Raw genomic sequence first — 49,613 nt, forward strand, 5'->3', positions numbered from 1 at the left:
ATATGACCACCTGTAACCATTTCAGAAATATACCAGAAGAGGGATGAGATCTTACCCAGCCGGAAATCCTGTTTGCGGCAAAAGCCACCAGACAGAAAATGACCAGTGCCTGTAACATGAAAACAAAACCAAGAACATAAAATTGCCAAACGGTATCGCCATCAGGTTCCCACAGAAATCCAGGAAAGAATGCGAGGAAAAAAATTCCAACTTTTGGATTCAGGACGTTCATGATGAATCCCTGTCGAAATAATGACCACAGACTTTTATTTTTAATTCTTTCTGAAGATAAGGCAATTTCAGGATTAGATCTGTATACCTGGTATGCGAGGTATAGCAAATACAAAGCTCCAAGTATTTTTATGATGAGAAAAGTAATTTCAGATTGCCGAATGATCGCGGAAACTCCAAATGCAACAAGGCTGGTATGAATAATTATTCCAGAGACCAGTCCAAGTGCCGTAGCTATTCCCTGTTTTGCTCCATATGCGATCGATCTTACCAGCACATAGATGATATCTGGTCCCGGTGAAAATGTAAGTAGTATGGACGCTGTAAGAAATGGAATTAGTTGTTCGAGCATCTTAGCTATAATCCTTTCTCCAGAATCTTCTTGTTAATATCTTTTATTAGCTGAGGGCCTTCATAAATAAAGCCTGTGTATAGCTGAACCAAACTTGCTCCGGCTTCCAGTTTTTCCACAGCATCTTCAGCCGAATGTATTCCACCAACCCCAATAATAGGACAGGAACGACCGCTTTTTTCAGAAAGAAAACGTATCACTTCTGTAGCCCTTTTAGTGAGAGGTTTTCCGCTAAGTCCGCCCATTTCGCTTTTGTTCTCAGACTGCAGTCCTTCACGTGAAATTGTGGTATTAGTAGCGATCACCCCGGCGATTCCGGTTTCCTGAACGATCTCAATAATATCCAAAAGTTGTTCGTCTGTAAGATCTGGTGCGATCTTTAATAAGATAGGCTTCGAAGTATTCTTAAGTTCATTTTTCTTCTGAAGAGTGTTCAGCAGGGCTTTTAATGGTTCTTTATCCTGAAGTTCCCTTAGGTTCGGAGTATTTGGCGAGCTTACATTCACCACAAAATAATCTACGTAATTAAAGAGTGCTTCAAAGGAATAAACATAATCATCTACCGCTTTATCATTTGGAGTAAGCTTGTTCTTCCCAATATTACCACCAATAAGCACGTTTGTATTTTTCTTTAATCTGGCCACCATCTGCTCCACCCCTTCATTATTGAAACCCATACGGTTTATAATGGCTGAATCTTCGGGCAACCTGAATAATCTGGTTTTCTCATTTCCTGGCTGAGGCTTTGGCGTTACAGTTCCTACTTCCACAAAACCAAAACCTAAAGCTGAAAGTTCTTTGTAAAGTTTTGCATCTTTATCAAAACCTGCGGCCAGACCTACAGGATTCTTAAACTTCAGTCCGAAGACTTCCCGTTCCAAACGCTTGTCAGAAATATTGAATCTTGATCTAAGAAAGGCTAATGCTCCGGGGACCTTACAGAATTTCCGAAGAATATTAAAAGTGAAATAATGAATCTGCTCTGGATCGTACTTGAAAAGCGCTGGTCTTATGAGTGACTTATACATCTAGGTAGGTTTATGCAAAAGTAATTGAAATTCTATAAAAGCAAACCTCAATCGGGTTTACTTCTATGCTATCGAAAATAAAAAAGGCAGCCATCTGGCTGCCTTTTATACCTTTAATTGAACTATTTAATCAAGAGTTATACTCATTCTTGCAAACATAAATCGTCCTCCAATCCCAAATTGCTGAGCTCTACGAGACCAGTCAAATCTTCCTGAACTACGGTTGTTGAATGCCTCTTCTGCTCTATCTGGATAAATATCGAACAGGTTGTTAGCTCCAATTGTAAAGGTAAGAGCATCTGTGGCCTTATATCCAACAGAAAGGTCTGTCACCACTTTTGAACTAAAAACCTGCTGATTTGCCAATGTTGTTGAAGCTTCTGTCACTTCACCGAAATAAACATTTCTTAGAAATACATTAAAGTCCCCGGCTGTCAAACTGTTAGTTAGATTCACTTTAGTTCTTGGCACTGCTTCTTCAAGGTACACACGGCTATCTTCCGGAAAATAAGTATCTACTAAACCAGCTCTTTCGAGAACATCAGAAGCATTTATATCTCCAACTTGTTTGGTCTTGGACAAAGTTGCTGCAAGATCAGATTTAAGACTTACATCATCATTGAAGATCGCACTGTGCGTTAATACAATATCCAAACCTTTAGATTCTGTATCGATTGCATTTGCAAAGAAAGAAGCTGCAGTAGCATTAGCCTGAGCCAAAAGGTTGTCAAGTTCAGTTCCTGTACCAGGTCCCTGAAATTGCCCGGTATAAACAATACGATCGTCTATCGCCACCAAATAGCCATCTACAGTAAGTGAAAGGTTCGCATCAGGAATTTTAGCTGTGAAACCTAAACTTATACTTCTGGAAGTTTCTTCTTTTAGCTGAGGAATCCCCAGTAATTGTGCTGGACGGCTATCGTTTGAAAAAGTACCAACTTCCTGTGGATTCCCGGCATTATCAAAGATCGTTGATGTAGAATTAAAATAAAGCTGGTGCAAAGATGGAGCTCTGAAACCTGTATTTGCAGCACCTCTTATATTGATATTATCGGTGAGCTTATATCGGGATGATAATTTGAAGTTGAGAGTTGAACCAAAGTCGGAGTAATTCTCAAATCTCGATGCGAAGGTAACCAGCATTTTTTCACTGAAATCCATCTCAACATCGAAATATCCTGCGATACTGCTTCGCTCTCTGGAAAGCTCATTCTTTGGACTAAATCCAGGGAACACCTGCGAACCACCTGGTCTTGCACTGCCAAAAAAGTCGGTAGCCGGGTCCTGATCTGATCTCACTACTACATCACCATTAGCGGTGTACTGTTCATACGAACCTTTTTCACCTGCCATGATCTCATAGTTTTCAAAACGATGTTCTGCTCCAAATGCAACGTTCATTCCCATAAAAACATCTTCAAATAATCTGCTTACATCTAAATTAGTAGTGTTTTGCATAAATGAAAATCCACCGGCATCGAATGCTGTTGGACTTGCTCTCTGTAAAGATGCATTGGCAGTATTTGAAATAAAATACTGGAATTCATTCTGTCCCCATGTATTACTAAAGTCAACTCCCCAATCACTAATTTCTCCTTTAACTCCTACTGCAAAAGACTGATCTTTAATTTTGGAATTGATTTCCGGAAGGAAACCATTGATATAAATTGGAGTGTATGTACGACTTTGGTTTGGCAGCCTATAGAAACCAGCAGAATTTCCTCTTCGGGAACTTATACCTGCAAACGAATATAGTTCAGTTCCCTCTTCATCTAGTGGCAAAGACATATTTGCGAAAAATCTACCTCCTCTTAGACCAGATTGACCAACTCTCATATTAAAGTCTGTTCTCTCCAAACCACGTGCATCCAGTTCATTTTCTGTGACATCAAGGCTAAGAAGTGACTGTAGTGTAGCTCTATCTGGAGCATTACTAATATCATCCTGAAAATCGTTGGTAAAGTAAGAAACCTGCTGAGCAAAATCCTTTATTTGATCATCAGAAAGATTGGCAATATTGGCTCCTGCGTTAGCGGCACGGTTTTCAATTGCATTATATGCATTAAAAATAGACCCTTCCCATTCTTTCATCCGGTTATAATCTTCCCGGTAATCGAAATCACCAGAGAATGTGACATAACCACCTTTATCTCCTAAACCTATTCCATAACTTGCTGCTACGTTTACGGTCTCACCATCTACCCCACCAGTTTGCTCATTGGCATTCTTAGAAAAATTGGCACCGGTGGTAACGTTCAAACTTAGTTGATCTGTTTGATCTTCAAGAACTATATTAATCACACCTGCAATTGCATCAGACCCATACTGAGCTGCTGCCCCGTCACGTAGAACTTCAATTCGTTTAATAGCTGAAGCCGGAATCGCGTTAAGATCGGTTCCCACACTACCTCTACCAAAAGTACCATTTACGTTTACCAGGGAAGAGTTATGTCTACGCTTTCCATTAATTAATACAAGCACCTGATCTGGACCAAGACCTCGAAGAGAAGCCGGATCTATATGATCTGTTCCATCAGAAATAGTTTGAGTATTAGAAGTAAAGGATGGCGCTACATAATTAAGCATTTGATTAAGATTAACCTGTGGTACTGCGGTAGCCATTTCTTTTACATCGAGTACATCAATAGGAACTGTACTTTCAACAACAGTACGGCTTCGGTTTCTCGAACCTACAAGAACTACCTCTCCTAGCGCCATACCGGACACCATGGTGACATTAATTTGCTCCTGATCAATTAATACTTCGCGAGCATCATACCCTACGAAGGTGAAAACTAAGGTTTGACCAAATTCAGCCTCCAACATGAATTTTCCATCAAAATCTGTAATGGTTCCCTTATTAGTATCTTTAATAGCAACAGAAACTCCACCAAGCGGCTGAGAGTTTTCGTCCATTACTAATCCTTCAATAGTTCGATCCTGTGCCTGCAAGACCGAACATATAAAAAACGATAAAATTAAAAAGTAATAGTTCTTCATAATAATGGTTTTTTGGTTTCATTAAATATAACTCATTTATAATTAGCATTTTAAGCTCAAGACATATAGCCTGAATTTTAAAATTAAACTATACATAGGCTACAATTAAACTGAAGACGAACCAGCAAGATTTTCCATATTATTTTAAAAAGATTAAGAAAAAAGAGATATTCGAAAATTATATTTGCAACATTCTATAAATTATAGATTTACCTAATCATTAAGTTAAGATGACCAACAAACAACATATCATAGACAGATTTTTAAGCTACGTAAGGATAGACACACAAAGTGATCCTGAAAGTACTTCGACACCCAGCACCATGAAGCAATGGGACCTGGCGAATAAGCTAGTAGATGAATTGAAAGCTATTGGGATGCAGGATGTAACCATAGATGAGCATGCCTATGTTATGGCAAGTCTGCCTGCAAATGTTCCACACAAAGTTCCTGTGATCGGTTTTGTCTCACACTTTGATACAACTCCAGATTTCTCCGGTACAAATGTGAAGCCACAGATCATCGAAAATTATAATGGTAAGGACATTGTTCTTAATAAAGAGAAAAACATTATTCTTTCTCCGGAATACTTTGACGACTTATTACTATATAAAGGCAAGACGATTATCACTACAGATGGCACAACCCTACTGGGCGCAGATGATAAAGCAGGGATCACAGAGATCATGACAGCTATGGAATACCTTGTTAATAATCCTGAAATTCCGCATGGAAAAATAAGAGTCTGCTTTACACCAGATGAGGAAATTGGTCGTGGAGCACATAAATTTGATGTAGATAAGTTTGGCGCAGAATGGGCCTACACCATGGATGGTAGCCAGATTGGAGAACTCGAATACGAGAATTTCAATGCCGCTCGTGCAGTTGTAAAAGTGGAAGGGAAAAGTGTACATCCTGGTTATGCTAAAGATAAAATGGTAAACAGTATGTATATAGCCCAGGATTTCATCAATTCCTTACCAAGATTGGAAACTCCGGAGCATACTGAAGACAGGCAGGGATTTTTCCATTTAAGTAGCATCAAGGGTGATGTGGAAGAAACTATTCTGGAATATATTATAAGAGATCATGACCTCGGGCACTTCCAGGCTCGTAAGGAAATGATGCAGGATCTGGCCAGTGAGATCTGCTCACAATACGACCGGGATCTGATTACTATTGAAATTACTGACCAATACCGGAATATGCGTGAAAAAGTAGAACCGGTAATGCATATCGTAGACCTCGCTCGTGATGCGATGGAAGCAGTGGATATCGAACCTATTATCAAACCAATTCGTGGCGGGACAGATGGTGCTCAACTGAGCTTTATGGGACTTCCCTGCCCTAACATCTTTGCAGGTGGTCACAATTTCCACGGAAAATATGAATATGTACCGGTAGAGAGTATGCAGAAAGCCGCAGAAGTGATCGTAAAACTTGCGGAACTTACCGCTAAGAAATACGAATAGAAGAATTGAGTAAGATAAGTTCCATTAAAGAATATGTACTACTGCACGCCGAATGGGATGCACAACTCAGGCAACTTATAGGCGTAATGGAACAAACTGAATTATCAGCTTCCATCAAATGGGGAGCACCGGTCTATAGCCTGGATGGCAAAAATGTCATTGGTCTTGGAGCTTTTAAAAACCATATTGCCATCTGGTTTTTTCAGGGTGTATTTCTCAAGAAGAACACAGCACTACTGGTCAATGCTCAGGAAGGCAAAACAAAAGCCCTGAGGCAAATCAGGTTTGAGCGAAATGACAATATTAGCAATGCCTCGATTATTCCTTATATTGAAGAAGCGATAGCCAACCAAAAAGCAGGTTTGGAATTAAAAGCGAAACCAAAGTCTCTTGAAATCCCTGAAGAACTTGAAGCTATATTAAATGGCAATAAGTTGCTTAAAGATGCCTTTCACGATCTAAGCCCTGGAAAACAAAAGGAATACGCTCAATATATTGCTGAGGCTAAAAAACAAGCAACTCGAACAAATAGAATTAAAAAGATCGAACCTCTAATTTCACAGGGAAAAGGACTTAATGATCGCTATAGAAAATAAAAAAGCAGCTCTTTGAGCTGCTTTTTCGTTTAATAATATGTGTTCGAAAATTATTTCTTCTCTACAACCGGAGCATTCAGTTTCTGACTCATTTCCATAGAAATGGATGAACGATCAAAAGTGATCTTACCGGCGCCTGTTTCAATAATTACCGAATTATTCTTTTCGCTGAAATCAATAATCTTACCGTGCATTCCACTTTTGGTAATGATGCGATCTCCTTTTTTAAGTTCAGCGGCAAATGTTTTTTCCTGTTTCGCTTTTTTCATTTGTGGTCGTATCATAAAAAAATACACCACCACAAACATCAATATAATCGGTGCAAACTGGGTTAATTGATCCATATATGCTTTTAGCTAGCTGTTTCTGTTTCCGCAGCTTCTACAAAAGCTTTGATTTTTAATTGTTCTTTTCCAGCTTCAGTATTTGCAGATACTGTTACAGTCTTAGTTACCTGTCCATTACCAGAACCGTTGAACTTTACAAGCATCTCTCCAGATTCTCCCGGTTGGATAGTTTCATTCTTAGGATAGGTTGGTACCGTACATCCACAAGAACTTGAAGCATTGGTGATCACTAAAGGAGCTTTTCCTGTGTTCGTGAATTTAAATACGTGCTCAACGTTTGTTCCCTTAGCAATATTTCCGAAATCAAATTCAGTTTCTTCGAAAGAGATTTCAGGATAAACAGTCGCCTGCGCATCACGTTCAGCTGAAGCTTCTACGTTCTCTGCTTTTACTTTATCTGAGGCGTTGTCTTGACATCCGGTTAACAGCATAGCCCCTGCAGCTGCAAACATCAAAATTGTTCTTTTCATGACGAAGTTATTTTGTTTAATTTCTAATAGGTAAAAATACTAAAAAATCTTTACTACATCAGGCCCCTGCCCATTTTATTTAGCTTGCCTTCTGTCTGGTATTCCTTAGAAAGTTTATCCAGCACACCATTAATAAAAATGCTACTTTTTGGAGTACTATATTCCTTTGCGATCTCCAGGTATTCGTTGATAGTAACCTTTACAGGGATACTACTAAATTTTAAAAACTCACAGATCGCCATCTTTATAAGAACCATATCTACTTCGGCAATCCTGTCTTTATCCCAGTTCGGAGTTTTCCCCAGCATCTCTTCGGAAAGATCCTCATCATTAAGATAGGTCTTCTGAAATAATTTTAAGGCGAATTCTCTATCCTCATCGTTTTTGAACAAACGAGCGATCTGCTTTTCTCTACCGGTAGATTCTTTTAACTTCTGAAGAAATTTAAGAGCGGCGGTATTTACCAACGGAAGATCATCTACCCAGGTTAACTTTTTATCCTCAAGATAATCGTATAATTTCTCGTTAGGAGCTATAATCTCCTTGAAGATCTGGATAATAAGCTCTTTATCATCTTTAAAACTACCTTCACGAGTATTCATATATTCTGAATAAAGCTCGCTGTTTCTAATCTCATTCCAGATGATCGCCACATATTCATCATCCTGTTTCCAGTGATTAATTTTGTGGTCTTCTAATGCCTTCTGAATACTTTCGTTTTCATTCAGGATCTGGAAGATCTGGTTATCAATAAATTTTCTATTGGGATCTTTTTCCTCGTTTGTAGCAAGGTGTTTTTGCTGAGATTTCTCCAGGTACACTTCAGCATGTTCTCTTATCTCGGTGATCAAACTCAACTGAAGCAGAAAAAGGTCATACATTTCCTGCATACTTTTCAGCAGGAATTTCTCTTCTGTGGCAAGGTTGTCATTCTGGCTTTGGTTAAATGCATACAGTGACTGCATTACTTTAACCCTGATATGTCTTCTTGTCAACATAATTGTAAAAGAACTTTTTAGGAATTAGAAAGGGCGAAAGCTTTTCGCTTTCGCCCTGCAAAAATATTAATAAATTAGAACTGACTAATTTAAATTCTGTTTTTTTCTGTCGGCAATACGTTGCTTCGCTATTTGTAAAGCTGCGAAGTGCGTAGTAATATCGTCTTTAGAAGCTTTTTCAAGAATTCTCAAAGTTGTATTATAGATATTCTCCGTCTTGCGCATGATCTCCTGCTTGTCGTAATTCTCCAATTCAGCATACACATTAATAATTCCACCTGCGTTGATAAGGAAATCTGGTGCATAAACAATACCTCTGTTCTGAAGGATCTGCCCGTGAGCTACCTCGTCTGCTAGTTGATTGTTCGCAGCCCCTGCAATGATATCAACTTTCAGTCTGTCTATGGTATCATCGTTAATGGTCGCTCCAAGTGCACAAGGTGCATAAATATCTACATCAGCAGCATAAATATCTCTATCTGTAAATATATGTGCTCCGTATTTCTTACTTACTTCTGCAAGCCTGTCCTCGTTGATATCTGTGATATAAACTTCAGCTCCATCACCGGTTAGATATTCTACCAGAGTTTCTCCAACATGACCAATTCCCTGAACCAGTACTTTTTTACCTTCAAGATCATCTGTTCCATACTTGAACTTAGCTGAAGCTTTGATCCCCATAAATACACCATAGGCAGTAATTGGAGAAGGATTCCCTGCTCCACCCTGAGATTCTGAGATCCCTGTCACATAAGGGGTCACTTCACGTACAGTATCCATATCTGAAGTTTCCATACCTACATCTTCTGCAGTGATATACTTACCACCCAAAGAATGTACAAATTCTCCAAAACGCTTCATGAGCGCAGGAGTTTTATCTGTTTTAGCATCACCTATGATAACAGCTTTCCCACCACCAAGATTTAGACCGGTGATCGCACTCTTAAAGGTCATACCACGAGAAAGACGCAATACATCGTTAACAGCCTCCCATTCACTGGTGTAATTCCACATTCTGGTACCTCCCAGAGCTGGTCCTAAAACCGTATTATGGATACCAATTATTGCCTTTAAACCTGTATCTTTGTCGTTGCAAAAAACGATTTGTTCATGTTCGTCAAAAGACACCTGTCCAAAAACCGGAGCAGCTTTTTTTAGTTCATTTGCATTTAGAACGTCAACTTGCATAATTTGTTGATTTTTAAATTATTCAGATTTTGAATTTGGTCAAAAATCCGCCGCAAAAATAATAATTATTTAAAAAGCACGGATTCTAAACGTGTTAAATTACAGAATCCTCAACTTTATAGAATTTCACTGAATGAAGAACCTTCAGCATCTCAATAAATATTTCTACAAATACAAATGGAAACTACTTATTGGATTGGTTATTACGATTGCCGCCAGAATTTTTGGGATCTACTATATCCCTTTAATTGGTGAAAGTACGGTTATTATTGAAGAATATATCAATGGCGAAGTGACCGATGTCTCTGTGCTCAAAGATGAACTTCTTTACAATATCCTGCTTATAGTAGGAACCACACTTATATCTGCCTTCCTTACTTTCCTGATGAGGCAAACTTTTATCGTGGTTTCCAGGCATATGGAATATGATCTTAAGAACGAAGTGTATCGCCACTACCAGGATCTCTCTTTAAACTTCTACAAGAAGAACAGAACCGGAGATCTTATGAACAGGATTAGCGAAGATGTCTCTAAAGTGAGGTTATATTTAGGTCCTGCTATCATGTATAGTGTAACAACATTCACCTCTACGGTCGTGGTTTTGATCTTTATGATTCAGGCCGCCCCTTTACTTACTTTATACACGGTAATTCCACTACCGGTCCTGGCCTTCTCTATTTATAAGTTAAGCGTCGCGATCCATAAAAGAAGTACAGTTGTACAGCAATATCTTTCAAAACTTAATACGTTCACCCAGGAAAGTTTTAGCGGGATCGCCGTTATAAAATCTTATGGTCTGGAACCTCAAACCAACCATAACTTTACTGAGCTCTCTAACGGTAGTAGGGATAAGAATATTGACCTGGTAAAGGTACAGGCATTTTTCTTCCCGCTTATGATCCTTTTAATCGGGATTAGTAATATTATCGTGATCTATATTGGAGGTAGGCAGATCATTTCCGGAGAGATCGAGAATATCGACGTGCTCGTAGAATTCATACTTTATGTAAATATGCTAACCTGGCCGGTTGCAGCTATTGGATGGGTAACCTCCCTGGTTCAGCAGGCGGAAGCATCCCAGGAACGGATCAATGAATTTCTTAGTGAGAAACCTGAAATTACCAATCCCAAGGCCGAACAGGATACGATCAATGGTAGTATTGAATTTAAGAATGTTAGCTTTACTTACGATGATACGAATATCACCGCTCTTAAGAATGTAAGCTTTAAAGTTGAAAAAGGGGAAACACTGGCGGTGATTGGAAAGACAGGTTCTGGTAAATCGACCATTCTGGAATTGATTGGTCGCCTTTACGATATTGACCAGGGTGAGTTGTTGATCGATGGTCGTAGAATTGATACCGTGAACCTGGAAAGTCTTCGGGAAAATATTGGTTACGTCCCACAGGATGCTTTCCTATTTAGTGACAGTATTAGAAATAATATCAAATTCGGAAAAACAGACGCTTCCGAAGAAGAAATTATTACAGCGGCAAAAAATGCATCAGTACATAAAAATATTCAGGCTTTCAGCAAAGGTTACGACACTGTTCTAGGTGAACGAGGAATTACCCTTTCTGGCGGACAAAAGCAACGGGTGTCTATTGCGAGGGCAATTATACATGATCCCGAAATTCTCTTATTTGATGATTGTTTATCTGCAGTTGATACTGAAACCGAAGAAGAAATACTGAATAATCTCTTCGAAATAACGAAGGAGAAAACTACGATCATCGTGAGTCACAGAATTTCTTCAGCTAAAAATGCCGACAGGATCATTATCCTTGAAGACGGACTGGTAGTACAGGAAGGCAGTCATGAGCAACTGATTACTACTGAAGGATACTACAAGGAACTCTACGCTAAACAGCTAAATGAAAAAGAAATGTGAAAATTTTTTGCTAGATGTTAAAAATTTTTAGATTTTTGAGCTCGTTAATAACAACCATTAAAGAATCTATTTTATGAGCGACAAGGGAATGATGGAGAAAGAGGAAATATTCTCTAAAGTTTTAAGAGCAGGAAGAAGAACTTATTTTTTCGATGTAAGAAGTACCCGTGCAGATGATTATTATCTTACGATTACAGAGAGCAAGAAGTTCACGAACGACGATGGTTCTTTCTACTACAAAAAACACAAGATCTACCTATACAAAGAAGATTTTGATGGATTTAGAGAGATCCTTGAGGAAATGACGAACTTTATCGTTAATGAAAAAGGTGAGGAAGTGATCAGCGAACGTCACCAGAAAGATTTCAAAAAGGAATATGATGAGCAGCCAGTTGAGCAAACAGCATCTCCGACAGCAGAGAAATTTACAGATGTAAGTTTTGATGATATCTAGATAAAACGTCTATACACTATACAAACCGTCCCTATCAGGACGGTTTTTTTTATATTAGGGCTTTTCAAAAATAAACCAATGCGCAAACTATTACTTTTTTCTCTTTTTCTAGTATTCCAGATAAGCCTCGCTCAGGAGGATGATCTGTCTATGAGCTACTATTTACCTGCTGATATTTCATATAACCAATCTATTCCTACGCCTGAGGAGAATTTCGGTTTCATTCCCGGCGAATGGCATGTAAGCCACGACCGCCTGGTTTCATATATGCATACCCTTGCAGCGGCCTCTCCCCGAATGAAAATTGAAAACCGTGGAACTACTTATGAAGGTAGGCCTTTGATCCTGCTTACTGTTTCATCAGAAGAAAATATTGCTAATCTTGAAGAAATCAGAAAAAAACATATTGGTTTAGTCTCTGAAAATTCTTCGGAAGCTCTTTCGAACATGCCCGTTGTGATCAACCAGGGATTCTCCATCCACGGGAATGAAGCCAGTGGATCCAATGCTGCCCTCCTTTACGCTTATTATCTTGCCGCAGCTGAAGGTCCCGAAATTGAAGAAACTTTAAAAAACACAGTAATTCTGTTGGATCCCGCCTTCAACCCAGATGGGCTTCAACGATTTGCTTACTGGGCAAATACGAATAAGAGCAAAAACATCAATCCAGATCCACAGGACAGGGAATACAGCGAGATCTGGCCGGGCGGCAGAACCAATCATTACTGGTTCGATATGAATCGTGACTGGCTACCTGTGCAATTACCGGAGTCCCAGGCAAGGATCAAAACATTTCATGACTGGTATCCTAATGTTCTAACAGATCATCATGAGATGGGATCAAATTCATCCTTCTTCTTTCAGCCTGGAATTCCTTCACGTACACACCCGCTTACTCCGCAGCTAAACCAGGATCTGACTAAAGAAATTGGAACTTATCATGCTCAGGCATTCGATAAAATTGGATCTCTGTATTATACCGAAGAAAATTACGACGATTTCTACTACGGAAAAGGCTCTACCTTCCCAGATATTAATGGAAGTATAGGAATTCTTTTCGAACAGGGTAGTTCTCGGGGCCACGCGCAGGAAACTGATAATGGCATTCTAACATTTCCATTTACGATTCGCAATCAATTTACAGCGGCACTTTCAACTTTAAAAGCTGCTGAAAACATGCGTGAAAAATTGCTAAACTATCAACGTGATTTCTTCAAAGAGTCTCGAAATAGTGCTTCTAACGGTGCCTATGCTTTTGGTAGCGAACATGATCCAATTAAGGCTTATGAACTTGCAAAAATATTGAAACGCCACCAGATCGAAGTTCACAAAGTTGATGAGGATTTTACGGAAGCGGGCCTGACATTCAAAAAAGGTAATTCTTATGTAGTACCTAAGAATCAAAGGCAACACCGACTATTAAAAGCCATGTTCGAACGTAGAACGGATTTTCAGGATAGCCTGTTTTACGATATATCAGCATGGACATTCCCTTTAGCGTTCAATCTTGATTTTTCTGAAGATGTTGCCATGAAAAATGCCGGAGAGAAGATCCAGAAACTGGAAATACCTGCACCAGAGAAACCTAATAATAGTTCTTATGCCTACCTGCTGGACTGGCACAGTTACCTTGCTCCAAAAGCTCTGAATATGATCTTGGAGAAAGGTCTTCGCGCCAAAGTTTCCATGGAAGAGTTTACCTTTGAAGGCGATGAGTATGCTGCCGGAACGATCATGATCCCTGTTCAAAATCAAAAATTAGAACAGGATGAGCTTTATAGTTTTATCACTGAAGTTTCTGAAGAAAGCCATATAGCCATTAAGGGAATTCCAACTGGAATGACTGGTGGAATTAATCTTGGAAGCAACCAGTTTCGAGCAATTGAACCTCAACAGGTTGCCATTCTGGTGGGTGGATCCATATCTTCCTATGATGCCGGGGAGATCTGGCATTTATTCGACCAGCGTTACAACATGAAAATTACCAAACTTGATCTTAAAGACCTATCCGGAAGTGACTTGAGCAGATATACCGATATCATAGTACCAAGTACCTGGGGCGGTGGATTGAACGATGGAGTTGCGACTCAGCTGAAGGATTGGACTAAAAACGGAGGAACTATCATAGGGTTTAGAAGTGCTGTAAACTGGCTAAAAAGCAATGATTTTATAGACTTTGAGACTAAAAAAACCGAAAATACCGCAAAGGACGTCAGTTTTGGAGAACGTGGTGACTTTCGTGGTGCACAGGTAATTGGAGGGGCGATTTTTGAAGCAGATCTGGACAGAACTCATCCAATCGCTTTTGGATACAATAGAGATAAAATCGCGCTTTTCAGAAACACGACTATTTTTATGGAAGCAGATAAGCAGAGCTACAAAAATCCTATTCGCTATACAGAAAAACCTTTACTGAGTGGATATATAAGCAAACCAAACCTGGATTCTCTTGCCGGAACAGTTCCATTTAAACATAACAGACTGGGTCGCGGGGAAGTAATGCTATTTACAGACAATACAAACTTTAGAGCATTCTGGTATGGAACCAACAAATTACTGATGAATGCTATCTTCTTCGGAACAGAAATGTAACCGATAGTTTGGGTAAATTTTAGCAATCTTATATAGTCGGTTACATAACTTTGTACCGGTTTGTTAAGGAAAATAGGTCCGGTAGTTTCAAACTTACCGGACCTATTATTTTAATCCAGTATTCATGCTTCTAAATTCCAATTATTGAAATTCTCCGGATTTAAATCATGGTTAAGAAACGAGAGGTTTTTAAGTTACCTCAACCGGCTCTCCTTTTTTGCCAGTTGCATCGCATTGCTCGTAGCTCTTTACGATCTGGGATTCAAACAGGAAGATTCCCAGGAAGCACAATTAAACAGTTTTTATTATGTAGTCCTATTGATAGGGATCGCAGCGATCCTATGTCGGTATTTTGTTCTTAAGGTCAAGGTACCTGCCAGGATAAGGTTCCTCGACGCCATCCTTGGGACTCTTATTCTCCTGTTAAGTATCGTGAAAACCGATGTTCTTATGGGGAATTTTCCTGGTTTGCAATTCCTCAATAAGATGGCCTACATGTATTTTGCATCGCTGGTATACTTCATACGGGAACTTGCCACCATCAATTTCAGGTTCAATAAAGCATACTTAAATCCGGCTCAGCTATTTATAAGCAGTTTCCTGGGAATTATATTAGTAGGAACTGGTTTGCTGATGTTGCCTAAGGCGACACATGAAGGAATCGGACTTCTGGATGCACTTTTCACTTCTACCAGCGCAGTTTGCGTGACCGGTCTTATCGTAGTGGATACCGGTTCTTATTTCACCACTTTCGGGCAGTCCATCCTTCTACTTTTAATGCAGTTGGGCGGACTCGGGATCATGACCTTTGCCAGTTATTTTAGCTATTTTTTTCGGGGACAGACCAGTTTCGAGAATCAGCTTTTGCTGAAAGATACTACCAATTCAGAACGTATTGGTGAAGTTTTCGGCGTCCTAAAAAAAATTCTATCTATCACTTTTCTTACTGAACTGCTGGGAGCGATATTTATATATTTCAGCTTAAGCGAAAATGAATTAAGCCAGATTAGTGATCGTATATTCTTCTCAGTATTTCACGCGATAAGCGGCTTTTGCAATGCAGGATTCTCTACCCTTGAAAACAGTCTTTATGAACCAATTTTCAGATTTAATTATCCGCTACATCTGGTAATTGCAATATTATTCATTCTTGGAGGTATCGGTTTCCCTATAGTTCTGAATATTTATAAATATCTGAAATATATTTTTTCAAATCTAATGCTCAAGCTCAATAATAAAAGGCCTTTACCTTACTCGCCATGGGTGATCAATCTCAATACACGAATCGTCATTGTAACCACAATAATTCTATTAAGTCTAGGAACTTTAGGTTTCTATATTCTGGAATACAACAACACTTTGGCAGAGCATAACTGGTTTGGAAAGATCGTCACTGCATTCTTTGGAGCTGCTACGCCGCGTACAGCCGGTTTTAATACCGTAGACATGCAGGCATTAAATGTAAGTACGCTTATGCTTATTTTTATGCTCATGTGGATTGGAGCCTCTCCTGCATCTACTGGTGGTGGGATTAAGACGAGCACCATTGCCATTGCCGCATTAAATTTTGTAAGTCTTGGAAAAGGCAAGGATCGTATCGAGGTATATAAAAGAGAAGTATCAAGTAATTCCATTCGCCGGGCATTTGCCATTATATCGCTCTCCCTGATGGTGATTAGCATCGCTATCTTCCTGATGACGATCTTCGAAAAAGATATACCGATCATAGACATTGCTTTTGAAGCATTTTCGGCTTATAGTACCGTGGGACTTTCCACAGGAATTACTTCCAGCCTTTCATCATCGTCTAAAATCGTCCTTATCTTTACGATGTTTATTGGAAGAGTTAGCATGCTCACCCTTTTAATTGCTATGCTTCGGAAGGCTAAACATCTTAATTACAGAGTCCCTACAGATGAAATTTTAATAAACTAACACATGAAATATATCGTAATTGGTCTTGGAAACTTTGGATCGTCCATTGCAGAACAGCTTACAGAAATGGGCAACGAAGTTATTGGTGTGGATATTAGTATGAGTAAGGTTGAGAGCATGAAGGAGAAAATAACTCATGCTATTAGTCTGGATGCGACAGATATGGAAGCAGTAAAGAACTTACCGCTGAAGGATTGCGACGTGGTGATCGTTGGAATTGGAGAAGATAAAGGTGCAAATATCATGGCCGCGGCGCTTATGAAGCAAATGAAGGTGAGAAGAATCATTAGCCGTGCAATAGATCCACTACAGCGAACGGTGTTGCAAACGATGGGTATTACAGAAATTATTCACCCTGAAGAAGAAACTGCTCACCGCTGGGCACAAAGATTAAATCTTGAAGGCGTGGTGGATAGTTTTGAGCTGGACAGTAATTTTAGCATTGTTGAAACTAAAATACCTGAAGAGTATCATGACAAAACCGTAAAGGAACTGGACATCAAAGGAGAATTCAATATTCTTATACTTACGACCATGAATGTTTCTGAAGGTAAAAATGAACTTGGAGCTACAACTGAAAGAAATACCGTACAGGGAATTGTACATGCAGATACCAAATTATATAAAGACGATATCATGGTGCTGTATGGCCACAATAAAGACATCCGCAAGTTACTGGATCAGCATAAAAAGTTTAAAGAAGCCCAGAGTTAAGCGATCCTGAGTCCGTTTGGTACTTTTTGATCTGGTGAGAGCAATACAACATCAGTTTCATCACCTACCACTCCCATCACCAGGCATTCGCTTTTAAAACCAGCAATTCTTTTGACTGGGAAGTTTACTACGGCGATCACCTGTCGCCCTGGAAGTTCCTCCTTGGTATACCTTCTGGTGATCTGTGCAGATGTTCTCTTCTTACCAATTTCTTCTCCAAAATCTATCAGCATCTTATAGGCTGGCTTTTTAGCCTTCGGAAGTTCTTCGGCTTCTAGAATTGTACCTACTTTTATATCAACTTTCTCGAAATCCTCCCAGCTAATCTCACTCATCATATTCAGAATTTAAAGATGGAAAAATAGAGAATATTGAGCATTAATAATTAATTTTAAAGAAAAAGATGTCACTTACATCCTCAAAAATGCTTCCGCTTGGAAGCGATGCTCCAGACTTTAAGCTGATGGATACCAGAACCGGACATCTGCTGGATCTAAAGAATATCAAAGGTGAAAAAGGAACGCTTATCATGTTTCTTTCAAATCACTGTCCGTTTGTAAAGCATGTAAATGGAGAGATAGTAAGACTCGCTAATGAATACAGGCAACTAGGCTTTGGCTTCGCGGGTATAAGTAGTAATGATCCCGAAAGTTACCCAGAAGACCATCCAGACCTGATGACAGAAGTTGCATCGAAAAATCAATATTCATTTCCTTATTTATTCGATGGCACTCAGCAGATCGCCAGAAAATACCAGGCAGCCTGCACGCCAGATTTTTTCCTTTTTGATGCTGAACTTAAATTGATCTATCGTGGGCAGTTGGATGACAGCAGACCTAACAACGGCCTGCATTCTAATGGGAGAGACATCAGGGAAGCAATGGATGCGGTGCTGAATAATCGTAAGGTCAATAAAGATCAAAAGCCATCGATTGGTTGTAATATCAAATGGAAAACTTAATTTAACTTGATCTTGTCATCTGACTCCCTGCAATTTTTTAAATTTGAATAACCTACTATTTCAGTAGGATTTAACAATATAAAACAGACTGATTATGAGTGATTTAAAATTAGGCGATATAGCACCAGACTTTACTGCAGATACATCTGAAGGTAAAATTAGTTTTCATGAATTTCTAGGCGATAGCTGGGGAATCCTATTCTCTCACCCGGCAGATTATACTCCTGTTTGCACTACTGAATTAGGAGCTGCTGCGAATTACGCTGAAGAATTTAAGAAAAGAGATGTAAAGGTACTTGCACTTAGTGTTGACGGAGTAAAGTCTCACAAGGACTGGATCAAGGACATTAATGAAACTCAGAACACCACGGTGAACTTTCCGATCATAGCAGATGAGGACAAAAAGGTCTCAGATCTATACGGTATGATCCATCCCAAAGCTGATAGTACCCTTACCGTACGCTCTGTATTCGTGATCGCGCCAGATAAGTCGATTAAAATGACGCTTACATACCCCGCGAGTACAGGTAGAAATTTTGAAGAATTACTTAGGGTAATTGACTCTTTACAACTTACTGCTTACAATAAAGTGGCAACGCCAGCGAACTGGAAACATGGAGATGACGTAGTAATTAGTCCATCGGTAAGTAATGAGGAAGCTGATAAAATGTTCCCGAAAGGTTACACAACGGTGAAGCCTTACCTGAGAACAACTGCTCAACCGGAACTAAAAAAGTAATATTCCGATTTATAAAAAAGAAAAGGCTGGTTAATCCCAGCCTTTTCTTTTTTTAAGTTCTATGATATGCTCCAGGTGATGTTTCCCATGCCAGGCATAATTCGCCAGGCTTTGTTTTAAACTATAACGAAAGCCAGATTCCGGATGTATAAAAGTTCTCTCGAAATCCTCTGTGCTCATATTTTCCAGCAGGATGATCCATTTCGCATGCAAAGCCTTAAGGAACCCAAGGGATAGCGTTACCGGTGTGAATTTTGAATCTGCCAGTTCTGCAAAACCTTTCTCATTGAATGCCTTGATGGTTGGCTCATCTTCAGTAAGCGCCCATTTAAAGCGCATAAATGCACTCATATGGCTATCGGCAATGTGATGCACTAATTGCCGGATGTTCCAGCCTTCAGGACGATAGACCATTTGTAATTGATCCTGATCAAGATGTTCGACTTCCTCGATCAATGCTTGTGGTAATCTCGCCACTTCATCAATATAATTTCTTATGTTTTCTACGGAAACCTGTTCCGGAATTTGAAATTCCCCGATAGGAAATTTCAAATTTTCGATCTCTTCTTCTGTACTCATATCTAAAAATAGAAAACGCCCCGAAGAATCAGGGCGTTTTTAAGAAATATATAAGTCTATATTATTTTACATCCATCAATTCCACATCGAAAATAAGTACAGCATTTGGTGGTATTACACCACCTGCACCACGTTCTCCGTAAGCAAGGTCTGATGGTATTACCATTCTCGCTTTATCTCCAACCTTTAGCAATTGTATACCTTCATCCCATCCCGGGATCACATGGCCTACACCTACTGGAAATTCCAAAGGCTGATTTCTTTTATATGAAGAATCGAAAACAGTACCATCTGCTAACTGACCTTTATAATGTACCGATACGTTCTTACCTTTTTCAGCCTGCACACCATCACCCTTCTGAATGATCTGGTATCGCAAACCACTTTCTGTAGATTTAAAACCTGCAGCAAGCTTATCTAATTCAGCAGCAGCTTTTTTCTTTGCTTCAGCCTCTTTTTCCTGTTTTTGAGCATTGAAAGAATTAAATGCCTCAGCAGCGTCGAATCCTTCAGCTTCTGCACCAACTCTTACAATCTCCAACTTTTCGATCGTATCGTTCTGCTGAATCTTATTCACTACATCCTGTCCTTCAACCACACTTCCGAAGACTGTATGCTTACCGTCTAACCAAGGCGTTTCCACGTGGGTGATAAAAAACTGACTCCCATTAGTACCAGGTCCGGCATTTGCCATAGATAATTTCCCTGGCGCATCGTGTCTAAGATCTGCATGAATCTCATCATCAAAATTGTAACCAGGTCCACCAGCTCCGGTTCCCTGAGGATCTCCTCCCTGAATCATAAAATCTGGAATCACTCTGTGGAATTTAAGTCCGTCGTAATAAGGAACTCCCTTATCTTTGGGGTCATTTTCTATCTTCCCTTCTGCAAGACCTACAAAGTTCCCTACAGTTCCAGGTGTTTTTTGAAATTCCAGTTCAGCGAGGATCTCTCCTTTAGAAGTATGGAATTTTGCGTATAATCCGTCGTTCATTGTTTTAAATTTTAATAAGCTACAAAGATAATTGCTTTAGTTCTTATAGACCTGCTCCCCTGCTACAAAAGTTGAGATCACTTTCGTATCTGGAACTTTATCGATCTCTACTTTCATAAGATCACGATCAAGGATCACGAAATCTGCAAATTTACCTGCTTCTATACTTCCTTTCTCGTTTTCTTCAAAATTTGAATAAGCCGCCCAGATGGTCATACCGCGTAAGGTCTCTTCCCTACTTAGCGCTTCATCTCTCATAAATCCACCTTCCGGAAAGTTTTTGGTATCCTGCCTGTCTACTGCAGCGTAGAAAGTAAGAAATGGATTAACCTGTTCTACAGGAAAATCTGTTCCAAGAGCTACCATTCCCGCCTGGTTTAAAAGTTGTTTATATGCATAGGCACCTTTGATCCTTTCTTCCCCAAGTCTTTCTTCAGCCCAGTACATATCGCTGGTTGCATGAGTGGGTTGGATAGATGGAAGGATATTTTTACTGAAATATTTAAAATCATCTGCATCGATCACCTGCGAATGCTCCACTCTCCATCTTCTATCTTCAGAATCACTTAAAAGTGAATCATAGGTTTTGAGAACCATATAATTAGCAGAATCCCCAATGGCATGCGTATTCATCTGAAAACCAGTTTTCGCGATACGTTCGGCAGTAGCTTTAAATTCTGAAACCGGTGAAAGCAATGCACCGTAATGACCATCACGATCTGTATAAGGTTCTTTCAAAGCTGCTCCACGGGAACCAAGTGCTCCATCTCCGTAGAATTTTACTGAACGCACGTTGAGTAGATCAGTCTTATAAGGTCCCTTTTCCAGATAATAATCAAGATTCTTATCGCTGTTACTCAGCATCGCGTACAAACGAATTTTCAATTCCCCGGTTTTATTAAGACTATCAATAAGCTCAATTACCTGCTTGTCCAGTCCTGCATCATCCACTGTAGTTAATCCATAAGAAAATGAGATTTCCTGAGCAGCCAGTAATGCTTTCTTCTGGGTTTCAATATCTGCGCGTTCGGTGATCTCTTCAATAAGCATCATTGGATTATCGACAAGGATCCCAGTTAGTTTCCCGTTTTTCTGCTCGATATCGCCACCATCAAATTCGGTATTCGTAGTGATTCCAGCTTTATCAAGTGCCGCCTGATTTACCAGCATCGCATGACCATCTATCCTGGTGATTGCAATTGGCGTATCAGGAAATAACTGGTCAAGGGTGTCTTTTACAGGAAATTCCTTTACTTCCCAGTCATTTTGATCCCATCCACGACCTACGATAAATTCTGTTTTATTTTCTTTCTGAAATTCCTCAATTCTGGCAACAACCTCAGCAAAGCTTTTAGTCTCGGTAAGATCCACACGTTGCTGCTGCATCCCAAGACCGTAGAAATGTGCATGAGCATCGACAAGGCCTGGATATACTGCCTTTCCTTTAGCATCTAATTCTTCAGAAAAATCGAATTCTTCTCTTAATGCTGCTTCAGTTCCAACTTTAAGGAACTTACCATCTTTGACGGCAAAAGCTTCCGTAGTATTAAATTCAGAATCAACGGTATAAACTACGCCATTGAACACTAATAGATCTGCCTTATGTTTTTGTGCTACGCTCGAGAACGTAATAAAAATGGCAAAAACCAGTAATAATCTTCTCATATTTTAAATTTTCAACTAAAATAATCAAAGAAGCATAAGCTTGAAGTGTAATTCACGGAAAATTAAGGAAATGCAAGTAGCAGCACGCAACCAAATATATAAATCTGTATCTTCCTACTACTATGATAAAATTAAGCACATTTAGCTGGTCACTTGTTTTTCTTTGCGCAGGTTTCTGCTGTCCTGAAGAAGATGATTATATCGAACCCGCCACCTACACTATAGAAGCTCCGGGCCTTATTGAAATTAAAGATTCAAGGACGAGCTATGCATTGAACGATACGATATGGATCAAAACTAAAGTTCCCTTGAATCTGGAACATAATGGTGAGCTCCTTGATATTTCTGAAGTAGCTGGAAATTCAGACAGGCTATATGCATATCTGGATCTATACCAGCAAACAGGTTTTGAGAATCCTACGCTACTGAGTCATAGTCCAGATGAAGTAATTATTCGTAAAGGGGAAGTTTCTACCAGTAGTGCACTCATTGCTACCGCTTTTTTAAACGGACAGAAGTTTCAAAGTGAATTTGGTATCGTTCTTAAACAGCCTGGAGAGTTTTTTATTGGCACTTACTATCAGCAACCTCTCAACCTTTTTGTAGATAGCAATAACGGAGTAATAGTTTATCTACTCACTACTATCAAAAATTCAGATGAACCCGATTTGTTTAGATTTACTGTAGAATAAAAAAAGGAACCTTTTTAGGTTCCTTTTGCTTGTATTTAGATTGATTTCTAATTAAAATCGAACTTATAGGTCACTCCTCCCAGAACCTGAATACCCTGAACGTTGTAGTCCATCCATTTCTGGTAATTATTGTTCAGCAGGTTACTTCCTTTTACAAAAGCAGACAATTGATCATTGAATCTATAACCAACATGAGCGTTGGCATCAAAATAACTATCTAGAGTAACTATTGGATCTGCAAATGTTAGGCTTAAAGACCGGTTTTCATCTTTACGCTCCCCCACAAAAAACAGATTCGCTCCAGAATACCATTTTTCAGTTATCTGATAATCTGCATTCAGACTAGCCGTCATATTTGGCAAATTCCATGCTTCTGCCTGATCATCTGTACTATAGTTTAAAAATTCAGTATTAATTCCTAGCCTGAAGTTTCTGTTCACATCTACATTTAGTTCCGCAGCAAAAGCGAGAGTTTTTACATCGTCATAAACCACATCGAAACTGTTTCCATTCGTATATGGTTCCCCATCGAGTACCATTGCATCGTAATTTCTTCGGAACAATGGTTTGTCAAACTGAGATTGATAACTAGCTTTTAGATTATAAGAGATCGTGTTAGTTAGCTTTCCTTTTCCACCAACATAACCTTTATATTTACTATCGGTTGGCCTGATCGTAAGCGTTGGTGAAATATACGGATTCGTCTGGTAGAAATTATAATATGTATTCTGTTCAAGATCACCATCAAGACCAGCATAGGCCGTAAAGTAATCTCCAGCAAGTTTATAGCTAGCATTCACGGTAGGATAGATATAAATGTCGCCATCACTGTTCTCCACATCTGCGCCATACACGAAATTCACACCAAGATTAATACTAAGATCATCTCTCAGTATCAATAAACTTGGGTTTGCATTGAAGATCATATAAGTATAATCATACCCTTCATTAGAGTCATAACGTTGCTCGAACTTCCCGTTTAGAATATCTGCTCCAACATTAGTTGTAATCAACTCTTCGGCGATCTCCACTTCAAAAAGACCATCTACATTAAAGTGATTTTCGGCAGTGGAAAATGCATCTCCGGAATGTCTGAATTTGGCCTTCGCCTTTTCGAAGAAGCTATCATATAGTTCGATCTCACTTCCAACATATACCGAATAGTAGTTTTGCTGAGGATCCAGATTAGCCAGAAATTGAGAAGTATCAGGATTTGCCGGTACATTGTATTCCGGAAGTCCGTACCAGTTGAACAATTGATGCTCAGCTCCAAACTCTGCGATCCAGGAAAGATCACGATTCCTGGTATTGTAATTTAAGTTTAACTCGGTATCGTAGAATTTATCATCCAGGTAAACATCATCGATACCACCCTGAGATGAATTATGAGTTAGGAAAACACCAAAGTTCTTACTACGATCAATTTCAATATTGGAGTAGAACTCCGCCAGAACATTGGAGTAGTTTCCGAATCCAAGGGTTGCGTAATTATCGTAGACCTTTGGTGGTCTTACTCGCTCCACTGTGGTAGCCCGACCTTTTACCGGAGTAAAAGTTGATGCCACCGGAACGGAGAATATGGAATATTTTACAGGCTTTTTTTGCAAAGTCACCGAGTCATTTCTTACCGGGCTAGCTTTTATCTTACTCGCATCGCGAACAGATGGTGTATATGGTTTAACTACGGTTACCGTTTCGCTACCTAAAGGGTCCTGGGCATATACTATCCCGCCGAAAAGGATTAGACCGAAAAACAGATTTTTCTTAATTGCTTGAAATCGCATATAGCAGTGAATCTATTAGATTATTTTTAGTTGTTGGTTTCTACTGAAGAATTGGTTTTTGCTTCCTGAGCTTTGATCTTACTTAGTTCAGCTTTTGCTTCAGAAACAATATCCGGGTACTTCTGAAAGTTCTTGATCACATTTTCCAGAATGTAAGTTGCCTGGTAAGCATCTCCAAGCGCGTAGAAGTTTTTAGCCATTAACACAAGGCCTTTTGCTCCCCACATTTTGTATCCTGAAAAGTCTTTTGCCAGGATCTGTACAGCAGCATTCGAAGCTTCAAAGTTCTTATCCCTGTTCTTGAAATAAGCATCATAATACAATGCTTCAGCACCAAGTTCTCCCGTCGCAGTTTTCTGAACCTCTTTGTAAGCAGATCTCGCTTTGGATTCATTACCAGATTTGATGGCTGCTCTCGCAACCATAATTCTCGCATCATTTCTAGCTTCGGTATCGGCTGTAGTATTGCTTAATACTTTTTCAGCATAGACATTGGCTTTTGCAAAGTTTCCAGTCTCATAATAAGACTTCATCAGGTTTTGCTGAGCAAACACTACATTTTCGTTACTATCTGCCTGTGTTTCAAGTTTTTCAAGTAAAGGAAGTGCCTGTGCATAATCCTTCTTCTCCAAGTAAATTTCAGATAAACGTGTAAGTGCCTGTTCGCTGAATTCGTTTTTAGGTTTGGAAGTCACATATCGATAATTAGCAATCGATCTGTCCACTTTTCCATCACGATAATATAGCTGAGCGAGGTAGAAATTAGCATTAATCGAGTGAATCCCGTTCGGGAAATTCTGAACATACTTTTCAAAATTCGCCATTGCCTTCGCAGTATTGTTGTTCAGATATTGATTTTCTGCTGCCTCATAAGTAGCATTATCAAGATCTGAATCACTTACTTCCACAAAGTCAATATTTCTAACCCAATCTGCATACTCATCAGTTCTACCTAAATCTACATATACATTTCTTGCGGTAGATACTGCTTGCTTAGCTTCCGGTGTATTAGGAAATTCAGCAACCACTTTTCTCAGTCTCTCCAAAGCTTTATTCCCATCATTATTGTTGTAATAAATAAGCCCCTGTCTTAGCATCGCTTTTGGAACCAGTGCACTTTCCGGCACATCACGAATAAGTCTATTATAGGATTGTATCGCCTGGTCTGTATTATTTGCAGCTACATACGTATTTCCTAACTCATACATCGCATCATCACGATATGGCGAGCGCGGGTAACGATTAATGAACCCATTCAATTCTTCCAGTTTGGTATCATTTCTATTCACGAAACCGTAGCTTATGGATTTCTGAAAAGCAGCATAGTCTGCATTGCTCACTCCGTTATCAATAGCTTTTTGATAAGCTTCCATCGCTGGCCAGTACTGGCTGGTTACATAATAGGTATCCCCAAGTCTTAAAAGTGCATCATTCTTCTTTGCACCTTCCGCAGAAGCTGAAGAGGCGAATGATTTAAAGTAGTTCACCGCCTGGGTATAATCGTTCTTCTTGAAATAAGCATACCCAATATTATAGTCCAGATCTTCATATTCCGGAGTATTTCGTGCTGCGCTCATTCCTTTAAATTCACGATATCCAAGAATGGCGTCATCCATTCTATTAATATTATACTCACTTTCAGCTTTCCAGTAAGTAGCTTTCGCAGTGATATCCTGGTTTCTAGGTTCTTTTAAAGCCTTGTCAAAGTTCTTGATCGCTTCGTAATACTCAGCTTCTTCGAAAAGTTCCAGTCCGTAGAAATAAGCAACTTTCTGGTAAGCCTGCTTGTCGCTGAAGTTTCTATTATTTTCCAGCAATCTCATCGCTTCTTCGTAATTTTTTGAAGTAATAAAGGAATCAATAAGCAGTGATTCCATTTCAGATTTATGTTCTGATGCTGGATAGGCGTTCAGGTAATTGATCAAAACCTGTGACGGACTCTCATAAGAATTCCCGATCTCATAACTAAGTTTAGCGTAGTTGAAAAGAGCATCTTCTTTGATCTTCGCATCAAACTCCATTTCAGAAGCATTTTTGAAAGCGTTTAAAGCCTGTTGCTTCTGGTCACTCTCAAGGTATGATTGCGCAAGGTGGTAGTAAGCGTTCTGTGCGATCGCATTTTTACCATCAACGATCTTATTAAATTCACTGATCGCCGCTTCATAATCACCCTGTTTGTAATAAGCGTAACCAAGCTGGTAATAATCTGTGTTATTCCATTTACCTCGAAGGCCGTTGTAACCTTTTAGATAGGGAATCGCTTCCTGGTAGTTCCCAAGATTAAAATAACTTTCTCCTATTATTTTATTCAACTGCGGAATCTCCTGTCGGTTAGCTTTTGGCAACTGTTCAAGTCCCTGTTCAATTGCTTTTTCGAAGTTTCCAAGTTTGAAGTTCATATCTGCCTGGAAATAAGAAAGATCTTCGGTGTAGCGATCGTTTCCTTTTACTTCTTCGAAATATTCGCTGGCTTCCTCATAGTCATCCCCTTCATAGGCGATATAACCAAGATAATATTTCGCCTGTGCGCCATATTCTTTGGAATCCCGAACGCGGTTCAGGTAAGTTTGAGCCTCCTCGAATTGATTGGAACGAAAGTATGCGTACCCATTGTTGAAGTAATATCTCTCCCTGTCCTTTTTGCTCATGGCATTTTCATCCACACGATCATACCACTTCCTGGAAAGCGCATATTTACCGGTTTGGAAATAATAATCGGCTACATCAAGGTAAGCCGAATTCGTCTTTGTGCTGGTAGGATACCTGGTCACGAAATTTTCCATAAGCCTGTCGGCTCCCGGTTGATTAAGTCTCACGGCAGCATTAGCGATATAATACGCAGCATCTCCCTTGATCTTTTCATCATCGGTCTCGTCCATCACCTCATCAAATAGATTCTGAGCGGCGAGATATTGCTCATTATTATACAATTCCAGAGCCCGATTGAAGTCAACCAGGTCATGAGTATAGGCAGCAGATTGCTGACAAATACCGGAAAATGAGAAGGATATGAAAACGACTAGCAGGTAAGCTTTTTTCAGTGTCATTTATGATGTTTTAGATTGGAAATCAAAGATAATTTAAAGCTTGATTCTATAACGTTGTTTAACTTCTATAATTATGTTAATGGTAAAAAAAGTATGTTGCTGCACCTTGAAAAATGTATATTTGAGCATAATTTTACCCGAATATTCAACGTTAGCAACCCATGTCTCAAACTGTACTTGAACTAAAAAACGCCGCGATCTATCAACGCGAAAGTCTTATTTTATCTGAAGTGGATGTCACCGTCTACAAAGGTGATTTCGTTTACCTGATAGGAAAAACAGGTACTGGTAAAAGTAGCTTTATGAAGACCTTGTACGGAGACCTGCCTTTAACTGAAGGTGAAGGAAGCATTGTAGATTATAATCTTCGAACATTAAAGGAGAAGGATATTCCGTTTTTGAGACGTAAACTGGGAGTTGTCTTTCAGGATTTTAAATTACTAACAGATCGTAATATAAAAGACAATCTGCTTTTTGTATTGAAGGCTACTGGCTGGAAAGACAAAAAAGCAATGGATAGTAAGATCGATGAAGTACTGGACAAAGTTGGAATGAAAACTAAAGGATTTAAATATCCTTACCAGCTTTCTGGTGGAGAACAGCAGCGTGTGGCTATTGCCCGGGCATTGTTGAACGATCCTGAACTGATCCTTGCAGATGAGCCTACCGGAAACCTGGATCCACAAACGTCTGTAGAAGTAATGGAAGTTTTACAGGAAATTAGCAAGAATGGTAATACCATCCTTATGGCTACTCACGATTACGCCTTATTGCTGAAGTATCCTTCCAAAACCCTGAAGTGCGATGGCCAGAGAGTCTTCGAAGTAGTTCAGAAATCGGTTTAATGAATTTAGGAAAAGGGGCATATATACTTGTTGTACTTGCAGGGATTTTGATAGCGGCAAACTTCTGGCTCGCTTACCCTGATAGTTTTGATATTGTTTTTTACCTGCTTACCATATCGAATCTGTTTATTCTAATTACATCCAATATTAGCATCAGGAAGCTAAAAAACAGGACTGATGCATCCAGATTTTAGAATTGCAATTTCACCAATATCTCTTGTTCACCCTAAGTTTTACTAATATAGCCATACATAACCCTTAAGCATAAAACCTTCATTATTAACAGATTAAACTTTGTTTAAAGTTTAGTTAACAACGTTAGACGATATCGTTTTTGAATCTATATTTATCTCATAATCAAAAACTTAAATATTATGAGAATTTTATCTTCCTTCGGAATTGCCCTACTAATGATTCTTTTCATTTCCTGCGAACAGGATCCAGTTTCAGATGAACTGAACACCGCAGATGCAAGTGCAAAAGCTTCTGTTGCTGCTCAGAAAAGTGACGAAAGCATTGCCGCTATCGTAGTACAGTTTGCTTCAGCTGAAGAGGACGCACAGTTCACCCTGCTTTTAGCTGCCTTGAATTACGCTGGAATCACTTCCCTATTCGCAGAATCTGATCAATATACAGTCTTCGCTCCTACCGATGCTGCTTTTGAAAGGTTTCTGGGAGATAATAGTTTAACAGACTTTACACCAGAACAGGTCGCTGCAATTCTTTCTTATCATGTTACTGAAGGGAGACGTTTCAGCAATAGTGTGGTGCCAAAGAATAAACCAAGAGAAATTGAGACTTTGCTAGGTCCTTCAATCTATGTCAACAGCTCTGCTGGAATTGACACCAACGATAGTGATATGGATACAGACGCTTCAATTCTTGTAGGTGCTGGCTTATTCGATATTCCAGCTAGCAATGGAGTGATTCACGTGATCGATGAAGTACTGGTTCCGGAACTATAATGCTCATAAAATCTACCATATTTTAAAAGTCACCTTAGGGTGGCTTTTTTATTTTTACATTTCAGATCAAATCCAAATTTAAGGTCTTGGGTATAAATTCAACTGACTCAGAATTAGACATCGTCCATAAGAATTTCAGAGATTATAATTTTCAGGAAAGAGCTGAGTAAAAACTTCATTTTTATTAACTTGTATCCTCTCAAATAAATTCATGGATATTTTAGGAATAGATATTGGCGGTTCCAGTTTAAAAGGAGCCATTGTAGACATGCAAACCGGATCTTTGAAAACTGCTGTTCACAAAATTCCGACTCCGAAGGACCGCAAACCGGAAGGTATTGTAAATGCCGTTTCTCAAATGGTTTCTTATTTCAAACATAAAGGACCTGTAGGCTGTGGTTTTCCTACCATAGTCAAAAAAGGTATTTGTCAACACGAAGGAAATCTACACCCCGACTGGGTAGAAAAAGATGTGGATCGTTTATTTGAGAGTGCTACAGGACTTGAATTTAGTGTGATCAACGACGCGGATGCCGCCGGACTGGCTGAAATCAATTTTGGTGCAGGAAAAGATCTTGATGGATTTGTTTTAATGATTACCATAGGAACAGGCCTGGGCAGTGGTGCATACCTGCGAGGCGAACTCATTCCAAATTTTGAACTGGGGCAGATCCCTTATAAAGAATTCGAGAAAATTGAGCAGTGGGCGGCTTCTTCCATTAAGACCGAAGAAGGACTTAGCTACCAGGAATGGGGTGAAAGATTTAATACCTTTCTAGAATACGTCGAAAAGATCCTTAATCCAGACACCATTATTATTGGTGGCGGAATTTCAAATGACTGGGATAAGTTCAAAGATCACCTAAAGATCGGAGTCCCTCTAATCCCCGCTGAACTTCGAAATGATTCCGGTATTCTGGGTGCAGCACTCGCAGCATATCTGAAATACGCGAGGTAAATCTCTTTCGGCAATATTTCGAAATCTTGCTAATTTCAAAAACTTCAGGAGAAAAAGAAGATTTTTATTTAATTCCGAAGAAAGATTACTCCTTTGCCTTTGCGTGCTGACTCTTCTTTAAATTCATTTGAACTACAGCAAGTAAAATCAAACCAATTCCCAGCCATTGTGCTAGATCAACCTGCTCATTCAGTAAAAAATATGCCATTAAAACAGCAGCAGGCAATTCGATAGAAGAAATTATAGCTCCAAGGCCAACATCAATTTTCGGCATTCCAGCGGTATATAATAATGGAGGCAGGATAGTTCCAAACAAGGCTAATACTAATCCCCAGTTCAGGAAGATACTGGTATTGAACTCAACAATCAGGTACGGTAGCGTAATAATACTTACTACGATAAAACCACCTAGCATCATCCATAAACTTCGTTTCAGGGAATGCATTTCCAAAGAAACTGTGTTAGAGCAATAGATCGTTCCTGTGTAGGACATCGCAGCCAGAACTCCCCAGCCTATTCCTCTCCAGTCTATCTCGAATGAATCCTTGAAAACATTTGTAGCTAGTAGCGTCCCTGCAAGAATCGCTACAACTGCAAGAATCTTTTTAGTACCTGGCCTTTTCCGTTTCATGATGGCTTCCAGTACAACACCCATCCACACACTTTGCATCAACATCACGATCCCGATAGAAACCGGTATATATTTTACCGCGAGATAATAGAAAAAACTGGTTAGGCCTAATGTTGTTCCTGCCGCGATCAATTTCAATTTACTGCGGTTCCTGGATGTTCCGGTTTCAGCATTACCCTTCTTGCGTACAAAAAGATTTATAAGTAAAAGCCCCAGTAGACCAAGTGCCATTTGTGAAAATGTAACTTCATGAGAAGTATAACCATCTTCATAGGCTAATTTTACGAAAGTGGTAAGCATCCCATAGCTACAAGCTCCAAGCGCTACCAGAATTGATCCTTTTAGTACAGATTTATCCATGTGTTTTTTAAACAAAAAAGTTTAGTGCATTCCATAGTTCGCAGAACACTCCCGCAGACAGCTCATTTTAAACTTCAGTCGAAAATTTTGCATGAAAAAGCCCACCTTACGGCAGGCTTTTCAAAAATATAGTTGATAAGATTATACGATCTTATTTCTCTTACGTTCGTTTTCAGTAAGGTAGATCTTTCTAAGTCTTAAGTGCTGTGGAGTAACCTCAACATACTCATCCTTCTGAATGTACTCTAAAGCTTCTTCTAAAGAGAACTTAATCGCAGGAACGATCTTCGCTTTATCGTCTGCTCCTGAAGATCGTACGTTAGAAAGCTTTTTAGTTTTAGTAATATTCACGGCCATATCATCCTGACGTGAGTTCTCACCAATTACCTGACCTTCGTAAATATCCTCTCCCGGATCTACGAAGAACTTACCTCTGTCCTGAAGTTTATCGATAGAATAAGGAATTGCTTTTCCTTTCTCCATAGAAACTAAAGATCCGTTCTGTCTTTCAGGAATTCCACCTTTAAGCGGCTGGTATTCTTTATATCTGTGCGCCATGATCGCCTCACCTGCAGTAGCAGTAAGCAACTGGTTTCTAAGACCAATAATACCTCTGGAAGGAATAAGGAATTGAATATTCATTCGCTCTCCTTTTGATTCCATAGAAAGCATCTCCCCTTTTCTCATTGTTACCATTTCCACGGCTTTTCCAGAAACATCTTCCGGAAGATCGATCGTAAGCTCTTCAATTGGCTCACATTTCACCCCGTCAATTTCTTTGATAATTACCTGTGGCTGACCAATTTGTAACTCATAACCTTCACGTCTCATTGTCTCAATAAGAACAGATAAGTGAAGTACACCTCTACCAAAGACCATGAATTTATCGGCACTATCAGTTTCCTGAACACGAAGCGCAAGGTTTTTTTCAAGTTCCTTGAAAAGTCTTTCCTTGATATGTCTTGAAGTCACAAACTTTCCATCTTTTCCGAAGAAAGGAGAATCATTAATTGTGAAAAGCATACTCATTGTAGGCTCATCGATAGCGATCGTCTTAAGTCCTTCAGGATTTTCAAGATCAGCAACAGTATCACCAATTTCAAATCCTTCCAGTCCAACGATAGCACAAATATCACCGGCCTGTACTTCTTCGATCTTTCTACGGCCTAAACCTTCGAAAGTATGTAATTCTTTAATTCTTGTTTTTTTAATGCTTCCATCACGCTTCACTAAAGAAACCTGCTGACCTTCTTTCAAAGTTCCTCTTTGCAATCTACCAATCGCAATACGACCTGTAAATGAAGAGAAATCCAGAGAAGTGATCAACATTTGAGGAGAACCATCAAGATCTACTTTAGGTGCAGGAATATGTTCCATTACCATATCAAGCAGCGGCTCGATATTTTCAGTTTCATTTCTCCAGTCGTCACTCATCCAGTTGTTCTTGGCAGATCCGTAAACCGTTGGGAAATCCAACTGCCACTCTTCAGCACCAAGTTCGAACATTAGATCAAAAACTTTCTCATGAACTTCTTCAGGGGTACAGTTTTCTTTGTCCACTTTGTTTACAACCACGCAAGGTTTTAAACCAAGATCGATCGCTTTTTGCAAAACGAATCTGGTCTGTGGCATAGGACCTTCAAAGGCATCCACTAATAGAAGAACACCATCTGCCATGTTTAAAACACGTTCTACCTCACCACCAAAATCGGCGTGACCAGGAGTATCAATGATATTGATCTTCGTGTCTTTATAAACAACAGAAACGTTCTTGGAAGTAATCGTGATTCCACGTTCTCTTTCAAGATCATTGTTATCCAGGATAAGATCACCCGTAGATTGGTTATCACGGAACAATTCACAGTGATACATTATTTTATCAACCAGGGTCGTCTTACCGTGGTCAACGTGTGCGATAATCGCGATATTTCTAATAGCTGTCATGAAGCCTTATTTTTAAGGCTGCAAATGTACGTCTATTTTTCGCGAATACATCGTATCTTTAGAAGATTTTAATTTGCTGATTATCAATTATTTTAATCAGTATACTATTCTGAATTTCTTCTTCTGAAATATGGAAAAAGCATAAATATTCCGGAAATGACAATTTCAAGCAAAATTCATTCAGTTTACTGCTCATCTGCAGAAGGTCCATATGTAGATGGTACCGGCAAGTCTAGTAGTCGAAAATAAACACCCAGTTGCGCCCTATGATGCGGGAATTGATTCATCACGATAGTTTGCAACACATTAAACTTTGGCATCTCCATCAAAGTCGCACCATCCTTGGTCATTTTCCAGTTCTCCTGATAAGCTTCGTCTGGTTTCTGTAAAGCTTTTATAGCTTCTTCAGAATTTTGCTGAAGTGTCGCGATGATTTCTGAAACGGTAGATCCTGAAGGTGCTTTATATCCTGAAAGATCCATACTGCCATGATCCATAGTACCGCTAATCCAGGTCGGGATTTCCGCTAGATGGTTTGCGAGCGCATTGATGCTCATAGATTTGTCATGAGGTTTCCAGTTCATTTTATCTTCTGGAATGCGCTTAAGAAATTTTAGTGTAAGTGCCGTTTCCTGTTTTAACTGCGGAATGAGAAATTCATGGATCTTCATATGCTTAATTTAATAGTTAATTCTTTCTAAATTAAAGCTTTTCCGGCTAAGATTGAGCAAAATCGGGTTCTCCCAATTTTTTGATGCGGAATTAATTGAACTATCTTTGCAAAAAACCAACGAAATGGAACTGAGTAAAATTCCGCAGATAAAATATAGTGATTCTAACAATTTCTTTCTACTTGCAGGTCCGTGTGCGATCGAAGGAGAAGAAATGGCTTTACGAATTGCCGAAAAGGTGGTGGAGATCACTTCTAAACTGGAGATCCCTTATATATTTAAAGGTTCTTTTAAAAAGGCAAACCGGAGTCGAATAGATAGTTTTACCGGAATTGGAGATGAGAAGGCTTTGAAGATCTTACGCAAGGTTTCTGAAACTTTTGAGATCCCTACAGTTACCGATATTCACGAAGTAAGCGATGCCCAGATGGCTGCTGAATATGTGGATGTACTACAAATCCCTGCATTTCTGGTTAGACAGACAGATCTGGTAGTTGCAGCGGCAGAAACCGGCAAAGTGGTGAACTTAAAGAAAGGACAATTTATGAGTCCGGAATCCATGAAGCATGCTGTTACCAAGGTAACCGATTGTAATAATGGGCAGGTGATGGTCACAGATCGTGGAACCATGTTCGGTTATCAGGATATGATCGTGGATTTTCGAGGAATTCCTACGATGAGAGAATTTGCTCCAACAGTACTTGATGTTACTCACTCCTTACAACAACCAAATCAAAGCAGTGGTGTAACCGGAGGCCGACCAGATATGATCGAAACGATCGCTCGTGCCGGAGTGGTGAATCATGTTGACGGACTTTTCATCGAAACTCATTTTGATCCTGCAAATGCAAAAAGCGATGGTGCAAATATGCTCGATCTGGCTTACCTGGAGAATCTTTTAAGCAATCTGGTAAGTATTCGAAAAACCATTAATTCATTCTAAAACTTTGAAAACCGCCCTACAGCGGTTTCTTTTTTTTTTTAAATCATAAGCGGAAAATCTTCAGATATTCCTGTAACTTAGGATAGCCTAATAAATATAGATCAATGGTTTATACGAAATTCTATCAGAGTTTGCTGGTAGCACTTACCTTATGTTTTTTCAGCTCAGGTTATTCACAGGAAAAACTTGAAGTTGATATTGGTGGGGCATTACGCTTTAATTACAACCTCTCTTCCTGGAAAGAAGGACAAAAAGATAGAGGTGGAGATTTTGGGTATGACCTATTCAGATTAAATGTAAATGGAGCATACCAGGGAATTTATGTAGATGCGGAATACAGATTTTACTCTGAAGCCTTCGGAGGAGATTTCCTGAAACACGGAGTCGTTGGCTATGAATTGAATGAAAATAGTAAGATAGAAGCAGGTCTTGCTAAAGTTCCTTTTGGAATCGAACGCTATAATTCCAACAACTTCTTTCTGAATCTACCATATTATGTGGGTCTGGAAGATGATTACGATATGGGAATCACCTATACCTATGAAAATGATGATTATGAGTATCATCTTGGGTTCTTCAAAAATTCTGAAGAATTGCGATTTGGAAGTAATTCTGAAAATTCTTCAAACCGATATTCCTATGATATCGTTGGCAGAAATAAAGAGATCAACCAGATAAATGGTAAATTCATCTGGAAACCGTTAGGTAACAAAACACACCGGGTTGGTGCTTCTGCAAAATATGGTGGCATCTATAATCTGGATACCGAAGAAATTGGTGACCGGTATGCCTTTGCGATCCATCACCAGTATCATACTGAAGACTGGCTTATAAAAACGCAAATTTTAACTGCCGGATTCAATCCGATTAATGCTCCCGGTGAACCAAGAAATAAGCTATTACTTGGAGCTTATGGTGTCCCTTATGATACTGCAGCCAAATTCGAGATCTACACTCTCGGGATTTCCAGATATATAGACATCGACACAAAGCTTTTTAAACACCTGGAAATTTATAATGATTTCGGCTTCATGGATAAAAGAGAAAAAGGTTTCACAGATTCCTTTATGAATGTCACAGGTGTATTATTCAGCTCCGGTCCTATTTATTGCTTTGTTGACTACGCCGCAGGTTACAATCATTCGTGGCTGGGAGGAAATTTCGTCGATGATTTTGGGGTTGGAGATCCTGATGCTAAATGGGAAGCGCGATTCAATATCAACATTGGATATTACTTCTAGAATATCAGAATTAACTATTAAGATATAACCATTACAGAATGTTAAAAACTACTTCTTCGAGCTTTCTATTCATGATGCTATTTGCATTCCTAAGCAGCGAGTTATTTTATGCTCAGGAAGATCCGGAATTGAAGATTGGAGGTGCGCTTAGATTCAATTATAATCTATCCTCGTGGAAAGAAGGACAGAAAGACCGTGGTGGTGATTTTGGGTATGATATGTTCCGAGTTAACGTAAATGGATCTTACCAGGGAATTTATGTGGATGCTGAATATAGATTATATTCCCGATCCTTTGGTGGAGGTTTTCTGAAGCAAGGTTGGCTTGGATACCGTTTTAATGAAAAAGAGGAAATTCAGGTTGGATTAACACAGGTTCCCTTCGGAATACAGCAATATAATTCTCATAACTGGTTTTTTAATCTCACCTATTATTTCGGATTAGAAGACGACCACGATATGGGAGTGAAATATGTTCATATTGATGATAAGTTCGAATATAATCTGGCTTTCTTTAAAAATGCTGAAGAATTACGTTTTGGTGGAACTTCTGAAGTTTCGCCAGATAGATATTCTTATGATGTCGTTGGTAGAAATAAAGAGGTAAATCAATTCAACGGAAAGCTAATCTATAAATTTGGTGATTCCATCAAAAATAGACTGGGAACTTCCGTTCAATATGGAGGTTTATATAATCTTGACACAGAAAAAACAGGATCTCATTACGGGTTAGCTTTACATTACGAAATGTTCTATAAGAACTGGAACCTGAAGCTACAGGCGATGCACATAGACCATGATCCTGAAAATTTACCAGGTGAATCCAGAGAGATCATCAAAATGGGAGCCTATGGCTTCCCTTATGAAGTAGCATCAGACTTTAATATTTACACGATTGCGGTTTCTAAAAGCATTCCGGTAGAACTTGGACCTATCAGCAATATCCAGTTCTATAATGATTTTGGATACCAGGATAAAAAAGTAGATAGTTTTGAAGATTCATTTATGAATGTCACAGGAATGCTTATCACCGCAGGCCAGGTCTATACGTATGTAGATTACGCCGCCGGTTATAATCAATCCTGGCTGGGAGGAAATTTTGTAGATGATTTCTCCACAGGGAATCCCGATGCAAAATGGGAAGCCCGATTTAATATTAACATAGGATATTACTTTTAATCAGACTTAAATTAATTTATGGCTAAAAAAGTTACCAGAAGCGACGAAAAGAAATCAATATTTGGACTTGAAGTGAACGGTCCGGTATTTTTTACTTCTACCGCTATTATTATTGCAATTATTACGCTCACGCTTATTTTCAATAAACAAGCAGAAAGTTTTTTCAGTGATCTCCAGCTTGGAGTTGCTGAAAATGCCGACTGGTTTTTTATTCTTTCCATTAATATTTTCCTGGTGTTCCTTATTTATCTGGCAGCATCAAAGTTTGGAAATATGAGAATTGGTGGACAGGGCGCGAAACCAGAATTTAAAACCGGTTCCTGGTTTGCTATGTTATTTAGCGCAGGGATGGGAATTGGACTTCTTTTCTTTGGAGTAGGTGAACCTGTAATGCACTTTAATAGTCCGCCTACTGAAGTAGCGGGGACTGCCGCCGCAGCACAGGAAGCGATGAACTTTACGTTTTTGCACTGGGGATTCCATGCCTGGGCAGTTTACGCACTTGTAGGTTTATCTTTGGCTTATTTCACTTATTCTCGTGGATTACCACTTACCATTAGATCTATTTTCTATCCATTTCTTGGAGACAGGATCTATGGTAGAATTGGTGATGTGATCGATATTTTCGCTGTTCTCGCCACTTTATTTGGCCTGGCGACCTCGCTAGGTTTTGGAGTACAGCAGATCGCATCAGGTTTAAACCACGTATTTGGACTACCAGATGGCATTACTACTCAGGTTATAATAATAGGTATAGTTACATTGATCGCCACTACTTCCGTAGTTCTGGGTGTGGACAAAGGAGTAAAAATTCTGAGTGAATGGAATATGAGAATTGCGGTCGTTCTGTTAGTACTTGCACTTATATTAGGGCCTACATTGTTTATATTCAGAAGTTTTGTAGAGAACACAGGAAGCTATTTATATAACTTCCTTGAAATTTCCACGTGGAGCGAAACCTATACCAATGGAACCTGGCAAAATGACTGGACCGTATTCTACTGGGGTTGGTGGATTGGATGGTCTCCTTTCGTAGGAATGTTCATCGCCAGAATTTCTAAAGGTAGAACGATTCGTGAGTTCATTCTAGGTGTGTTACTGGTACCGGCAATTGTCACCTTCTTCTGGATGTCAGCCTTTGGAAGTGTAGCTATTGAACAGATCATGTCTGGTAATAATGTTTTAAGCGAAGCAGTGAATGCAGATATTGCTACTGCCCTATTTGTATTTTTCCAGGATTACCCATTATCCATGGTAATTAATGTAGTCGCGATTTTACTTATTGCAGGTTTCTTTATTACGTCTTCAGATTCTGGATCATTGGTGATCGATAGTTTAACCACCGGTGGAAAAATAGATGCTCCGGTAGGACAAAGAATTTTCTGGGCAGTGACTGAAGGTGCTGTGGCAGCCGTGCTTCTTATTGGAGGTGGTTTGCAGGCATTACAGACCGCGACCATTGTCACCGGGCTTCCCTTCGCCATTATTCTTATGGTCATGTGCTATTCTTTATACAAAGGACTGAAGGAAGATCATGAGCAAATGGAAGAAAAGAAGTCTGAAAAGCAGATGAAGAATTATGAAGAGATCGTTTCTGAAATTGTACAGAAGCGTAATGTTAAGAATGAAAATAAAAACAATCAGTAATGAAGAAAGTCAACAACATTCTGGTAGCTCTGGATTTGAGCACAATAGATGACACACTCATTCAATATGCATCTTTCCTGGCCGATACTCTGAAGCCTGAAAAGATATATTTTGTACATAATATCAAGAAATATGAAATTTCTGAGATCTTTCAGGAGCAACTGAAGGACCTGGATCTGGAAACCATGATTAGTGATGAGCTGGACGAGAAGGTTGCGCAGCATTTTTCAGCTTCAACTGAATTTGAAGTTTTAATTTCCGAAGATCCTTATACCGAAAGTCTTATGAGCTACGTAGTTCATAAATACGCCATCGATCTCGTGATTGTTGGGAAGAAAAAAATTACCGAAGGTTCAGGAGGAATTTCAGAAAAACTGATGAAAACTTTAAAATGTGACATCGTCTCAGTTCCTGAGAACTCTTTAGGCAGCATGAATAACATTTGGGTTGGAACAGATTTTTCCCGCGAGTCGGTTAAATCTTTTGAAACAGCTTCTATTCTCGCAAATTACACCGGAGCCGGAGTTTCGTCTGTTCATGTGTATTCTATTCCAATTCAGTTTACACCATATATTGAGAAGGATGCGATGTTGCCAAAGATTCAAAAGCATAGCCAGGAAAAGTTCGATAAATTCCTGAAGAGATACCTTATTACAGATACTACTACAAGGATTTTTCGGGCAAAAGATGCAAGTGTCGCAGAACGTCTTGTACTGGAATCTGACAAGGAACAGGCAGATCTTATGATTATTGCCAGTAAAGGAAACAATGTCTTTTCATCATTGCTTGTAGGAAGTGTCGCAGGAGAACTTTTCAAAATGAAGCGAAATATCCCAGTCTGGATCTCGAAATAGATTTATATATTTTAATAGAATAAAGCGTATTGATTTAACAATATCAGTTATTTCATTACGCTTTATACATTTCTTCATCTAAGCCAGTGTTAATCAGCTAACAACACGCTTGCACTTCTCCTAATTTCATTTGGTATAACTAATCAAACAAATTATGAGAAACGAATTGGAAAATATTGCAGATATAATTAGCGACTTTCTGCCAGATTTTAGGTGCTTTGCTGGTCTTGTTGATCGGTTGGCTTATTGCCAAAGGCATCAAAGCAGTCATTGTGCGCTCACTGAAGAAAACTCGCTGGGATGAGCGCATCTTCGGAAAAGGTAAGATTGAAGATACGAACGTCTTTCTTGCCAACATTGTGTACTATGTCATCATGGTCTTTGTGATCCTGATTGTCCTGGAAATTCTAGGTATAGACCAGGTGCTGCCTCCGCTGGAAAATATGGTAAGTGAATTCTTTGGCTTCACTCCAAACCTGGTAGCAGCCATACTTTTTGGATTTATTGGTTATATCCTGGCAAAATTTGTCTCCAATCTAATCAATATTGGAGGAACTTTTCTGGATAGAATGGTAGATAAAACAGGTATTAAGATTCCGATAAACTGATCAATATTCTTAAGAAGGTTGTATTTATCGTAATCTTTATTCCATTCCTCATCCAGGCATTTAATGCTTTAGGACTGGACGCGATTTCGGGTCCTGCAAATGATATTCTTGCAGATTTCACAGCACTTAATTTTGAGATCCTGATCGCTGCAATTATTCTGGCTGTTTTTATATGGGGTGGAAAATATCATGCAAACTTCCTGGAAGATCTATTTAGAAGTATGGGACTGGATCGCGCTTCGGAAAAAATACAGATCCATAACATGATAGGGAAAGACCAGTCACTTTCAAAAATGGTGGCTAACCTGGTTTATTTCTTTCTCGTTTTCTCGGAATTATCACCGCAGTAGAGATCATAGGACTTACACAATTAACAGAGATCCTTGACCAGATCCTTGTTCTTACAGGAGAGATATTATACGGATTAATCATTCTTGCGGTAGGGAATTATATCTCGCTGCTTATTTACAACAGTATGAGTAAGGCGAACGGAAGCAATTTCGTAGCAAAGATAGTTCGCTGGGCTTCTTTTGCATTGTTCCTTGCAATCGCATTTGAAACTATGGGTATCGCCAATGAGATCGTAACTTGCTTTTGGTCTTACGCTTGGAGCAATTGCCGTAGCGGTAGCGCTGAGGCATGGACTTGGTGGACGTGAAGCTGCCGGCGAGCATTTTAAAGAAATCGTGCAGAAACTGAAGGATGATAACTCCAACATTCAACATAGTGGAAATACGAATCCTTCTCATATTCCAGGAACAGGCGGAATTACTGAAAATACCAGTCAGGATGAACAAACTGGAACAAGACCAGGAAATATCAATGACCCCGCAAATTCAAACAGACCAGATAATCCTTCACCTGGAAGGTCTGATGAAAACAGGTTGGACCTATAATCCAGATTTAGAATATAAAACCCGCAAATTTTGCGGGTTTTTTGTTTCGTAAAGCAATGCATAATTACCTATCTTTAATAAAGGGAATTATAATTTCAGCAAAATGAGAACTAAAGATCTAACTGTCACCTTGTTCATAGTAGCAACAATTTTACTCATTCCCTTAATGGCTATGCAATTTACCAATGAAGTAAATTGGAGTGGTTCTGATTTTTTAGTGATGGGAAGTCTATTATTTTTGAGCGGACTTGCTCTTCAGTTTGTGCGTTATAGATTAAAAAACCGAAAAAGCAGAATTATCGCAAGCTCGGCGATTCTTTTAGTACTTTTTATTATCTGGGCAGAACTGGCGGTAGGAATCCTTGGCACCCCTTTCGCCGGTAGTTAATTCCCGCCCTGGAATAGTCGAAGTGTAGGAAATATAGTAACATCCTTAATTACAAAAGTAAAAAGTATGGTCTACTGGATATATTAGAATTCTGCTTCTATAAATACCGGGAAATGATCTGAAGGATATTTAAAATTCTTCGAATCTGCTAATACAGCATATTTATTGACACTAATCTGGTCATTCACGAAAATATAATCTATACGGCGATTGATTGGTTTATCGAATTGGAATCCATTAAAAGTTCCTTCCGGTCCAAAGGTATTTCTTGCAATTTTTCTGGAATCCTGAAGTTCTTTCAAAATTTTAATCACTCCTTCTGCATCAGGTTCTAAATTGAGATCTCCCATTAAAATTACTGGCAGTTCATTCGTATTTAGTTTTGCAATTTTTTTCAGGATCAACTCAGCACTTTTAGTCCTGGCAGTCTTACCAATATGATCAAAATGAGTATTAAACACCCAGAATTTTTTCCCGCTGTTCTTAGTTTTGAAAAGAGCATACGTACAGATTCTGGGTAGTGCTGCGTCCCATCCAGTTGAAACTGCTTCCGGAGTTTCTGAAAGCCAGAAAGTACTGGATTCTTCAACTTCAAAATCATCCGTTTTGTAAAGTATCGCGGTATATTCACCTTTATCACGGCCATCTTCCCGGGCTACTCCAATCGAGTGATAACCATCGACCTCAGCAAGAAAATGCTCGACCTGAGTTTTTACAGCTTCCTGAAGTCCCAGAATTTGAGGTTCGTAGAACTGGATTTGATTAGTAATAAAATCTTTTCGCTTGGACCAGCTATTCCCGCCATCATTTTCATTGGCATATTTAATATTATAGCCCATCACGCTTACTTCCTGTGCACTACAAATTGCACTTACGAGAATTATTAAGAAACTACTAAAGATTTTAGTCATAGTTTTATTCTTTTCCATCTACAAAACCCTGTAAATAAGAGTACAACGGGGTTAATTTTCCATTTTCGGTCATTTTAGATCTTCCAAGAATAGTATCCTTATCATCATTAAAGAATGATGGAATTACGTGTTTGAGAAACATCTCTCCAAAACCTTCGCTGGCATCCTTGGGCAGTTCACATGGCAAGTTATCCACAGCCATAACCGCTAGAGCATTAGCACTTTTAAAATCTACCTCCGCATTTGTATTTAAGTCAACACCATAAAAAGGTTCCGCTATGGTGGAAGGTCGTATTGTACTTGCAACTGGTCCGGCAATATCACACGAAATATCTGCCACATATTTTATTCTGAAATCTTTATGCTGCATATCTTCTTCGGAATAAAATATAGGGGCGCCTTCTCCGTAAAAATGACCGGCAATAAAGACATCACTGGTTTTGGCGAATTTCATAAAATCAGGATCATAATTCTGTGGAACTTTATAAAATTCCATCCGGCTGCCTTCAGCCTTATCTTTTCGTTTGGCGTAATCCAGCACATCGATATGACAAAACACCGCTTCATCGAACTCATTAACAAGGTAAGTTTCTGGATCTACCTGTTTTATGTTTAAATGTTCCAGTATTTCCCTGGCCCCGTGCGCTACTTTCCCGCTTCCAGTAAGTACAAATTTGTACTTAGGTAGTTGTATCCTATCGAGTTCGTTCAAAAGTGAATCGAGATCTGGAAGATCTTCTGCTTTGGGAAGATCAAATAGGTCTTCCTTCTTACCAATCATTCGAATCCCATTATAAGCTCCAACTAAACCAGCATAACGTCCAAAGCCTATCAACCTGCCATTGTTCTTATTCGTGATGACCTCATGATCATACAATTCGATTCTTCTATTTAGAATGTTACGAAGCAGATCACGATTATATGGCTGCTTTTTGATCGTATGAGAAAAGAAAAAGTACTTTTTGTCAGGTATCAAATGGGGAATCGGAACTTCCTTTACCCCAATTAGCACATCACAATCTGTCACATCATCGCTTACCTCAAAACCAGCCTCTCTGTATTGCTGGTCGCTAAATATCCTGATATCAGAACTTTCGACTTTAAATACTGCCTGCGGAAACTGTTTCTGAGCTTCCTGTAGCATTTGAGGAGAAAAAACCACACGCCTGTCTGGTGGAGTTTTTCGTTCCCTGATTAGGGCAAATTTTATCATTGTGGTATAGCTTTTGTAGATTTTGACGTGTTTCAAAGATATAAATTAAAATGAGTATCTTTGCAGGCCCGAACTCTTTTAGAGATCGGTTATTCTTTGAAATTCTGAGTACTATTATTTGAAATATATAGTAGTTGCGTTAGGGATAGCAGCGGAAATCCTTTTTGTGAATTATGAGCAAAAAGATTGAAGCGAATAGCCCGCCGCGACGCCCAGAGCCCTGAGCTTGTCGAAGGGACGAAGGGAGGAGCGAAACGCCCAGAAGATTACAAAGGAAATGTTCATTATTTTATGGGGTCGACTTGGTTTTGACAGCGAGTCTAATTGAGTTGTAAGCACGTAGAGCGCCGGAATATAGCTCTTAAATCTCATGTTTCACACTTTTTCAAACGGCGAGAATAACTACGCCTTGGCTGCGTAACCGAATTACAGTAGGTTATACTTAGTCCCTGCAAGGCAGGGAGCCGAGATGTCTCGTGGAGGCCTTGATTTACGGCATCCACAACAGAGGCACCGATAAAGTAAATATAGGAAGCTCAGGGTCTTGATGAGTTTCTGAAACTTAACTGAGAATACGTGTAAAGTTGGTGGTTTTCGGCCGGCTTTGCATCGACAATCAAGTGAAAACTAAACGTGTAGAAAGCATCTGAATTGCTTGTTTGGACGAGGGTTCGAACCCCTCCGACTCCACAATATCTCACAGCTATGTAGTGATTTGTTAGAAAAAAATCCTGCCGAATTTATTCGAGCAGGATTTTTTTGGTTTAAACCACATTTGCCAGTAGAGAATACCATTCTGAAAAAGCGTTAACAGGTCAAATTTAAGTAGTTGCAGAACTATGATTTGTTATAGCCTGAGCCCTTTGCTGAAATTGCTCTATGTGCAGATTACTCCCTAACAGAAGAAGCCCATGGTCCATTACTTGTCCTATGGCAATTAAGCGATTAGTTTAACGACACCTATTCTGATATTTAATTGAAGGAATGTCTCAATGTTAATTTCGAAAATTTACCGCGAAGATTATATATTGATGATCGCATAAAGGCCTAAAGAAAAATAATTAACTTAAGCAGCGATCCCGCTTCAAGTGTAAAATAGTATTGAACTAAAGATTTGTCGGCTGCGGAATGCTAAATCATTCAGTTCGAAAACCTATATAAATGCCAAAAGAAATCTCCTTATCTAAAAAACTGGAAGAACGAATCAAGGAACTGTCCTGCCTTTACGAAGTATCCTCCGCAATTCGTAAACATTCAGATTCAGTTGATAACACGATGGAAGAAATTTGTGAGATTACAAAGAAAGCCTGGTTTTATCCAGACCATGCGATCGTTGAACTAAAAATGGATGAGCTTTATATTTCAACTGCAGATATACCAGAAAATTCTATCGTTCAGGAAAGCCTTATCACTCTTTTCAACGAAAATAAAGGATCGATAAAAGTGTATTATAATACTGCAAAACTGAAAAGCGCATACTTTCTGGAAGAAGAGCAAAAGCTTTTAAATAAGATATCGATCGAGATAAGCGAATTTTTTGAACGCAGAGAAATCACCAGAAAGGAAGAACTTTTAAAAAGAAGTGCGGAGCGAAACGACCGGCTTTCCATTCTAGGAGAAATAACTGCAGGGATTGCCCATGAATTAAATACACCGCTTGGAAATATTTTAGGTTTTGCTGAATTGATCAAATCAAAAACCCAGGAAAACCAAACCGGAAAAGATACAGGCAAGATCATTAAAGCAGCTATATATTCCCGCGAAATTGTAAAAAAATTAATGTTCTTTGCCTGTGAAATGCCTCAACATCAGGAGTTCGTTCAGATCAAACCAATCATTGACCAGGCATTAAAATTACTATCTCAAAATTTTTACAAAGCAGAGGTTAGCCATAAATTCAAAATTGATAATCCCGACCTGGAAGCTCAAATTGACACGATTCAGTTTACCCAGGTACTTTTTAATCTGCTTATAAATGCTATTTACGCTTCCCCTAAAAAAAGCCTCATCTCTATTCAAGTAACCAGCACGGCTTCCCATTTTATAATGGAAATTCAAGACCAGGGACCAGGTATTCCAGCCGAACTAAATGCCAGAATCTACGAGCCATTTTTCACTACAAAACCTGTAGGAGAAGGTTCCGGGTTAGGACTTAGTGTGGTTCATGGAATTATTAAAAGTCATCACGGAGAAATCATTAATTTTGATAATAAACCTACTGGAACTGTTTTTCAAATTAAGCTACCTATAAAAATGTAAGTTATGCTGCTAAAAAAGGCTAATATTCTCATAGTTGATGATGATTATGACATGCTTGAATTAGTACAACGCCAGCTTCAGGAGCAACAATATCACTCTTATAAGGCGGCTTCAGTAAAGGAAGCGATCGATATCCTAAAATTTAATGCTGTGGATCTACTAATTACCGATCTGCAAATGCCTGGTATTGGTGGAATGGAACTCATAAAATATGTAGAAGAACATTTTCCCAAAGTTCCGAAGCTGGTCATCACCGGATACCCTTCCATGGACGGTGCACTGACTGCCATGAGATCCGGTGCACTGGATTATATCGTAAAACCATTTACTGCGGAAGAATTAAAACAATCTGTTGAAAAATCAATTCCGAAAAAAACCCAGGATTCTGAGGTTACTATTCCCTCCACTAACAAAGCAACTGCTTATGCCGGAATTGTAGGTAATTCAGAAAAGATCGAACAACTTATTGATCTCATAGAACGGGTTAAGAATAACCGCGCCACCGTTCTAATTCAGGGCGAAAGCGGCACAGGTAAAGAACTGGTCGCACGTGCTATTCACTATAAAGGTACCTTTGCTGCAAACCCTTTTATCGCTGTTAACTGTGGTGCTATCCCGGGAGAACTTCTGGAAGCCGAACTTTTTGGTTATAGGAAAGGAGCATTTACAGGAGCGAGTGAGGATCGACCTGGTTTTTTCCAGGCTGCCGCCGGTGGTACTATCTTCCTGGATGAAATTGGCACTGCTCCATTAACCGTTCAAACACGATTATTGAGAGTACTTCAGGAGAAAGAGGTTCGGAGAATTGGAGAACAGAAAGCTAAAAAAATAGAACTCCGCATAGTCGCTGCAACTAATAGTGACCTCCTCCAGATGGTTGAAAAAGGAAGTTTTAGAGAAGATCTCTATTACAGGTTAAATGTTGTGAATATCGAAACCCCTCCACTTCGAGACCATAAAAATGATATCGCGCTACTCGCTAAGAATTTTCTTCGTAAATATGCTTCAGAATATGCCAGACCACGAATAGAGTTCACTCCAAAAGCCCTGGAAATACTGGAAAGATATAACTGGCCTGGAAATGTGCGTGAACTGGAAAATGTGGTTCAGAGAGCTATTATTATGAGCGAAGACTGTATCGATTTAGACCAACTTCCAGATCATCTTAAATACCCGGTCCCAGACCATAATTCTACTTCAAAGTCTTTGAAGGAAGTGGAAATGGAACATATCCTTAAAATTATGGCCAGTGTGGATAATAATAAAACCAAAGCAGCCGAAATTCTGCAAATCGATCGTAAAACACTTCGTAAAAAGCTAAACTAACGATCATATAGTACCGGTACGTTTCTTCCCAGCCGGGGCGTTTCTCCTCGATTTAAATGTAGCCAGCAGTATTCTTTTATTGAATATATCACTGATTTTCAGTTAATTAACTCCGGTTTTATAAAATTTTTTTAGCACAGGCATAGGTTTTGACTTTCTATAATTAGAAAAAATTAATCTATGACCGAATGAACCTGATCAAGGAAATAGTTACAGCCACTATTCCAAATAGAGAGCAACCTGAAGGTGTCACCCAGGAAATGCTCAAAGGCCTATGCTTCAACTGCGACAATCGCAGAATCTGTACCTGGAAAGAGGACAGAAAATCTCATTGTGAACACTTTCAATAATACAAAATGATAAACACTACAAAAGTGATTAAACAATCTATGTACGAGACCGTAATGAACCAGTTCAACAATACGGCAGATATGATAGATTTGAACCCGAATATCAGAAAGATCCTGGGTATTACCAATAATGAGATCATTGTTCATTTTCCAGTTAAAATGGACAATGGCAAAGTGGAGGTGTTCACCGGATACCGTGTTCAACATAATAATGCATTAGGACCTTATAAAGGTGGACTTCGTTACCACGATACGGTAGATATTGACGCTGCCAAGGCACTTGCCATGTGGATGACCTGGAAAACTTCCCTCGCCGGACTACCATTTGGAGGTGCAAAAGGAGGTATTCAAATAGATCCTCGAAATTATTCAGATTCTGAGCTGGAACGTATTACCCGTAGATTCACCTATGCTCTGGGCGAAAACATTGGACCGGAACATGACATCCCGGCACCAGATGTAAATACCAATCCGCAGACCATGGCCTGGATCGTAGACACCTATATGTCTACGATTTCATCTTCAGAACGTTCACATAATCAACATGTGGTGACCGGAAAACCCGTAGGAGCAGGAGGTCTGGAAGGTCGTGATCGTGCAACCGGGTTTGGGGTATATCTATCCATTAAGTTATTGCTGGAAACCGAACAGCAGGATCTAAGAGATAAAAGATTCATCGTACAGGGATTTGGAAATGTAGGCTACTGGGCATCCCACTTTTTATCTCAGGATGGCGCAAAGCTAATAGCTGTTCAGGATGCGCATGCGACAGTATACAACGAAGATGGAATAGATACTGAAGCTTTGGCTCAGCATTGTGAACCCAGAAAAGGATCGATAAAAGGATTCGATGGCGCTATGGAAATAGACGCTGATGAATTCTTCGGGCTGGATTGTGACATCGTCATTCCTGCAGCTCTGGGGAACCAGATCACTGCTGAAAATGCCTTTAAAATTAAAGCTTCGATCGTTGCTGAAGGAGCCAACGGACCTACAGATAAAGAGGGTGAAAAAATTCTGCTTCAAAATGGAGTAAAGATCATTCCTGATATTTTCTGCAACTCTGGTGGTGTAATTGGAAGTTATTTTGAATGGCTTCAGAATAGAAATGGCGAGTTATGGCAGCTGGATGAGGTGATGTCCAAGATACAGAAGAAATTAACCGAAAACTTTCATAAGATCCATAATGAAGTAAATAAGCGAGAAGTGGACTGGAGAACAGCAGCATTTATCTTGGCTATTTCCAGAGTAGAAACGGCCTACAAACAAAGAGGGATTTTTCCTTAATAGGACTGCAAATAAATAAGTAAGAAATGAAATACGGAGAATTAATAATTGAGAAAAAGGAATATGATTTTCTAAAACAAATCATGTCGCTGGCTAAATACTACAAAGACACCTCGTACAAAGCATCGATCTATAAGTTGATTGAAGAACTCAAAAGTGCCAAGGTGGTGAGCAATGCTAAGATGCCTGCAGATGTGATTCGACTGAATTCGTTTGTAAGTATTAAAACGGCCTACTCAGTAGAAAAAACCTACCAGATCGTGACTCCAGACAAAGGTGATTTGCGTAAGAACAGGATCTCTGTTCTGGCTCCCATGGGACTTGCGCTTTTTGGATACGCAAAGGGAGACAACATTACCTGGACCTTTCCACTTGGAGAAAGTCACATACATATCCAGGAAGTAAAACA

45 protein-coding genes and 1 other RNA gene are annotated in these 49,613 nt (G+C 39.3%); 28 read left to right on the top strand and 18 right to left on the bottom strand.

All coding sequences use genetic code 11. The features are described from left to right. From ACNI3T_RS03270 to ACNI3T_RS03280, 3 genes are all read right to left on the bottom strand, one after another. The coding region (locus ACNI3T_RS03270) for a LysE family translocator (RefSeq protein ID WP_418226608.1) at positions 1 to 583 on the bottom strand (583 nt) is incomplete at its 3' end. 5 nt (positions 584 to 588) lie between these two features. After that, positions 589 to 1,611: a quinone-dependent dihydroorotate dehydrogenase gene (locus ACNI3T_RS03275; protein ID WP_418226609.1), complete on the bottom strand. Its 1,023-nt coding sequence runs from the start codon at positions 1,609 to 1,611 to the stop codon at positions 589 to 591. Between the two features lie 126 nt (positions 1,612 to 1,737). Next, positions 1,738 to 4,611 (bottom strand): TonB-dependent receptor, encoded by a 2,874-nt coding sequence (locus ACNI3T_RS03280; RefSeq protein ID WP_418226610.1) that lies wholly within the window; start codon positions 4,609 to 4,611, stop codon positions 1,738 to 1,740. A 230-nt stretch (positions 4,612 to 4,841) separates the two neighbouring features. On the opposite strand from ACNI3T_RS03280, the gene pepT reads away from it, so the two are divergent. Both pepT and ACNI3T_RS03290 read left to right on the top strand, forming a co-directional pair. Further along, complete coding sequence (gene pepT, locus ACNI3T_RS03285) at positions 4,842 to 6,083, top strand: peptidase T (protein ID WP_418226611.1); 1,242 nt, start codon at positions 4,842 to 4,844, stop codon at positions 6,081 to 6,083. 5 nt (positions 6,084 to 6,088) lie between these two features. Continuing rightward, the gene (locus ACNI3T_RS03290) at positions 6,089 to 6,679 is read left to right on the top strand and encodes a YdeI/OmpD-associated family protein (RefSeq protein ID WP_418226613.1); all 591 of its coding nucleotides are present in this window, start codon (positions 6,089 to 6,091) and stop codon (positions 6,677 to 6,679) included. A 50-nt stretch (positions 6,680 to 6,729) separates the two neighbouring features. Here ACNI3T_RS03290 and yajC read toward each other — a convergent pair whose 3' ends face one another. From yajC to ACNI3T_RS03310, 4 genes are all read right to left on the bottom strand, one after another. Continuing rightward, the gene (gene yajC, locus ACNI3T_RS03295; RefSeq protein WP_295179343.1) at positions 6,730 to 7,023 is read right to left on the bottom strand and encodes a preprotein translocase subunit YajC; all 294 of its coding nucleotides are present in this window, start codon (positions 7,021 to 7,023) and stop codon (positions 6,730 to 6,732) included. Positions 7,024 to 7,031: 8 nt separating this feature from the next. Next, positions 7,032 to 7,496 carry a DUF1573 domain-containing protein gene (locus ACNI3T_RS03300; protein ID WP_322302117.1) on the bottom strand — a complete coding sequence of 155 codons (465 nt, stop codon included), beginning with the start codon at positions 7,494 to 7,496 and terminating at the stop codon, positions 7,032 to 7,034. Positions 7,497 to 7,549: 53 nt separating this feature from the next. Next, positions 7,550 to 8,494, bottom strand: a complete 945-nt coding sequence (gene nusB / locus ACNI3T_RS03305; RefSeq protein ID WP_141877038.1) for a transcription antitermination factor NusB — start codon at positions 8,492 to 8,494, stop codon at positions 7,550 to 7,552. 84 nt (positions 8,495 to 8,578) lie between these two features. Beyond that, positions 8,579 to 9,682, bottom strand: coding sequence for a Glu/Leu/Phe/Val family dehydrogenase (locus ACNI3T_RS03310; protein WP_418226614.1), 1,104 nt, complete (start codon positions 9,680 to 9,682; stop codon positions 8,579 to 8,581). 133 nt (positions 9,683 to 9,815) lie between these two features. On the opposite strand from ACNI3T_RS03310, the gene ACNI3T_RS03315 reads away from it, so the two are divergent. The 5 genes from ACNI3T_RS03315 to ACNI3T_RS03335 all read left to right on the top strand — a co-directional run bounded on the left by ACNI3T_RS03315 (position 9,816) and on the right by ACNI3T_RS03335 (position 17,268). Further along, positions 9,816 to 11,573 carry an ABC transporter ATP-binding protein gene (locus ACNI3T_RS03315; protein WP_418226615.1) on the top strand — a complete coding sequence of 586 codons (1,758 nt, stop codon included), beginning with the start codon at positions 9,816 to 9,818 and terminating at the stop codon, positions 11,571 to 11,573. Positions 11,574 to 11,646: 73 nt separating this feature from the next. Then, positions 11,647 to 12,027: a PUR family DNA/RNA-binding protein gene (locus tag ACNI3T_RS03320; protein WP_418226616.1), complete on the top strand. Its 381-nt coding sequence runs from the start codon at positions 11,647 to 11,649 to the stop codon at positions 12,025 to 12,027. A 78-nt stretch (positions 12,028 to 12,105) separates the two neighbouring features. Further along, a complete protein-coding gene (locus tag ACNI3T_RS03325) occupies positions 12,106 to 14,619 on the top strand; it encodes a M14 family metallopeptidase (RefSeq protein ID WP_418226617.1) in 2,514 nt (837 codons plus the stop codon). A gap of 144 nt (positions 14,620 to 14,763) precedes the next feature. After that, entirely contained in the window at positions 14,764 to 16,554 is a 1,791-nt protein-coding gene (locus ACNI3T_RS03330) for a TrkH family potassium uptake protein (protein WP_418226618.1), read from the top strand. Between the two features lie 3 nt (positions 16,555 to 16,557). Beyond that, positions 16,558 to 17,268 carry a potassium channel family protein gene (locus tag ACNI3T_RS03335; RefSeq protein ID WP_322302111.1) on the top strand — a complete coding sequence of 237 codons (711 nt, stop codon included), beginning with the start codon at positions 16,558 to 16,560 and terminating at the stop codon, positions 17,266 to 17,268. Here ACNI3T_RS03335 and ACNI3T_RS03340 read toward each other — a convergent pair. Continuing rightward, entirely contained in the window at positions 17,265 to 17,603 is a 339-nt protein-coding gene (locus ACNI3T_RS03340) for a tRNA-binding protein (RefSeq protein WP_418226849.1), read from the bottom strand. The genes ACNI3T_RS03335 and ACNI3T_RS03340 overlap by 4 nt on opposite strands. Before the next feature lie 68 nt (positions 17,604 to 17,671). On the opposite strand from ACNI3T_RS03340, the gene ACNI3T_RS03345 reads away from it, so the two are divergent. Both ACNI3T_RS03345 and ACNI3T_RS03350 read left to right on the top strand, forming a co-directional pair. Then, a complete protein-coding gene (locus ACNI3T_RS03345) occupies positions 17,672 to 18,229 on the top strand; it encodes a thioredoxin family protein (RefSeq protein WP_418226619.1) in 558 nt (185 codons plus the stop codon). A 94-nt stretch (positions 18,230 to 18,323) separates the two neighbouring features. Beyond that, entirely contained in the window at positions 18,324 to 18,968 is a 645-nt protein-coding gene (locus tag ACNI3T_RS03350) for a peroxiredoxin (protein WP_418226620.1), read from the top strand. Between the two features lie 30 nt (positions 18,969 to 18,998). Here ACNI3T_RS03350 and ACNI3T_RS03355 read toward each other — a convergent pair whose 3' ends face one another. The 3 genes from ACNI3T_RS03355 to ACNI3T_RS03365 all read right to left on the bottom strand — a co-directional run bounded on the left by ACNI3T_RS03355 (position 18,999) and on the right by ACNI3T_RS03365 (position 22,206). Continuing rightward, positions 18,999 to 19,547 (bottom strand): YfiT family bacillithiol transferase, encoded by a 549-nt coding sequence (locus tag ACNI3T_RS03355; RefSeq protein ID WP_322302108.1) that lies wholly within the window; start codon positions 19,545 to 19,547, stop codon positions 18,999 to 19,001. 61 nt (positions 19,548 to 19,608) lie between these two features. Further along, a complete protein-coding gene (locus tag ACNI3T_RS03360) occupies positions 19,609 to 20,541 on the bottom strand; it encodes a peptidylprolyl isomerase (RefSeq protein ID WP_418226621.1) in 933 nt (310 codons plus the stop codon). A gap of 36 nt (positions 20,542 to 20,577) precedes the next feature. Continuing rightward, a complete protein-coding gene (locus ACNI3T_RS03365) occupies positions 20,578 to 22,206 on the bottom strand; it encodes an amidohydrolase (protein ID WP_418226622.1) in 1,629 nt (542 codons plus the stop codon). Positions 22,207 to 22,328: 122 nt separating this feature from the next. Here ACNI3T_RS03365 and ACNI3T_RS03370 point away from each other — a divergent pair, with 122 nt between their 5' ends. Beyond that, the gene (locus ACNI3T_RS03370; protein ID WP_418226623.1) at positions 22,329 to 22,898 is read left to right on the top strand and encodes a hypothetical protein; all 570 of its coding nucleotides are present in this window, start codon (positions 22,329 to 22,331) and stop codon (positions 22,896 to 22,898) included. A gap of 47 nt (positions 22,899 to 22,945) precedes the next feature. On the opposite strand, the gene ACNI3T_RS03375 is transcribed toward ACNI3T_RS03370, so the two are convergent. Continuing rightward, positions 22,946 to 24,682: a porin family protein gene (locus tag ACNI3T_RS03375; protein ID WP_418226624.1), complete on the bottom strand. Its 1,737-nt coding sequence runs from the start codon at positions 24,680 to 24,682 to the stop codon at positions 22,946 to 22,948. A gap of 26 nt (positions 24,683 to 24,708) precedes the next feature. Beyond that, positions 24,709 to 27,729, bottom strand: a complete 3,021-nt coding sequence (locus ACNI3T_RS03380) for a tetratricopeptide repeat protein (RefSeq protein ID WP_418226625.1) — start codon at positions 27,727 to 27,729, stop codon at positions 24,709 to 24,711. A 161-nt stretch (positions 27,730 to 27,890) separates the two neighbouring features. Here ACNI3T_RS03380 and ACNI3T_RS03385 point away from each other — a divergent pair, with 161 nt between their 5' ends. The 4 genes from ACNI3T_RS03385 to ppgK all read left to right on the top strand — a co-directional run bounded on the left by ACNI3T_RS03385 (position 27,891) and on the right by ppgK (position 30,497). Continuing rightward, complete coding sequence (locus ACNI3T_RS03385) at positions 27,891 to 28,574, top strand: cell division ATP-binding protein FtsE (RefSeq protein ID WP_322302102.1); 684 nt, start codon at positions 27,891 to 27,893, stop codon at positions 28,572 to 28,574. Beyond that, the gene (locus ACNI3T_RS03390; protein WP_418226626.1) at positions 28,574 to 28,768 is read left to right on the top strand and encodes a hypothetical protein; all 195 of its coding nucleotides are present in this window, start codon (positions 28,574 to 28,576) and stop codon (positions 28,766 to 28,768) included. Before ACNI3T_RS03385 ends, ACNI3T_RS03390 begins: the two co-directional genes overlap by 1 nt. A gap of 180 nt (positions 28,769 to 28,948) precedes the next feature. Then, positions 28,949 to 29,539: a fasciclin domain-containing protein gene (locus ACNI3T_RS03395; protein WP_141877021.1), complete on the top strand. Its 591-nt coding sequence runs from the start codon at positions 28,949 to 28,951 to the stop codon at positions 29,537 to 29,539. Positions 29,540 to 29,750: 211 nt separating this feature from the next. Then, a complete protein-coding gene (ppgK, locus tag ACNI3T_RS03400) occupies positions 29,751 to 30,497 on the top strand; it encodes a polyphosphate--glucose phosphotransferase (RefSeq protein WP_418226627.1) in 747 nt (248 codons plus the stop codon). A gap of 85 nt (positions 30,498 to 30,582) precedes the next feature. Here ppgK and ACNI3T_RS03405 read toward each other — a convergent pair whose 3' ends face one another. The 3 genes from ACNI3T_RS03405 to ACNI3T_RS03415 all read right to left on the bottom strand — a co-directional run bounded on the left by ACNI3T_RS03405 (position 30,583) and on the right by ACNI3T_RS03415 (position 34,103). Further along, complete coding sequence (locus tag ACNI3T_RS03405) at positions 30,583 to 31,488, bottom strand: EamA family transporter (RefSeq protein WP_418226628.1); 906 nt, start codon at positions 31,486 to 31,488, stop codon at positions 30,583 to 30,585. A 141-nt stretch (positions 31,489 to 31,629) separates the two neighbouring features. Next, positions 31,630 to 33,432, bottom strand: a complete 1,803-nt coding sequence (gene typA, locus ACNI3T_RS03410) for a translational GTPase TypA (protein ID WP_418226629.1) — start codon at positions 33,430 to 33,432, stop codon at positions 31,630 to 31,632. A gap of 185 nt (positions 33,433 to 33,617) precedes the next feature. Next, positions 33,618 to 34,103 (bottom strand): DinB family protein, encoded by a 486-nt coding sequence (locus tag ACNI3T_RS03415; RefSeq protein WP_418226630.1) that lies wholly within the window; start codon positions 34,101 to 34,103, stop codon positions 33,618 to 33,620. 124 nt (positions 34,104 to 34,227) lie between these two features. On the opposite strand from ACNI3T_RS03415, the gene kdsA reads away from it, so the two are divergent. The 8 genes from kdsA (at position 34,228) to ACNI3T_RS03455 (ending at position 41,858) form a co-directional block, all read left to right on the top strand. Further along, a complete protein-coding gene (gene kdsA, locus ACNI3T_RS03420) occupies positions 34,228 to 35,046 on the top strand; it encodes a 3-deoxy-8-phosphooctulonate synthase (protein ID WP_418226631.1) in 819 nt (272 codons plus the stop codon). Between the two features lie 104 nt (positions 35,047 to 35,150). Further along, complete coding sequence (locus tag ACNI3T_RS03425) at positions 35,151 to 36,287, top strand: porin (protein WP_418226632.1); 1,137 nt, start codon at positions 35,151 to 35,153, stop codon at positions 36,285 to 36,287. A gap of 71 nt (positions 36,288 to 36,358) precedes the next feature. Continuing rightward, entirely contained in the window at positions 36,359 to 37,465 is a 1,107-nt protein-coding gene (locus tag ACNI3T_RS03430; protein ID WP_418226850.1) for a hypothetical protein, read from the top strand. An 18-nt stretch (positions 37,466 to 37,483) separates the two neighbouring features. Continuing rightward, positions 37,484 to 39,112, top strand: a complete 1,629-nt coding sequence (locus ACNI3T_RS03435; RefSeq protein ID WP_418226633.1) for a BCCT family transporter — start codon at positions 37,484 to 37,486, stop codon at positions 39,110 to 39,112. Further along, positions 39,112 to 39,966: a universal stress protein gene (locus ACNI3T_RS03440; protein WP_418226634.1), complete on the top strand. Its 855-nt coding sequence runs from the start codon at positions 39,112 to 39,114 to the stop codon at positions 39,964 to 39,966. The genes ACNI3T_RS03435 and ACNI3T_RS03440 overlap by 1 nt, the downstream gene beginning before the upstream one ends. Positions 39,967 to 40,238: 272 nt before the next feature. Beyond that, on the top strand, positions 40,239 to 40,574 hold the full coding sequence (locus ACNI3T_RS03445) for a mechanosensitive ion channel family protein (RefSeq protein WP_418226851.1): 336 nt from the start codon (positions 40,239 to 40,241) through the stop codon (positions 40,572 to 40,574). A 686-nt stretch (positions 40,575 to 41,260) separates the two neighbouring features. Beyond that, on the top strand, positions 41,261 to 41,470 hold the full coding sequence (locus ACNI3T_RS03450) for a hypothetical protein (RefSeq protein WP_418226635.1): 210 nt from the start codon (positions 41,261 to 41,263) through the stop codon (positions 41,468 to 41,470). A 103-nt stretch (positions 41,471 to 41,573) separates the two neighbouring features. Continuing rightward, a complete protein-coding gene (locus ACNI3T_RS03455) occupies positions 41,574 to 41,858 on the top strand; it encodes a hypothetical protein (protein ID WP_418226636.1) in 285 nt (94 codons plus the stop codon). Positions 41,859 to 41,941: 83 nt separating this feature from the next. Here the strand turns inward: ACNI3T_RS03455 and ACNI3T_RS03460 are convergent, their stop codons facing one another. Then, on the bottom strand, positions 41,942 to 42,769 hold the full coding sequence (locus ACNI3T_RS03460) for an endonuclease/exonuclease/phosphatase family protein (RefSeq protein ID WP_418226637.1): 828 nt from the start codon (positions 42,767 to 42,769) through the stop codon (positions 41,942 to 41,944). Between the two features lie 4 nt (positions 42,770 to 42,773). After that, a complete protein-coding gene (locus ACNI3T_RS03465; RefSeq protein WP_418226638.1) occupies positions 42,774 to 43,982 on the bottom strand; it encodes an NAD(P)-dependent oxidoreductase in 1,209 nt (402 codons plus the stop codon). Between the two features lie 293 nt (positions 43,983 to 44,275). Here ACNI3T_RS03465 and ssrA point away from each other — a divergent pair. The 6 genes from ssrA to ACNI3T_RS03495 all read left to right on the top strand — a co-directional run. Then, positions 44,276 to 44,675, top strand: a transfer-messenger RNA (tmRNA) gene (gene ssrA, locus ACNI3T_RS03470). Positions 44,676 to 45,143: 468 nt separating this feature from the next. Beyond that, positions 45,144 to 46,241, top strand: a complete 1,098-nt coding sequence (locus ACNI3T_RS03475) for a sensor histidine kinase (protein ID WP_418226639.1) — start codon at positions 45,144 to 45,146, stop codon at positions 46,239 to 46,241. Positions 46,242 to 46,244: 3 nt separating this feature from the next. Further along, a complete protein-coding gene (locus ACNI3T_RS03480) occupies positions 46,245 to 47,567 on the top strand; it encodes a sigma-54-dependent transcriptional regulator (RefSeq protein WP_418226640.1) in 1,323 nt (440 codons plus the stop codon). Between the two features lie 188 nt (positions 47,568 to 47,755). Then, on the top strand, positions 47,756 to 47,917 hold the full coding sequence (locus ACNI3T_RS03485; protein WP_418226641.1) for a hypothetical protein: 162 nt from the start codon (positions 47,756 to 47,758) through the stop codon (positions 47,915 to 47,917). A gap of 6 nt (positions 47,918 to 47,923) precedes the next feature. Then, positions 47,924 to 49,204, top strand: coding sequence for a Glu/Leu/Phe/Val family dehydrogenase (locus ACNI3T_RS03490; protein ID WP_418226642.1), 1,281 nt, complete (start codon positions 47,924 to 47,926; stop codon positions 49,202 to 49,204). Positions 49,205 to 49,230: 26 nt separating this feature from the next. Next, the coding region (locus tag ACNI3T_RS03495) for a GreA/GreB family elongation factor (RefSeq protein WP_418226643.1) at positions 49,231 to 49,613 on the top strand (383 nt) is incomplete at its 3' end.

The organism is Christiangramia qingdaonensis, from assembly GCF_048381525.1.
GTDB lineage: Bacteria > Bacteroidota > Bacteroidia > Flavobacteriales > Flavobacteriaceae > Christiangramia.

Coding starts and splice junctions, on each gene's coding strand:
- ACNI3T_RS03380 (WP_418226625.1), bottom strand. CDS start 27,729: ATGACACTGAAAAAAGCTTACCTGCTAGTCGTTTTCATATCCTTCTCA.
- ACNI3T_RS03415 (WP_418226630.1), bottom strand. CDS start 34,103: ATGAAGATCCATGAATTTCTCATTCCGCAGTTAAAACAGGAAACGGCA.
- ACNI3T_RS03455 (WP_418226636.1), top strand. CDS start 41,574: ATGAGAACTAAAGATCTAACTGTCACCTTGTTCATAGTAGCAACAATT.
- ACNI3T_RS03435 (WP_418226633.1), top strand. CDS start 37,484: ATGGCTAAAAAAGTTACCAGAAGCGACGAAAAGAAATCAATATTTGGA.
- ACNI3T_RS03360 (WP_418226621.1), bottom strand. CDS start 20,541: ATGAACGACGGATTATACGCAAAATTCCATACTTCTAAAGGAGAGATC.
- ACNI3T_RS03465 (WP_418226638.1), bottom strand. CDS start 43,982: ATGATAAAATTTGCCCTAATCAGGGAACGAAAAACTCCACCAGACAGG.
- ACNI3T_RS03390 (WP_418226626.1), top strand. CDS start 28,574: ATGAATTTAGGAAAAGGGGCATATATACTTGTTGTACTTGCAGGGATT.
- ACNI3T_RS03310 (WP_418226614.1), bottom strand. CDS start 9,682: ATGCAAGTTGACGTTCTAAATGCAAATGAACTAAAAAAAGCTGCTCCG.
- ACNI3T_RS03280 (WP_418226610.1), bottom strand. CDS start 4,611: ATGAAGAACTATTACTTTTTAATTTTATCGTTTTTTATATGTTCGGTC.
- ACNI3T_RS03355 (WP_322302108.1), bottom strand. CDS start 19,547: ATGAGTACAGAAGAAGAGATCGAAAATTTGAAATTTCCTATCGGGGAA.
- ACNI3T_RS03350 (WP_418226620.1), top strand. CDS start 18,324: ATGAGTGATTTAAAATTAGGCGATATAGCACCAGACTTTACTGCAGAT.
- pepT (WP_418226611.1), top strand. CDS start 4,842: ATGACCAACAAACAACATATCATAGACAGATTTTTAAGCTACGTAAGG.
- ACNI3T_RS03320 (WP_418226616.1), top strand. CDS start 11,647: ATGAGCGACAAGGGAATGATGGAGAAAGAGGAAATATTCTCTAAAGTT.
- nusB (WP_141877038.1), bottom strand. CDS start 8,494: ATGTTGACAAGAAGACATATCAGGGTTAAAGTAATGCAGTCACTGTAT.
- ACNI3T_RS03425 (WP_418226632.1), top strand. CDS start 35,151: ATGGTTTATACGAAATTCTATCAGAGTTTGCTGGTAGCACTTACCTTA.
- ACNI3T_RS03370 (WP_418226623.1), top strand. CDS start 22,329: ATGATAAAATTAAGCACATTTAGCTGGTCACTTGTTTTTCTTTGCGCA.
- ACNI3T_RS03385 (WP_322302102.1), top strand. CDS start 27,891: ATGTCTCAAACTGTACTTGAACTAAAAAACGCCGCGATCTATCAACGC.
- typA (WP_418226629.1), bottom strand. CDS start 33,432: ATGACAGCTATTAGAAATATCGCGATTATCGCACACGTTGACCACGGT.
- ACNI3T_RS03405 (WP_418226628.1), bottom strand. CDS start 31,488: ATGGATAAATCTGTACTAAAAGGATCAATTCTGGTAGCGCTTGGAGCT.
- ACNI3T_RS03485 (WP_418226641.1), top strand. CDS start 47,756: ATGAACCTGATCAAGGAAATAGTTACAGCCACTATTCCAAATAGAGAG.
- ACNI3T_RS03345 (WP_418226619.1), top strand. CDS start 17,672: ATGTCACTTACATCCTCAAAAATGCTTCCGCTTGGAAGCGATGCTCCA.
- ACNI3T_RS03430 (WP_418226850.1), top strand. CDS start 36,359: ATGATGCTATTTGCATTCCTAAGCAGCGAGTTATTTTATGCTCAGGAA.
- ppgK (WP_418226627.1), top strand. CDS start 29,751: ATGGATATTTTAGGAATAGATATTGGCGGTTCCAGTTTAAAAGGAGCC.
- kdsA (WP_418226631.1), top strand. CDS start 34,228: ATGGAACTGAGTAAAATTCCGCAGATAAAATATAGTGATTCTAACAAT.
- ACNI3T_RS03275 (WP_418226609.1), bottom strand. CDS start 1,611: ATGTATAAGTCACTCATAAGACCAGCGCTTTTCAAGTACGATCCAGAG.
- ACNI3T_RS03480 (WP_418226640.1), top strand. CDS start 46,245: ATGCTGCTAAAAAAGGCTAATATTCTCATAGTTGATGATGATTATGAC.
- ACNI3T_RS03440 (WP_418226634.1), top strand. CDS start 39,112: ATGAAGAAAGTCAACAACATTCTGGTAGCTCTGGATTTGAGCACAATA.
- ACNI3T_RS03315 (WP_418226615.1), top strand. CDS start 9,816: ATGAAGAACCTTCAGCATCTCAATAAATATTTCTACAAATACAAATGG.
- ACNI3T_RS03325 (WP_418226617.1), top strand. CDS start 12,106: ATGCGCAAACTATTACTTTTTTCTCTTTTTCTAGTATTCCAGATAAGC.
- ACNI3T_RS03335 (WP_322302111.1), top strand. CDS start 16,558: ATGAAATATATCGTAATTGGTCTTGGAAACTTTGGATCGTCCATTGCA.
- ACNI3T_RS03460 (WP_418226637.1), bottom strand. CDS start 42,769: ATGACTAAAATCTTTAGTAGTTTCTTAATAATTCTCGTAAGTGCAATT.
- ACNI3T_RS03490 (WP_418226642.1), top strand. CDS start 47,924: ATGATAAACACTACAAAAGTGATTAAACAATCTATGTACGAGACCGTA.
- yajC (WP_295179343.1), bottom strand. CDS start 7,023: ATGGATCAATTAACCCAGTTTGCACCGATTATATTGATGTTTGTGGTG.
- ACNI3T_RS03340 (WP_418226849.1), bottom strand. CDS start 17,603: ATGAGTGAGATTAGCTGGGAGGATTTCGAGAAAGTTGATATAAAAGTA.
- ACNI3T_RS03365 (WP_418226622.1), bottom strand. CDS start 22,206: ATGAGAAGATTATTACTGGTTTTTGCCATTTTTATTACGTTCTCGAGC.
- ACNI3T_RS03475 (WP_418226639.1), top strand. CDS start 45,144: ATGCCAAAAGAAATCTCCTTATCTAAAAAACTGGAAGAACGAATCAAG.
- ACNI3T_RS03300 (WP_322302117.1), bottom strand. CDS start 7,496: ATGAAAAGAACAATTTTGATGTTTGCAGCTGCAGGGGCTATGCTGTTA.
- ACNI3T_RS03395 (WP_141877021.1), top strand. CDS start 28,949: ATGAGAATTTTATCTTCCTTCGGAATTGCCCTACTAATGATTCTTTTC.
- ACNI3T_RS03375 (WP_418226624.1), bottom strand. CDS start 24,682: ATGCGATTTCAAGCAATTAAGAAAAATCTGTTTTTCGGTCTAATCCTT.